Genomic DNA, 56,726 nt, shown 5'->3' with positions numbered 1-56,726 from the left:
GCCGGGAGGCTTGAGACCAGTGGGATCCGTGCTCGTGGTCGGCGCGTTTCCGACGTAGGCGTGCAGGTTGATGCCACCGTCGAACCCGCTCGGGTCCTCGCTGACGAAGCGCTGCAACACAGGGCTGTAGTAGCGAGCACGGTAGTAGAACAAGCCGGTGCCATCGTCCTCACGACCGGTGAACCGGAGCGTGTTGCCGCCATCGCTGCCACCGACGTACGTACGGCCGAACGGTTCGTACGTGTACGCCGCACCCGCTCCCGAGGGGTCGACCAGGCCCACGGTGCTCCCGATCGCGTCGGTGAGGAACCTGCGGCTGCCCGCAGCGGTGTCGCGAAGGTGGTGCCCGTCAAGCCCATCGCTGGTGATCGTCGCGACGGCCTGACCGTTCACCTTCTCCTGCACCGGGTTCACACCGTCGTTCAGGATGTCGGTGGTCACGCCGTTGACGGTGCGGCCGGCACGCCTGCCGTCGGCCAGGTAGCGGAACGACGCCGACTGCCCCGGTGCGGTGACCGATGCGAGCTGGCTGCGGGCGTTCCACTCGTAGGTGCGCACGCCGTCCGACTTCAGGTTGCCGTCGAGGTCGTACGTGATCGCCGCACCAGCGACCGACGAAAGCCGGTTCGCGCGGTCGTAGACGGCAGGACCGAACGGCTCGGGCAGCATGGCCCGCGACCACGATCCAGTTGTGCGAACAGGTTGCCTGGCGGCGTCGTACTCGTACCCGATCTCACCGATCGTCGTGGTCCCCGCCTTGTAGGTGATGGACTTGACGTTGCCGAGGTCGTCGTAGGTGCTGGTCTGCCCAACCCCGGTTCCCAGAGCGCCGACCCGCTCAGGCCTGCCGACCCGATCCCGGCTGATCACGCTCACCTGCGCGCCACCCTGCTGGATCTCCGCCAGCGCACCGATCGCGTCGTAACCGTGCTTGGTGGGTGTACGACCGGCGATCGTGGTCGTCCGTTCCCGTGCGGTGGTTCCGTACGCGTACGAAACCGTGCCCTGCGGCGTCACCTCCTGTTTGACGCGATTGCTGTCGTCGTAGTCGGTAGTCGTGTTCCCAGCGGTCGAATCCGCGGTGGACCGGATTCGGTCACCGGCGTCGTACCCGTAGGTCACCGTGCTCTCGGTGCCGTACTTGGTCTCGTAACGCCGGTTCAGAGCGTCGTACTTGTGCTCTGTGACCACACCACGCCGGTTGGTCATGCGTTCCAGGTTGCCGTTGAAGTCGTACTTGGCTTCAGCTGCCCACGCGACACCGAGCGGGTCGGTCACCGAGCGCAGCTTCTCCATCTGGCTGTAGTCGAAGACGGTGGTACCGCCCCTGGGATCGACGACCTTGGTCCGGTTTCCGTTGCCGTCGTACTCGAACGCGGTGGTACGGCCCAGCGGATCCACCACCGACCTGATCAGTCCAGCCGGGGTGAACGCGGTCTCGCTGGTGGCCCCCAAGGCGTTGGTCGTCAGAACCTTGCGGCCGATGGCATCGAACCCGATGGTGCTCGACTTGCCGAGGGGATCAGTGGTGCGCACCGCGTCCGAACCGAGGTAGTCGATCGTGCTGGACTTACCGGCGGGATCAGTCACCTTGATGACCTGGCCACGCACGTCGCTGTCGTACAGCGTCTTGCGGTTGGCCGCATCGGTGGCCGATTTGACAGCACCCCTGGCGTCCAGTTCGTACACCGTGTCCTTGGCGTACTCGTCGGTGTGCTTGGTGAGCTCGCCGTTCGGCCCCTTGTGCTCCCATTTCTCGGTCTTCGCGCCGGTGGTGCCGTCGAGGACGGTGATCTGGCTGATGAAGCCCTTGGCGTCGTAGACGTAAGAGGTCTTGCGCTTGAGCGCGTCGGTCGTCGACTTCACCCGCACGCCGTTGGCTTCGTACTCGGTGGTCGTCTCCTGGGCGAACGGAGTGCCGAACGCCTTGGTGTCGCTCACCACCTGTCCCTTGTCGTTGAACAGGAACCGGCGCACGGCGTCGCGCGGGTCGATCATCTTCGTCTCGGTGATCACACCGTTGACGTCGGTGTACTCGAACTTCGTGACGCCGCCGTCGGCCGCCGTCTGCGTCTTGACCCGGTCCTTGTCGTCGTACTCGTTGAGCAGGAACCGGGTGTTGCGCGGGTCGGTGATCGTCTTGAGCAGACCCTTGGCGTCCCAGGTGTACTTGGTGACGCCGCCTTCCGGGTTGGTCACCGATTCCAGGTGGCCGCTCGGGAGGTAGGTGTAGCCCACTCGCCTGCCGAGGTTGTCCTCGACGGACTTGACCTTGGCCGGGTTCGCGTCGTCGTAGCCGAAGCGCACCCAGCGGCCGCTGGACGACGTGACCTGCGTGACGGGGCCGTTCGCCCTGACCTTGCCGTCGACACCCGGTGGTGCGGGGGCTCGGGTGATGGTCGTGGCGTTGCCGAACTTGTCGCGGATCTCCTGCAGCGGCGCCTCTTCGCCGATGACGTAGATGGTGCCGTCGCGCAGTTTCACGTCCCAGCCGGCGTCGTTCCACACCGCGACCGAGCCGTCGAACTTCGTCGGCGTCGGGTCCGCGGCGAACACCGCGCCCGCGTAGTCCTGGCCAGGGGTCGTGCGGGTGTAGTGGATCTTGCTGCCGTCCGGTTGGACGAGGTCGAACTCCCTGAACGTCGGGAAGCCGTCGACCAGCGGTGCCCACGGGAAGACGCCGTAGTCGAAGCTGGTGCCGACGCCGAACGGGCGGACGAACACGTCACCCTGCTGGTAGCTGCGCTTGACCTCGATCGGCAGGACGTCGTCCACGACGAGGTCCGTCTGCTCGTCGATCAGCAGGCCGGTGGCCGGGTCCACCGGGTCGCCGACCCTGGTGCCGTTGGGCTTGGGCGAGCGGCCCGCCGGGTTGAGGCCCGGCACCACGGTCATCGCGCCGGTGAGGCGGTAGAACTTCACGTCCGCGTCCGGCACGATCTGCGTGCCGTCCTTGGAGACGGTGCCGTGGCCGTAGACGTGCCAGCCCTTGCCGTCCGGGTCGTAGTTCCAGAACTGCGTCCGGGTGCCCGGCGCCTCCTTGGTGTAGTTCGGGTAGATGATCGTCGCGCCCTGCGGGAACAAGTAGCCGCCACCCGGCTGCGCGGTGAAGTACACCGGCACCTTGCTCGGCGGCAGCGGGAACGGCGGGCGGTCGATCGGGATCGGGGTCAGCGACAGCTCGGTGGCCACGTTGCCGTCCGCGTCGCGGATGACCGTGCCCGCCGGGATGCGGACCTCGAGGCCCGGGATGGACTTCGTGGTCAGGACCGTCTCGCTGATCGTCGGGCTGGGCACGTGCACCACGGAGTTCTTGTCGATCTCCGGCAGGAACACGGTGTGCGGCAGCACGAGCACCTGGCCCTGCTTGACGTCCACGCCGATGTCGAAGGTGCCGAACGAACGGCCGGTGGTGCGGCCGTCCACCCGCAGCGACACATGGCCCTCTGGCAGACCGATCAGCGTGAACTTGCCGTCCGCGTCGGTGGTCGTCCTCTTGTCCCGTGCGCTCACCGTCACGCCGGCCAGCGGATGTCCGTCCGTGGACTGCACGGTGCCGACCACGCCGGTGAAACCGACCGCGAACTGCAGCGGGCGATCCCGTACCGGACGGGGGTCGTAGCGGGTGTTCCAGTCGGTGCCGCTGAGGTTCGCGGCGTCCGGCCGCCAGCCGCTGGACGAACTGCACGGCGTCGAGGTCGGCTTCTCCAGCTCCTCGTGCTTCGGTTGATCACCGCCCTGCGGCGCGGCTCCCACCGCGGCCGCGGGTGGGCGCTGATCCGCCTGCGGGCAGGTCGGTTCCTGCACCTGCGGTGGATCGATCTGCGTGACCGGGGCCGCGGTGGCCCGCTTGGTGATGGACACGTCGATCGAACCCACGACGCTGTTGGCCGGGTCGAACACGAGCGTGTACGTGCCGGTCGCCTTGAGCCTGGCGAAGAACTCGTAAGGCTCGGTGCTGACGAACCGCCTGGTCGTCTCGACCGTGCCGTTCGGCGCGTAGAGCGTGTAGTAGGTGCCGTTGTTGCCGATGTTGCGCTTGATGCTCAGCTTCGGCAGGTCGTTCAGCGTGCCGTCGAACGTCAGCCTGCCGTTCTGCGCGGGCCGGTTGAACGTGACGGTCTTGGCCGCTCCCCCGTACTCGATCTTGCCGCCGTCGGTCTCCGAGTTCAGCATGACCGTCAGCTGGCCACCGATGGGCTGGACGTCCTGGTCGACCGGTTCGATCTGCACCCGGTAGTCACCGGTGACCGGCAACTGGGTGAGGTCGAGGCCGAGCGACGTCTGGAACGCGCTGTTGCCGGAGGTGTCCAGGGTGGTGCCGTCCGGCTTGGTGACCCTCCACTTCAGGAACGGGATGCGCTCGGACGCCGTGCCGATGGTCAGCCGCTGCCCCTGCGTGCCCGCGATCTTGGCGATGATCTTCTGGCCGTGCACCGTGATGTTCACGTTCGACGGTGCCGCGTCCGGGACGAGCGTGCCGAGATCGGCGGGTTCGGACAGGTGGAACGTCAGGTCGCCGGTGACCGCGAAGCCGGGGTCGACGAAGATCCGGTACTTGCCGGTCTCCGGCAGCGCCGGGACGTCGAGCTTGCCATCGGTGACGGCGCCGACCGAAGTGGTGCCGTTGGGCCGGAACAGCCTGATGACGACCTCACCCGGCACGCTCTTGCGCACCACCATCGTCAGCGGCTTGTCCTTGACACCGTCGTAGTCGAGCCACATCTCGCGGCCCGGCCGGTCGACGGTGACCTTGGTGGAGGCGTTCACCGGCAGCTTGCCGCCCTCGGCGACGGTCGACAGCCACGCCTTGGCCGCGCCGACGGCCTCCCAGCCGCTGATGAACAGGTTGTGCGTGCCGGTCTTGCTGATCTTCAGGTTTCGCGTCTCGGCTGTGCCCTCGCGCAGCTCGACCTGCTTGCCGTCCGGTTCGGACATGATGCTGACCGGGTAGGCGGCACGGCCGTTCTCCCGGATGGTGTTGTCGGTGTGGCCGAGCACCAGCGGCTGGTTCGCGGTGCCCTGGAACTGCATCCGCACCGACTGGCCGGGCCGCAGCACCTGGTAGGACGTCGGGTTCCCGTTGACCGCCAGCGGTCCCGCGTCGATCACGCTGGACAGCCAGACCCGGCCGGAGCCGAGCTGGTTGGGGTCGAAGTTCGGGATCACCTTGTAGGTGCCGGTCTTCTTCGCCTGGAACACCATCGTCGGGATGTAGTCGCCGAGCCGGGCGCGCCAGGTGAGCCGGACGCCGTCGGGGTCGACGACGGAGACGTTGAAGTGGTTGCCCGGCTCGCTGATGTCGGTGAGCCCGAAGCTCATCCACTCACCCGCGGTCGCCGTGAACGGCATCTCCTTCACCGGCTGGCCCTGCCGGATGTCGAACGGCACACCGGACCCGTCGCGGGTCAGCTTGTCGCCGGTCAGATCCTTGGACAGGGTGACGCTGACCTTGCCCGCCGCAGCGTCGTCCGGCGCCACGACGATCGTGTAGGTGCCGTTGTGCTTGAACGCCGGCAGGTCCTGGTGCAGCTTGCTGCCTGCCCACAGGTCGAGCGGGTCGCCGAGCGCGCGGCGGGCGAAGTCGCCGCCGTGCGGCGTGAACATCCACATCGCCGAGCGCACCGGAATGGTGTTGTTCTCCAGCTTGAGGTTCTGCCGCTCACCGATCTTGCCGTCGACCAGCACCACGGCGGCCTTGCCCGCCGGGATGTCCAGGTTCACGGCCTGGCCGAGCTGCAGCCGGCCACCGTAGATCAGCTTGGAGGTCACGAAACCCCGTGGCGCGACCAGGAAGTCGGCCGCGCTCGTGACCTCGCCGCCGGGTGTGCGGACGGTGATCCGGCCGGAGGACGCGGCGTCGGGCACCTGCACGACCAGCTTGGTCGGCGACACCTCGCGCACGCGCGCCGTGGTCTGGTGGAACCGCACCACGTTGCGCGCGATGTCGGGGTCGAAGCCGCTACCGGTGATCGTCACGACGTCACCGGGATCGCCGCGATCCGTTGACACGGAAGCGATCGCGGGCGTGGTCACGCCCCGCGCCAGCTGGAAGGGCCGCGGGCTGACCGAGGTTTTGCCGTTGGCCGTGACGCGCACGACGCCTTCCTTGACACCCTGCGGCACGGTGACGGAGACGCGGTTGCCGGACGCGGCGGTCACCAGTGCGGCGACGCCGTCGAACGTCACCGTCGTGCCCTGCGCGGCGAAACCGATGCCGCTGATCTCGACCGTGCTACCCACCGGGCCGCGTGCGGGGACGATCGCGAACACTGTCGCGTCGCCCTGCACGAACCGTTCGGTGGCAAGGAGGTTGCCGCTGTCGTCGTACCGGTAGGCGGCCGCCTCACCGGAGTTGTTCGCGACACCGGCGAGCTGGCCCGCGGCGTCGTAGAAGAAGTCCCTCGGTCCGGCGGGCGCGCCCGCGACGAACTCGTGCCGGACGGGCGTGGACAACGCGCCGGTCGCGGTCACCTTGGACCACACGGTGAGCGTGCGCTTGCCGGAGCGGACCGGGGTGACGGAGAGCTGCGCCGCGTCGTTCGCGACCGGCTGCTCCTTCGGCGCCGCGTCGGTGTCGAGCTGGTGGACGATCACGTCCGCGACGGTGCTGCCCTGCGGGCGGACGGTGACCGTGCCGGCCTGGCCGATGCTGCCGTGCGGCTGACCGTCGGCTGGGAAGTCCGTGGACGTCACGACCGGTGCGTCCGGCGCGGGTACCGGCAGGCCGCCGACGGTGAAGGTGTGCGTGGCCGGAGCGGACGTCTGACCGTTGAGCGCCCACGCGGTGAGCGCGTGCGCACCGCTGGTCGACGGGGTGAGCTGGACCTGCGCCTCACCGGCGGCCGCGACCGTCGTGATCGGGCCGGTACCGAGCCGGTACCGGAAACCGTTGGCGGAGGGGCTCTTCAGAGTGAAGGTGCCGGCCTGGCCGGGCGCGCCGTGCGGCTGGCCGTCGGCGGGGTAGTCCGTGGAGACGATCTGCGGCGCGGCGGGAACCTGTGGTGCGGCGGCCGCGACCTTGAAGCGGTGCTGCGCGGCGGACGAGTCCTCGCCGTTCGCGCCGACCGCCTTCACGGTCAGGACGTGCTCGCCCGCGGTCGTCGGCGTGATCTTCGCCTGCGCCTTGCCCGAGCCAGCGACGTCGGTGACCGCGCCGCTGTCGAGCTGGTAGCGGAAGCCGGTGACCGGGTCAGTTCCGGTAGCGCGGAAGGTGAACGTGCCCTCCTTGCCCGCGGCGCCGTGCTCGACGCCGTCCGCCGGGTAGTCGGCCGAGGCGACCTGCGGCGTGCCGGCCGCGGCCGTGGTGAAGGTGACCGGAGCGGACTCGACCGACGGGTCGGCCCCGATGGCGACGACCTCGACGGTGGTCGCGGTGGACGGCACGAGGCTCAGCTTCGCCTTGCCGTCCAAGGCTTTCTGGAAGATCCAGTCGCCGTTCCACCGGTACTTGAACGCGGTGCCACGTTCGGCGGTGAAGACACCGTTGTCGTGCTTGACGATCGGCTCCGGGAGCGCGGCGACACGGGTGGCATGCGGCGCGAGCTCTGACTCGTTGCCAGCCGCGTCGACGGCCCTGACCTCGAGCACCTGGGTGCCCTCAGCCGGTGGTGCGACGCTGACCTCGACGGTTCCGCTGGGTGCGGGCACCCGCGTGAACTCGGTCGCGCCCTGCCAGCGGTGGCGGAACTCCACGGCGCCCGGCGCGGCGAAGACGACCTTGCCCGGCTGCTTCGGAGCGCCGTGCGTCTGCTCACCCGCCGGGTAGTCGGTGGACGTCACGACCGGTGCCGCGGTGGCGCCAGGGGTGAAGGTGGTGACGAGCGGCCGGTCGAACTCCTTCAGCGGGAGAAGGGACTCCCCCTGGGCCACAGCGGTCTTGACGGCGCTGGAGACGTCCTGGTCACCCAGCCGCGCCCGCTCGATCCGCGCACCGGCGAACACCGTGCCGTCGAAGCCCTGACCACCGCGCCGAACGACCTGCGTGAGCTCCCACTCGCCATCGGGCAACGTGAAGACCACGTCACCGTTCTCGATCTTCGTGGGCACCGGCCCCGCCTTCGTGGTGGCCTGCTCGGCCACGAACACGGTGCGCTGCTTGGCGTCCAGCGCGCGGATCACGCCGTCGCGTTCCTGCAGGGCGAGCCCGCGGGTGCCGACCGGCAGGCGCACCTGCTGCGCGCCCCGGCCAGTGATGACGATCCGGAACCCGTCCGCCAGCGCCTGGATCCGCGTGTCGGCGAAGACGGCGGTGTCACCCTCCACCTTCGGCGGTTCCTGCGGCGCGGGCCCCCATTCCAGTGACCTGTCGTCGTGCTCGATCGTGACCAGCGGTTCCTGCGGCCCACCGGCGATCCGCAGGCCGACCCCCGCCGCCTTCGGCGAGACCAGCGCCGGATCGAGCGAGGTGTCGACCGCCACCCAGCCGTCGTCGCGGCGCACCCGCTGCGGCGCGGCGTGCTGGGTGACGGTCATCGTTCCGTCGGGATTGGCCACGACGAGCCGGGTGGCGCTGGTCAGCAGCGCCACATCCACCGGCTCGCCACAGCTTCTCGCCGCCGCACGGGCCGCGGGCCCGTCCGGTCTGCTGTCCGGACATTCCTCCCGTGTCACCACGGCAATCGCCACGGCCAACGAGACCAGCAACGTCCCCACGACGGGGATCGCTATCGAGCGCCTAGCCTTCACGACTACCTCCAGCGCAGCAGGCAGACCTCCCCCAGAGGTCCAACCTCACCCAAGCGCCGGGGTCTCTCAGGCCACTCTCACCGCACTCTCATCTCAGGGCGCCGCGGTTTTCAGGCAGTCCAACACGGCCTGATCCGGTTCCTGGGCCGCGACCTTGCCGTCGATGAAGGCCTGCCGTTCCGGCGCGGGCCTGCCCATGTACCAGTCGGCGACGCACTCAACGGCCTGCGTAGGCGCGTCCTTGGTGCCGGCGTCCGCCCTGATCTTGGCGATGACGTCCTGCTTCGTCGGTCCGGACTCCGCGCAGGCACCGAGGCACAGCACGAGCAGGACCACTACCCCCAGTTTGCTCATGGCACCCGAGCATAGGAGCTGTGACAACCGGGTACAGGCCCACGTGATGGTCATGTTGCGTGCGCTGTACGAGACAACTCGACGCCAGCAGCGTGGTATGCCACCTTGGTGAGCTCGCTGCAGTCGAACCCGCCCTCGGCCTCGCCATCTCCACCCCGGAAAAGGCGCCCGTCAGGATTGGTGGTGGTGCCGAGGATGCGGACGTAGCGGGTGCCGACCTCCATCACGTAGAACACATACGCGTGTTTCAAGGTGGCGGCGCAGTCGGCGTGGAGAAGTCGCACGCCAGCATGCTCGCCGCTTGAGCACGCAGGAACCTCCGCCACGAGGTATCGGTACCCCGGATCGGCGACAGCGGTACCCGAAGACGCTTCAATCCGCGGCGGATAGTTGACGCAGCCGTGTGCCCGCTGTGAGTGTGCCCAGGTCCACCGGTTGCTCGCCGGACTCCGCGCTGACTTCCCCAAGAGACGCAACACGATCAGTATCCCCGCGATCGGTTTACCCGCACCCTCTGGCTCAGCGCTCCCACCTGCGCATTGCAGAGACTTGCAAGGAATCACACGGCCAGCCCTGCATAGTGGCACCACGGCCGCAATGGGGACTCACGGCGGCCTTCACCTCCACACAGCAGCGTGCAACCGCACCCGAAGAAGAGGCTGGGTACTCGTAGTGATCAAGCAGTCAACACGGCGTCGTGCGAAGACAGCAGCCGTCGTGGCCGCGGTGGCAGCCACGACCACCGCGCTCCTCGCTTCGGCCCCGGCAGCCACCGCGGCACCGTCCGTCCAGCTCACCGCCAACGGTCAGCTCTCGGCCAATTCGATTATTATCGAAAAACCCCAATACCATTACTACGCGCGTTCCGCCATGGTCGAGGGAACTCTGGACACGGACGAATGTGTGCGTGTGTACGCCGCCACGTACGCGGGCCCCACGCGCAGGCTCGATTACCGGAGCACGAGCCTGAAGTGCGACGTCAAAGTGCCGTTCAAGCTCGAACTCAAGGCGGACGTTCCTGGCGGAGCCGACCGGATCCTCCTCGAGGTGCGAGACAGCGCAGGGAACATCCGCTTCAGCACCTGGGACTACCGCTAAAAGACTCGCAAGGAATTAGCCGTATGTATCGCGGATGAGGCGCCATGCTTGCGTGATGAGTGCCGCTGAAGGTTTGCAGGCGTCGCTGGCGGCGAAGTTCAGGGCGATTCTGCCGCACCTGAACTGACGTCAGCGGCGCCTGCTGCTGGCGGCGCAAGCCGTATCGCTAGGGCACGGCGGGATCAAGCTCGTGGTCCGCGCCGCAGGCGTGCGGGGCAGCGACCGTGTCGCTCGGTGTCGCCGAGCCAAAGTCCTGCACGCCGCGCGGTACCACTCCCCCAAACCGTTCCACGGCCGGCGCATCATCGTGGTCGGCGCCGGCAACTCCGCCGCCCAGATCGCCACCGAACTCACCCACGTCACCCTCGCGACCCTCCACGGCCGACGTGACGACCGAGCGCGAGCAGCACGACGAGCGACAGCTGTCCGAAGTAGAACAGGTACGGACCGAAGTCGTAGAAGTAGAGCGAAATTCCCGGCGTGGTCCGGACTCCTCGGGTGATCGCCGCCATCTCCGCGTGGTCCTCGGCGAGGAACCCGGCGACCACGTCCACCGCGAACTGACCGGACAGCGCGACGGCCCCGGCGACGGCCACCACGGCGAAGATGCGGCCGCGCGGCCCGATCCGCCGCACCATGTCCTGGAAGATCCACGTGAAGAACCCGAGTACGGCGAGGAAAGCCAGGTGCCCGACCGTCCACGCCGGACCGGGGCCGCGTTCGCCGTCGAGGCTGACCGGCGACCCGAGCGGATCGCCGGTCAGCAGGATCTTCGGCATCCCCCTCAGGAGGGAGATGGCCTTCTCAGGCCGTTTCCAGGCGCACGCCCCACGTGTCGAGCACGACGCTGATCGGCGCGTAGACCATGTAGTTGTAGCAACGCGGGCTCACGTCGGGGTTGAGGCCGGTGCAGCCCACCACCGTCGAGCCCGCCAGGATCACGCCGCGGGCCTGCACACCGCCGGTCACGGTGGCGAACACGGGACCGCCGCTGTCACCACCGGCGATGTAGTGCGCGCTGCCCGAAGCCTTGGCCTCGATGTAGAAGTTGCCCTCGGTCCACGGCAGGCTCGTGGTGTCGTCGGTGATCGTGCCGCAGCGCTGCCCCGACGACGCACCGGACGCGCACACCGTCTGGCCGACGAAGTTGCGAGCCCAGCCCTTCACGGCCGCGGTCGTGTTGCTGCTGTAGCCGCCGGTGTAGACCCGCCCAGTCGTCGCCGGTGAGGACGACGGGTCGATCAGCTGGGAGTCGATGCTGGCGATACCGGCGACCGAGGCACCTCCCGGTGCGATGGTCTGGCCCGCGCCGTCGCGGACGGCGGCGTTGGCGCTCTCGTCGCAGTGGTGCGCGCTGAGCAGGCGACCTGCCGTGCCCACCAGCACGGAGAACGCCGTGGAGCAGGCCGAACCGTTCTGCACCGTGCGGATTCCGCCCTTCCACGGCGGGGCGTCGTTGACCCTGGACGCCTTCTCGTACGGGTCGCGGACCTCGAACGCCACTGGCGTCCTGGCAACCGTCTCCGCCACCCGGCTGTCGGTGGCCGACATCATGACACCGGGAACCCGAGCCCGGATGCCGGAACCGTCCGGGTTGACCGCCACCGACTGGAGGTCGACCTGGCGCGCGAACGCGCTCTTGACCAGGCGTTGGGCGGCCTCCATGCCCTCCACGCGGGAGTACCTGGCGCCCTCGACCAGCTGGACGGACACGCCCAGCGGCTTCGAGTCCGCGTAGGTGCGGACGTCCGCCGGTGCGGTGCCCTTCCAGTGGACGGTGACCGCACGGCGGTCCTCGTCGACCCTGATACCCGCTAACCCGGTCCTGGCACCGAGGTCGTCGAGACGGCCCGCCACCTCGGCGACGGCCTCGTTCGACGGCGGTTTCGGCGCGGCGTGCGCGGGCGCCACGATCCCGAGCACCACGGCAGCAGCCACGCCAACACGAATGAACGCATGCGAAATAGACACGTTTACGGTGTCCCCCTTTTAGGCGCCGCCCCCATGACAGCGCACAGCCGCATTGTGCACCGATCGAAACGCCTAGCACCAGAGGCAAAAGTTCAGTCCACTGTGGACTTTCCGACGCGGGGTAGGGTCCAGGTGGCCGCCCTGCGCCCGGTACAGCTCGGCGAACGCGTCCAACGGCATCGTGAGATCACCGCCCTTGACGTCGAGGTCGAAGGCCAGCCGGTACCAGGCCGCGCGACCAATGTGCAGAGCTGGTTGAGGCGAGGTTCCGGCAACGCGCGCGCCGCGTCGACGACCGTGCTGACGTCGCCGCGCACCGTGCGCGCCGTGTCGAGCCGCAACCGTCACCGTCGCGCTCGTACCCTGCACAGCGTGACCGCGACTGGGTTCCGCCCACTCCCGCGAAGCCGCCGACGTCGGCGTTGACGCGGTTCGGGTTCACCGGTGTCAACTGCGGCGGACACGGGTCGGACGCCACGCCCGGTTCCTGCGCCGGCCGCGCTCCCCGTCGATCGAACGGGTCGCCGTGTACGACCCGGCGAGCAGGCTTAGTGGCGCGGCGACCCGCCCTCGCCCCAGCGACACAGCTCGTTGCGCGACAGCCGTGAGAGCGCGACCAACAAGATCGCGATCCGCTCGAGAAACGACGGCCGCCGATCCGGACGGGCGACGGATTTCCGGTGCAGTCAGGTCGATCATGTCCAGTTCACGGACGCCGATCCCCTTTTGCGGCAAGGGATCGAGCGACGACCAGCCAGGCGCGGACCTGGTAGTGATCCAGTCCCGCCCGGGGTGGTGAGCAGACCGGTACCGGCTGGCGGTGGGGTTTGCCGCTGGGTGTTCCCGCGGGCGAGCCCGCTGGTCACCGAGGGCCGTCGGGATGCAACCGGTCGGCCGGACGGGCGTCATGTAAGTAGTGCCGACCAACTGGACGGCCCGCAGCAGCGCCGCAGAGGAGTCCCGGTCATGCTCGTAGCACGCGTATCCGCGGTCATCGCGCTCGCGGCCGTCGTGGGCCACAGCGCCCTCCCCGGCAGCCTTCCCGCTGCGGCAACGGACCGTCCGACCGCCATGGTGGACGCGTCACACCAGCACCGGGAGTGGGCGCCATACGGTGCGCCCACGGCGGCACCCGATGGGACCGGCGAGGTCAGCATCCCTGTGTATTTCACGTTCGTCACCAACGGAGCCCGCGGCCGATACCCCGAATCCCAGGCACAGCGGCTGGTGGACTACGCGAACGCGGCATTCGCCGGTAAGACGAACCCCAATTCCGCGCGCACGCCGTTCCGCTTCCTCCTCAAGGGCATCCGCTACGTCGAGCACGCCGGTTGGTATGAGACCGACGAGGCGAAGTGGGAGGCCGGCGACTTCATGCGGACGCTGCGCGTCGGCGACGCCGGCACTCTGAACGTAGTCGGCCCGGAGCCCGGGCCGCACGCGGGCACGAGCACCGGCACTCTACCGGAGTACTACCAGGCGGACCCTCAGCGCGACCTGGTCATCATGGACCACAACAGTCTCAGCGCCGACCTGTCCGTCCCCGGCCCAGCCCTCGACGACTACGCGAATGTGTTCGTCCACGAGATTGGTCACTGGTTGGGCCTTCACCACACCTTCGAGGGCGGCTGTGCCGGCGAGCAGGACGACCACGTGAGTGATACCCCCCGACACCTCGAACACTGGGAATGGCCCCTGAACGAGTCGGACACCTGTCCCGAGCAGCCCGGCAAGGATCCCATCCACAACTTCATGGCCTACGGGACCGTTGGCCCGCGGGAGTTCACCCCCGGCCAAGCCGAGCGCATGCGCCAACAGTGGGCGACGTATCGGGCAGCCCCAGCGACGAAGCCTTGAGGTCGTCCGGCTGGACTTGGCGGTTGGCTGCCCCACTCGGGCGCGTATTGGGCAGACATGGCGGGACCTGGCAGCGGCGGGCCTGACGCCACAGCGACATCGACCACCGCAGCGAACATGATCCGCTACAAGACAAGCAAGTACCTACGCGGTCTTCCCTTCGACGCGACCAGAGGCATCATGCTCACGCCGGTCTTGAAGCCGGACAAACCCAGTGCCAGCAACGGAAACGCCAGAATCGCCGGCCCGACCACGCCGCCGCCCGTGGAAGTCCGCGCCTCCAGCCACCGGTCGAGCACCACCGGCTCGGCGGGGCTGGGGTGGGCGTGGCGGCTGGTGCCCGGCTTCGGTGGTGCGGTGCGGCACGGTCGTGGCTGGCCTGCTCGACGGGCAGAAGCTCGCCGTGACGGCCTACCGGTCGGTTGTCCGACGCGCTGAGAAGACCTCGCGCCAGTGCTCGGCGGACTTGATCAGGTCCTGGCCGACGTGTTCGAGGAACTGCCCCATGTCGTGGAGGCGGGCACCGGCCGGCGTGGTGGCGCCGAGAGTGTCCCCGCCGCGGCGGGCGGCGTCGGCGAGCACGGCGTTGGCCTTCGCGCTTGCCAGCATGGCCCGGAACCAGACGTCGTCGTCGATGAGGTACTGCTCGCGGCGTCCTTTGTGGTCGCGCCGGACGAGTTCCTGGTCTTCGAGGTAGCGGATTGCCAGGGAGACCGATGCAGGGCTGACCTGCAGCCGCTGCACCAGTTCGGCGGCGGTGGCGCTGCCGGTGTCGGCCGCGTACAGGCAACCGAGCACTTTGGACGCCATGCGGGGCAGTCCCGTCTGGATCATCAGGGACGTGAACTGCTCCTCGAAGTCGCGCACCGCCACAGGATCACGCCCGTACGCATCGGGCACGGGTGGCGCGGGCCTGACCGCCGGCTGGCGTCTGCGGGCGCGCTGCTCCGTGGCCCGCTGGGCGCGGTCCGGCCGGTAGCCGTGCGGGCCGCCGTTGCGGATCACTTCCCTGGTGATCGTCGACGTCGGCCTCCGCAGGCGCTTGGCGATGTCGGAGTAGGCAAGTCCCTCGGCCAGCCCTGTCGCGATCTGGCGGCGGTCCTCGTGGTCGAGCCTGCCTCCCGGCATCAGCTTCCCCTCACTCCGGTCGTCAAGTTCGAACAGTGTGCATTCACCAGCAGCTCATTGCAACACGATCAACCTCCGGTTTGCGTTCAGCTGCACGCTCATTGCAAAACTCGCGAGCCACTTACCTGCTGTTATCCCAATCGTGCGACTGATCATGATTGACGATCCATTGAACGCAAATTAGCGTTCAACATGTCTTGAAGATCAGCAGATGGGGGTGGGACGGATGCTCACGAAACTTGATCACGCCGTGGCGCAGCAGGTGCTGAACGACGCGGTCGCAGACGGTGGCGTTCCTGGAATCGTCGCCGAGGTCCGCGACGGCGATCGCCGGTGGTTCGGTGCCGCCGGGGTCGCCGACGTCGCGAGCGGGCGCGAACGCCTGCCAGAGGACCGGTTCCGGGTCGGGAGCATCACCAAGGCGTTCACCGCCACCATGGTGCTGAAGCTCGTGGCCGAGCACCGCCTGCGCCTGGACGACACCGTGGAGCACTGGTTGCCCGGTCTGGTGCGCGGCAACGGAAACGACGGCGGCAAGATCACCATCAGGCACCTGCTCAACCAGACCAGCGGGCTCGTCAGCCCCGACTTCGACGACGAGGAACGGCTGGGCCAGCTCGTCGGGCGCCCCTATCTCGAGCACCGCTTCGACCGGTGGCGTCCAGAGCAGCTGATCCAGATCGCGTTGCGGCACCAGCCGCACTTCGAGCCCGGCGTGGCCTTCCGCTACTCCAACGCTAACTACCTGCTCGCCGGACTGATCATCGAGCGGGTCACGGGCAGCACCTACGCCGCCGAGCTCGACCGGCTGATCCTCGGCCCGCTCCAGCTCGCCGGGACCTATCTGCCAGACGAGACCACGATCCGCGGCCCACACGCGCGGATGTACTCGCGGTTGTTCCTGCCCGACGCCGACGCCGAGGTGCACGACGTCACCGAGGTGGACCCTTCCTGGGCCTGGGCGGCCGGCGGCATCGTCTCCACCACCGGCGACCTCGCAACCTTCTTCGCAGCCCTGTTGGGAGGCCGCCTGCTGCTGCCCGAGCTGCAGCGCGAGATGTGGTCCACCGTCCCCACCGAGGGCGCGGGATGGATCCCCAACACGCGCTACGGCATGGGGGTCTGGGAACAGGACCTACCGTCCGGCTCGACGGTCCGGGGTGGCGGCGGTGCCATGAACGGCTCCTGGACCTACGCGATGGGCACCAGCGACGGCGAACACCTCGTTGTCAGCAACATGAACGGAGACTGGAACAACCCGGTCGGTACCTTCGTCGCTCTGCTCCAGACCGAGCTGGGCTAGCCGCCCAAGTTCAGCGGTCCAGAAGACATCTGGTCCGAACAACCACCAGGCGGATGAACAAGTGCCGGAACTCGTTGCGGGTCAACGGGATCATCTCCGCCGGCACCGGGCTGGCACGCTCAGCAGCGATCGTGACGACCACGAACAGGTGCGCCACCAACACCAACGTGGCCCAGCGGTACCACGACGTCAAGGTATCCGATCTAGGGTGGGCGGATGAAGGTTCTGTCCATCCAGTCGGTCGTCGCCCACGGCCACGTCGGCAACTCAGCCGCCGTGTTCCCGTTGCAGCGTCTCGGGGTCGAAGTCGTCCCGATCCCCACGGTGAACTTCTCCAACCACACCGGGTACGGCGCGTGGCGCGGTCCGCTCCTGCCGCCGTCGGACGTGGCCGAGATCCTGCTCGGGGTGGAGGAACGCGGGGTGTTCCCGCAGGTCGATGCCGTGTTGTCCGGCTACCAGGGCGGCACGGGCATCGCCGATGTGATCATCGACGCGGTGCGCAGGGTGAAGGCCGCGAACCCGGCGGCGCTCTACGCGTGCGACCCGGTGATGGGCAACGCCAAGTCCGGGTGCTTCGTCGCGCCCGAGATCCCCGTGTTGCTGCGCGACAGGGTCGTGCCGGTGGCCGACATCATCACCCCGAATCAGTTCGAGCTGGGCTTCCTCACCGGCACCGAGCCGGCGACCGTCGAGGAGACGCTGGCGTCGGCCGACCTCGCCCGCGCGATGGGCCCGTCGACCGTGCTGGTGACGAGCGTCGAGCGGCCCGACCGGGAGGAGGGCACGATCGAGATGCTCGTCGTGGACACCGCCGGGTCGTGGCTCGTGAGCACCCCGCACCTGCCGTTCAAGGCGAACGGGTCCGGCGACGTCACGGCCGCACTGTTCACCGCCCACTACGTGCAGACGAAGGACGCTGCACTGGCGCTGGAGCGCACCGCGTCGAGCGTCTTCGACCTGATCGACCTGACCTACCGCTCCGGTGAGCGCGAGCTGCGGCTGGTGCAGGCCCAGGAGTTCTACGCGACGCCGCGGATGCAGTTCAAGGCCGAGCAGGTGCGGTGAGCCCGCGTCGCGCGATCGCCGCGTAGGACGACCCGCGACCGTCTAATCGCCACCCCGCGCAGGTCGGTGCCGAGTCACGAGACCGACAGCGTCGAGTGGGGGCCGGACTTCGATCAGGCGTAGAGGCCGCCGCAGCAGGACGCGATGGCCGACATCTACCAACGTTCCGCCCATCTGCGGCGAACTCCTACGCCCTCCGGCGATCGCTGTCTACCAGCAGTTCGCTGACGCCAACGGGGAGGAAGCCCGCCAGGTCCTCTCCCACGTCAACGGCATGTACGAAAAGGACTGCATCTACGAGGATTGCGACGAGCAGATCGCCGGCCCGAGCGCCAACGTTGGCTGGTGGCTTCCTGACGCCCTTGCGCACGGGGCCATCCCCGCGGGCAACCCTCAGAAGGAGATCCGGCACTGGGGCTGGGAACCGCCACCGCTACTTGCGGGAGCAGTTCGCGGCTATTTTGCAGGCCAGCTGACCCGACTGTCGACAACGCCGCCGCCCCGCGAATCTCCGTGAGGCGGCGGCCTTTCGAATTTCGTCAGATCGTGAAGAACCCAGTGGTCCACTGGTCTTCGTCCAGCGTGTACTCGTCGATGTAGAAGCACTCCGGCTCGTCGCGGAACCCTTCGAGCTCCCTGGCGCGTTCGATCCTCGCCAACGCGTTCTCCCGTGAGGAGTAGACGCCGAGCACTTTCACATCATGCGGTCAGTTCGCCTGTCCCAGCGCGAACTCCCGGAATCCGCTCAACGCGTCGTCGAGCGACCGCAGATCGCAGGACGACTCGTACCGCTGGCCGTCCGATGATGCCCAGATCCACCGCCCCTCACCCGGTTCCGCCTTCGACCGGTCGAGGGTGCGTCCTTCGAGATCGGTGTCCCCCAGGTCGACCACGACGTGCCAGCCGGGATTGTCCAGCGTCGTGATCTTCACGCCGAACTCGTGCTCCCAGTCGCCGTTGCACTGCTCGGCATACCACCGCTGGAAGAACTGGAGCGGGCTCTCAGCAACCGGCATTCGGATCGTCCCATGCATCCGGCTCACGCGCGGTTCCGTCCGGCAGATTCAAGTGCAGAGTGTCGACCACCGTGCCGTCGGGGTTCCTGTGCGACGGGGCCTTGGGTATCCATGCGGTGGCTGACCATGTCGACGAGTCGCTTGGCGCCCTTGCCGACGATCGTCGCCGTAACCTCCCGTGCCTGCGTCTGCCGCACTCGGGATCGGTCGCGGTGACCTGGTCGCCGAGCCGCCCGCGCTCTGTGTGGCCGACGGTGGTTGTAGTGAGCCACATAGCGGTTCAGCACTGCCTTCAGGTGATGCTCGTTGATGATGAGCAGCCAATCTGTGAGCTCTCGCCTGACGGTGCCGACGAACCGTTCGGCGTAGCAGCTGGCCCGTGGACGTCGCGGCGGGATCTTCACAGCGTCGATGCCGGCGTCAGCAAGAACGGAATCGAACGACGCCGCGAACCTGCCCTGTCACCAACCAGGAATCGAACATCGTTCGCCCAATCGTCGAGCCTCATAAGGAGGCCTGCCTGAACTAGCGCGACCCCCGAACCGGCCGGAAGCCATCCGTACTCCCGCACCTCGCGGCGCACCTCGTGGCTGTTCATACTGGATGCTTCGGGCTGGCTCATCGAGGCTGGTGGATCACATGCGGATTCCGGGGCGTCGCCCGCGGCGAGGCGCGGCAGTGGCAGCTGCGAAGGATTCCGCCGCCGCGCGTCTGATTGCGCTGCGGTCGCTGCTGGAGGTGGCAACCTGTGCGGTCGCACTCCAGCCCACCGCCGAGCAGGTCATCGACGCCTGCGCGCAGCCTGGCGACGTCCCAGCGCAAGTGGCCCGCCAGGGCGGCCGGGTCGCGTCCCAATACTGCCGGCTGCACGGGTGGGCTCTGGACCTCATCGGCGACGCCGACCGCGCGTCGCTGGAGTTCCGGGTGGCTGAGCTGCTCCACTACCACGCCGAGATGATCGACACGTGCCTCAAGCTCGCCTTTCCGAAGTTCCGGAGCCCCAGGCTCGAACAGCGGCGGCTGGCGTTGCACGGACTCGGCGAGCCGGCACGCACCCTGCGCGACGCACGGGCAGCGCTTGCTCTGTGGATCTCCGACCTCGAATCGACCGACGGCGTCGTGCCGCCACCCTGAACCGCCACCCGCACGTCCCGGCGGCGGTCGGCAGCTGCGGTGGCGGCTGGGTGGGTCGTTCGGCTGCCTCCAGCGCCGCTGTCTGTGGGGTGCCAAAACGCGGCGGTCCCGGTCGACACAGTGACGGCTCTCGGCCGCGACCTGATGACCGCCGTCAGCGAACTCGTCGCCGATCTCGATCTCGACACCGCGGCCTTCTCGGCACGTACTGTGCCGGTCGAGCTGATCGACCTCGGCCCCGCGCACAGCGCGGGCGACACCGCGGTGTGGCTGCCCGGCGACGAGACCCTGATCACCGGCGACCTGCTCTGCCCCGGCACCCACCCCGCGCAGTGGTCGGGCTCCACCGCCCGCTGGCACGCGGTGTGCGCGGAGCTCGCGTCGATGCGGCCCGCCGCCGTGGTGCCCGGCCGCGGCCCGGTGACCACGGTCGCCGGGATCATCGACTTCCGCGACTACTTGGAGCACCTGCTGGTCGAGACCCGCCGCCGCTTCGACCGGGGTCTGCCGGTGGAGGAGACTGCGGTGGACCTGCCGCTGCGGCGCTGGGCGGACTGGGCGTGCCCGGAGAACCTGGCCATCACGGTCGCCCACCTCTACCACGAGTTCGGCGGCGACCCGACCCCGCGCCCGGCGGCGCTCACCCTGGCCGCCGAGGTCGCCGAGGGCCTGCGCCGCGCCCCGCGACTGCGCCCGTACGCCCCCGCCGACCGCGACCCGGTCACCGACGAGCGGCTGTCGCTCACCGAGGGGGCGAGCGCCATCTGGGACGAGCACCGCGCGCAGACCCCGAACATCCTGTTGACCCTGGTGCGCCACCCGCACCTCTACGAGCAGACCGTGCCTATCGCCCGCGGCGTGGTGACCGGGGTGCTGACCGAGCGCGATCGGGAGATCGTCATCCTGCGCGGCGCGTGGAACTGCGTCGCGCCCTACCAGTGGAACCACCACCTGCCCATCGCCGCCGCCGCAGGCCTGTCCGCCGCCGAGATCGACGCACTGTCACATCCGGTCGGCGCGGACACGTGGTCGCCACGCGAGCAAGCGCTGATCACCGCGCTGGACGAGTTGCACGAGCGGTGCACCATCACCGATGACACCTGGCGGGACCTGGCCGCACACTATTCGCCGGTGGAGCTGATCGAGCTGGTCACCCTGTGCGGGGAGTACCGCAAGATCTCGTTCCAGGTGAACGCGTGGGGCGTGCCGCTCGAGCCGTGGGCCGGCCCGTTCCGGCTGCCCAGCGGGTGGCCCGACCACCGGTCCCGGCGAAGCAGGTAGCGTCCCGGCGCGGTGTCGGTGGTGGTGACCTGGGCGCTGTGCTTGGCGTTCAACAAGACGGGCGCCATCAGGCGCGAAGCGGCTCGGCGTCGAGAAGGACGAAGAGAATCGTGCAGGGCTTGTCGGAGCGGTTGTCCCAGGCGTGCCTGGTGCCTCGCTGGACCAGCACGTCGCCGGCACGCATGAGGGTCTCGCCGTTGTCGAAGACGCTGTAGACCTCGCCGTCGATGACGTAGGCGTAGTCGAGCGATTCGGTGCGATGGACGTACGCGGCCGCGCCCGAACCGCGCGGCGGGAACTCGACCACGCGCAGCACGCTGCCCCGGGCCGGGGGCGCCAGCGGCACCCCCGGCCCGATCGGATCGGCGTAGGGAACCTCGTTGGCGGGACGTCCCTCGTGCAGCCAGAGGTTGGTCACGGTGGCATGAGGGGTGATCTCGACGTGCGGACATTCGCGGTCTTCGGCGACGACGGAACGTCCGTCGCCGTCGTGGCCACTGACGATTCTGCGGAACGCCCGCATCATCGGACCTCCGTCCCTTTCCGTTGCCACCGAATGTGACTTGCGAGCAGTTCGCCGCCGATCTTCATCGGCGGAGTGTCGAGTTTCAGCGTGTCCCCGCCCTCGAAGACGCACGTTCTCCTGAGATCGGTACCGACGAAGTTCGGGAAGGTCGCGATCTGCACGTGATGGACGACCGTCGCGGTCGACTCGTTAACCGCGTAGGTACCGGCGTACGAGATGATCGAGCGGTACGCTTCGGCCCGTTCCTCTTGTGTGCCACCGTCGAGCGACCCGTCGTCGAAGAACGCCCGCTCGACGAGCATGAGGTTGGCGCTCATCGTGCCCTCTTCGGTGTAGATGAGCAGCCCGGTGCAGTGCTCGACCGGGCCCAGGGGTGGGTCGATCGTTTCCCCGCCGCGGAAGACCTTCCAATCGATCATCTGCCAGCTGCCGACGAGCCGTTCGCGGAACGAGGTCGTCACCGGTGATCCCCTCACATCGGCGGCGCGAGGAACAGGCCGCGGTCGACGTCGTTGTGGGAGCGCGCGGCGATGAACTCGTCCATCTCGTTCGCGGTGCCCCACTGGTCGGCGTTGGCGGGATCGGTCAGGTCGTAGATGTGCGGGTGCCAGAGGTCCTCGTCGATCACCTCGAGCTCGGTCGTGTACTCGATGGTGTTCCCGGCGTGGTCGAGGAAGTAGCTGAACGAGTTGTCCCCGGCACGGTGCCGTCCCGGCCCCCAGAGGCGCTCGAAGCCGAGGCGGTGCATGCGGCCGGTGCCACGCATGAACTCGTCGACGCCGCGCATCTCGAAAGAAGCGTGGTGGAAGGCGGCGTGCGGACCACGGACGAAGCCGAAGCTGTGGTGGTAGTTGTTGCACCGCAGGAACCACATGATCTCGCGGGGTCCGATCCGCATCGTGTCGGACAGCCGGAACCCGAGGTTGTCGATGTACCAGCGGACGGTCACTTCCGGGGTGGGCGTGTTCATCAGCACGTGCGAAAGCCGTACCGGCACGGACTCGCGCTCCTCGATCTTGCGGTGCGCCCGGACCGCGACGTCCGCGGAGACCTCGACGACTCGCCCCTCGTTGTCGAAGAACCGGACGCCGTAGCCGCCGCCCGGCGTGTCCAGCACGCGGGGTTCGTGGACGAGGGTCACCCCTCGATCGATCAGCCGGTCGGTCAGGGTGTCCACGTCTGCGGGGCCGGCGGAGCCGAACGCGATGAGGTCCGTGCGCTTCTGCTCGTCCTTGCGCAGCCGGACCACGTACAGCTCCGGTGAGCCCTCGGCGGCGAGGAAGGAGACCCCCGAGTCGTTCGCGGTCTCCGTGAGCCCCCACGTCTCCTTGTAGAACGTGCGCTGTTCGGCGAAGTTCGGCATCGCGATGTCGACGTGCCGCAGGTGGGTGATCAGGCCGGTGGCGGACATGTCAGTTCCCTTCGGTTGCTGCGTGGCCGAGCCGGTCGGTCAGCCAATCGGCGACGGTGGGCAGGACGGGGCCGGATCCCATGTGTCCGCCGGGAAAGAGCCGTGCGCTCTTCGGGTCACCGTGCTCGAGAGCGAGGTGGATGTCGGCGGAGGCGTTCTGCTGATCGTCCTTTCCGTTGACCAGCAGCAGCGGGCACGACTTCTGGTCCAGAATTCCCTGGTCCAGCAAGGAGAGTTCGGGGCAGCGCGCGACGTAGTCGGCGAAGGTGGTGCCACCGAAGAGGCGCGCACGGGCGGGCATGAGATCCATCAGGTAGGACGAGGCGTTGCGGGACTTCTCCTGCCATTCGGGCTGGAACGTCAGGTGCACCCCGCCGCCCCAGTTGACCGCGGCAGCGAGATGTTCGCGGTGCGTGTGCGCCAGCTTCATCGCCCAGTAACCGCCGAAGGACAGCCCGAGAACGGCGACCCGATCCGCGTCGAGGTCGTTCCTGCCCCGCAGCCAGTCGAACACGGGATCCCACTGGCGTTCCGCGTCCGTACCGGCCTGCACCGGAGACTGCCCGACCCCCGGCATGTCGATGTGCACCGTGGTGAAACCACGTTCGCGCAGCAGCCGGCCGCGGGCGTAGCTCTCCTCCTTCCACACGTCGATTCCGCCCCACATCAGCACAACCGGTGACTTGGTCGCGCCGGAGCCGGATGGCCGGGCCACCAGGAACGAGACGGAGTCGCCTTCGCCCGCACGGCCGTCGAACGGGACGGTGACCTGCTCGACGGGCGTGTTCTCCAGCGCACAGACCTTGGCGAAGTAGGTCCGGGCCAGCTCGTAGGCGGCCAGCTTGGCGGGATGGGTGGGCGACGGGTATCGCCCGAGGAACGCGAACTGGTAGGCCTGCCACCAGTTCTCCAGCGCGGTGCCGCGATCGCCTTCGACCTCGGCCCGCTCGGCCGCCGCCGCGAACTCCGCCGCGCCGCCGAGCCAGTGCGCCGCCCAGCGGACCGGGTCGACGCCGGGCAGCGTCTCGATGTGGCGAGCAGCCGCGGCCTCGCCGATCGCGTTGAACGGGTTGCGCCGCTGCTCGAGATGCGAGCGCAACCACGACTTCGCCTCGGCCAGGGACGGGCCGGTTTCGTCGGACACCCGAACCTCCTGCTTCACGTCGGTCATACCGGGAGCGCCATCAGTTGGTGGCACGCCTCCATGAGCGGATACGAATGCTCATGTCGTTGCTGCTGCTCGAGTTCCGCGATCGCGACCGATGTGTTCACCAGGACCTCGCACCGTTCCCTGCGGCGGTCCACGAAAGCTTCGAGGGCCTTGCGGGTGTCGTGGCAGCGGTCCAACTCCTGCGCCAGGACCAGGCCGTCCTCGATGGCGAGTGCGGCCCCGCTGGCCATCTGCGGCGAGGGCGCGTGTGCGGCGTCGCCGATGATGACGCTGGTCCCGTCCGACCACGACGTGTCGACGAACACTGTCTGCAGGGGCCTTCGAACCACCGAATCGGACCGTTCGACCTCGGACCGGATCTCGGTGACACGGCCGTTGAACGGTGCCAGCAGCTCCCCCATCCGCCGGGCTAGGTCGGCATCCGGCAGCACGTCGTGCCGAGCCTGGTTCTCGGTGAGGAAGACGTAAGCCTGGTTGCGGGAGATCGGCACGACTCCCGTCTGGTGGCCGGCACCGGCGAAGGTGTGGATGCCGGTGGCCCAGCCGGGACGCGGCACGAGGGCGCGCCAGACCATCTGGCCGTGATAGCGGATCTCGGCGGGCGGGCCGATGAGGTCACGAACGACGGAACGGATGCCATCGGCCCCCACGAGCAGGTCGACGGTGCGCACCGTTCCGTCGGTCAGCTCGGCCCGTGTCTCACCGTCCCCCTGGTCCACACGGGAAACGCTGAGTCCATAGTGGATCCGAGCACCGAGCCGCAGTGCCTCGGTACGCAGGATTCGGTGCAGTTCCGGGCGCGCGATTCCCGCCATCGCCGGGGAATCGTGGCCGATCAGGTGCGGGAGCTCCATCGAGCTCACCACCCCGTTCGCGTCGGCGTTGGTGATCACACTCATGCCGTACCCGGCAGCAAGGCACTGTTCGGCCAGCCCGAGGCCGTCGAGCGCACGAAGCGAGGGGCCGGTCAGGCTCAGCCCCCATCCGGCGGTGGCGCCCTCCGCGCCCGCTTCGACGACCTCGACCTGCCATCCCCGTCGAGCCAAGGCGCTCGCTGTCGTCAATCCCGCGATGCCGGCACCGACGATCAACGCTGAACGCGCGCCGTCACTGTGGTCCATGAGCCCTCCCTGGCCGCTGTAGTCGGCAAAGTTAGGCCGGCGGTCCTGGGTGCCCAGTCCGGTTCCGGACGCCGCTGTCCAGTTCCGGCAACGCTTCCAGATCTGGACAGCGCCCTCTCGAACCGGACAACGACCTCGCGGTTCCAGACCTAGCTTGGTCGGCACTGTGACCGGAGTCCGAACCAGGAGGACGACACGTGCGCATCGGCAACCTTGCAGGACGGCTCACCCTGTTCACCGCGACCGACCCGGTCCGCGCGGTCGACGTCGAGAAGGCCTCGGCCGGCCGGTTCGGCTCGGACCCGCAGGCGGTGTTCGCGGTGTGGGAGGAGTTCCTCGGCTGGGCCCGTGCCGCCGACCTGTCCGGCGCGACCGGCTTCGACCGAGCCGACCTCGGCGCACCGACTCCCGCCCCCGGCCAGGTCTTCGCCATCGGGCTCAACTACGCCGACCACGTCGAAGAGTCCGGAATGGACGGCCCGGAGGAATTCCCGTTGGTGTTCACCAAGTTCCGCTCGGCCCTGTCCGGCCCGGTGACCACGGTGGTGCTGCCAGAGGGCGGGCAAACCGACTGGGAGGTCGAGTTGGTCGTGGTGATCGGCCGGGACGCGCGAGCCGTCACCGCCGGCAGCGCGTGGAGCCACGTCGCCGGGCTGACCATCGGCCAGGACATCAGCGAGCGGATCGGTCAGCTCGCCGGCCCCAGTCCGCAGTACAGCCTCGGCAAGTCACATCCGGGCTTCGCGCCGCTCGGGCCGTGGCTCGTCACCGTCGACGAGTTCGACGACCCGGACGATCTCGCGCTCGGCTGCGAGATCAACGGCGAGCCCGTGCAACGCGGCCGGACCCGGCACCTGCTGCACGGGATCCCCGCGCTGATCGAGGGACTGTCCAAAGTCACCCCGCTGCGCGCAGGCGACATCGTGTTCACCGGCACGCCGTCCGGGGTCGGGCTTGCGCGCAAGCCGCAGCGTTTCCTGCGCGATGGCGACGTTCTCACCAGTCACGTCGAGGGAATCGGCGAGCTGCGCCAGACCTTCACCGCCGGCTGAGCCCAAGAGGAGCACCATGGCACTGCACAGACTGGCGCGCGTGGTCATCGGCGTCCCGGACGTCGCCGCGACCGGCGCCTACTACCGCGACTTCGGCCTGGACCAGCTGTCCGATGATCCCCGCGGCCAGCGGTTCGGCACCCAGGACGGTGGCGAGCAACTCGGCATCGTCGCGAGCGCACGGCGCAGGCTCGTCGAACTCACCGTCGGCGCCGACGACGCGGACGACCTCGGCCGGGTCGCGGCCGCCCTGACCCGGCTCGGCGTCCCGATCGAGGACGGCCAGCCTGGGTCGATCGCGGCGGTCGAACCCGTCACCGGGCTGCGCGCCGTCGTCCGCGTCGAGCCGCGCCGCGTCCAGCGCGAGGTCGCGGCGACCCCGTACAACGGGCCCGGCCGAATCGACCGCACCGGACGGGCGCCGGGCGTCGAGCGCACCGCGGCGGTGCGTCCCCGCAAGCTCGGGCACGTCGTCGTGGGCAGCACCGATCCCGACGCGACCGAGCGGTTCTTCCGCGACGGGCTGGGCTTCCGGCTCTCCGACCGGATCGCCGGGCAGGGAGCCTTCCTGCGCTGTTCCACCGACCACCACAACGTCCTGGTGCTGCGCGCTCCGACGACGTTCCTGCACCACACCTCGTGGCAGGTCGACGACATCGACGAGGTCGGCAGGGGCGCCACGGCGATGCTGAAAGGCCATCCCGAAAGGCACGTCTGGGGCCTCGGCAGGCACCACGCCGGGTCGAACTTCTTCTGGTACCTCAAAGATCCCGCAGGCAACTTCAGCGAGTACTACTCCGACATGGACTGCATCGTCGACGACCAGCTCTGGACGCCGGAGGCCCTCGAGGGCGCCAAGGGCCTGTTCAGCTGGGGGCCGCCGCCTCCCCCGTCGTTCCTGCGGCCGGAGGACCTCGCCGAGCTGATGACCGGCGCGCACGCGCCCGGCTGACCTTTCGCCCGATCCCCCGCTGGAGGTAACGATGCCCGCGACCACCGTTCCGACCGGACAGCCGGACGACGACGTCCTCTACGACGTCGTGCTGATCGGGTACGGCCCGGTCGGCCAGACCCTGGCGGCCCTGCTCGGGCAGGCAGGCCACCGGGTCGCGGTGTTCGAGCGCTGGCCCCACCTGTACGGCCGGGCGCGCGCCGGGCACGTCGATCACGAGATCATGCGGATCTTCCAGTCCCTCGGCATCGCCGGGCGGATCGAGCAGGACATGTTCCGCGCCACCAAGTACGTGTTCCGCAACGCGGGCGGCGAGACCCTGCTGACCTTCGACTGGGACGTCGACGGCATCTCCGGCTGGCCCTCGGACTACATCATGTACCAGCCGTCGATCGAGGACGCGCTCGACGCGGCGGTGCGGGCCCTGCCGACCGTCTCGGTGCACCAGGGCTGGGAGGCCACCGCGGTCGCCCAGCGCGAGGACCACGTCGCAGTCACCCTCCGCCAGAGCGAGAACACCTGGACCGTGCGCTGCCGGTACCTGGTGGGCGCCGACGGCGCGAACAGCTTCGTCCGCACACAACTCGGCACCACCCAGACGGACTTCGGGTTCCGGGAGACCTGGTTCGTCTGCGACCTGGAGCCGAAGGTCCCGCTGGACCTCGGATTCGACAACGGGCAGGTGTGCGACCCGGCCAGGCCGCACTGCCTGTTCCAGCTCGGCACCCGGCACCGCCGGTTCGAGTTCGCACTGCTGCCCGGCGAGGATCCAGAGCGGTTCGCCGACCCGCTGGCAGCCTGGGAACTGCTCGCGCCGTACGGCGTCACACCGGACAAGGCCGACCTGGTCCGGCACGCGGTCTACACCTTCCAGGCCAAGCTCGCCGGCCGGTGGCGCCGCGACCGGATCCTGCTGGCCGGCGACGCCGCGCACGTCATGCCGCCGTTCATGGGGCAGGGGATGTGTTCGGGCGTCCGCGACGCCAAGGCCCTGGCCTGGCGGCTCGATCTGGTGCTGCGCGACCGCGCCGCCGACGCCCTGCTCGACAGCTACCAGGTCGAGCGGGCGCCGCACGTCGCGACGCTGATCCAGATGTCCGTCGAGGCGGGCCGGGTGTCCTGCACCTTCGATCCGGAGATCGCCGCGGCCAGGGACGAGGCCTTCCGACGCGGCCAGGTCCCGCCCCCGCCGCCCTTCCCGCACCTGCTCGGCGGGCTGCTCGACACCGAGGCCGGCGGCAGGGCGGCCGAGGTCGTGGGCAGGCTCGCCCCGCAGGGCCGGGTGCGGACCGGCGGCCTGACCGGGCGGTTCGACGACCTGGTCGGCCACGGGTGGACCCTGTTGCTCGCTCCCGGCACGGGCTGCGAACTCACCGAGGGCCAGGCCGACGTGCTCGACCGGCTCGACGCCCAGGTCGTCGCCATCGGCGAGGATCCCGCCGACGTTGATGGCTACTACGCCGGCTACTTCGCCAGGACCGGCCTCTCGATGATCCTCTACCGGCCGGACTTCTACGTCTTCGGCGCCGCCGAGGACAGCGCCGCCGTTGGCCGGGTCGTCGACGCACTCGGGCGGGCGATCGGTGGGCCGGCTCGGATCGCGGCCGCATCGTGAACGAGACCCCGGGCTGGAAAGCCGCTGCTGAGGCTCACAAGCGGGCGATGCCGGTACAACGTCTCGTCGGCAACGGCATGAACTTCGCCGACGTCAGCGACCTCTACCGATCCGTCGACAGCGGACGGCCCTGGGACGAGGCCGCGGAAGAACTGGGCGAGCAGAACCTCGCCCGCGCGGCCGCCGCTCTCGCTGTGGGCCACACCACGACCGCACGTGACTGGTACCTGTTGGCCTCTGCCTGCTTCCGGGTCGGACAGGTCCCGCTCACCGACACCGAGCCTCGCAAACGGGAGCTCTACCGCAAGCTGATCGCCGCCTTCGGCGCCGCGGGCGCACTGACCCAGCCGGTCACCGAACACCTCGACATCGACACCCCGGCCGGGATTGTGTCGGGCTGGCTGCTGCGCCCCGCCGCGGTCCAGCACCCGCCCACGGTGGTGATCGTCGGCGGGTTCGACGGATGGAGGGAGGAGTACCACGTCGGTGCCACGTATCTGCTCGACCGCGGCATCGCCGTGTTCCTCGCCGATGGTCCCGGCCAAGGAGAAAGCAGGCTGTTCCACGGCAGCCGGATGACCCCGGACGTGGACCAGGCGTTCGTGACCGTCGCGGACACCCTGCTCGCGGACGACCGGCTCGGCGACCGCGTCGGGATCTGGGGGAACAGCATGGGCGGGTTCCTCGCCGCGCTGGCCGCGAGCGCAGGCGAGGGGTTCGCGGCCTGCTGCGTCACCGGCGGCACCGTCCGTCCCGCCGAGATCCTGGACCGCTACCCGAGGTTCACCGCGAAGGTGCGGCCCCTGCTCGGGATCGACGACCCCGAGCAGGCGCGGGCGGCGATGGAGCGCTTCCGGCTCACCCCAGAGCGACTCGCCTGTCTGCGGGTCCCCTTGCTGGTCCTGCACGGCAGGCCCGACCAGGTGTTCCTGATCGAGAACGCCCGCGCGCTCTTCGACGCCGCGGGATCGCCCGACAAGCGCTGGGCCGAGTGGCCCGACGGTGACCACTGCGTCTACAACCATTCGCACGAGAAGCACGTGCTCGTCGCGGACTGGTTCGCTGACCGACTCGCTGCTCACCTCTTCGGTAGCCTGATCTCACCGCCTACCGAAGAGGTGAGCAGTGTCGTCGAGTCCCCTGCGTGATTTCGTCATCACGAAGTCCGGCAATCCGGTGAACCTGCTCCACTCGGCGGCCCGGCTCTTCGGCGGCGCGGTCACCACCAGTCCCCTCGGCCCCTTCGCGGGCGGCGAGCACGAGGTGCGCGGTGTCGCGGCGGCGGACTTCGCCGTCGGCTACTTCGCCTCCTCGATGGCGGTGCGGGTCGGCACCGCGGCCGGCAGGGACTCCTACTTCGTCAACCTGGGCCTCGCCGGTGAGATCGCCGCGAGCAGTGACGGCCGGCAAGCCGTCCTCAGCCGGACGAGGGCCGGGGTGTTCAACCCAGGCGATGCCCAGGAACTTCGCCCCAGTCGGCCGGGGACGAGATTCCTCGGCCTGCGGATCGACGCCGAACTCGTCCAGCGGGAGCTCGCGGCGCTCACCGGTGGCCCGACCGGTGCCGCCGTGCGTTTCGACCTTCCGCTCGACCTCTCCGAACCGCGCGGCAGGGCGGTCAAGCTGCTCATCGGATCACTGATCGAGCAACTCGACTCCGGCGATCCGCTGTTCCAGCGCGAGGAACTGCAACGGAGCCAGTTGCGCTGCATCGTGACCGCACTGCTGCTCGCCCAGCCGCACACCCACACCCCCGCGCTGCACGGCGGACCTGTGACGCCGCATCCGAAAGCGCTGCGTGCGGCGGTCGCGTTCGTCGAAACCCATCTGCCGGAACAGATCTCCCTCGGTCAGATCGCGGAGGCGGCCGGGTGCAGCGCACGGACGATCAGCAGCGCGTTCCGGGAGAAACTCGGGACCTCACCGATGGGATACGTCCGCGACCTCCGCCTGGACCGGATACGCCACGACCTGCTGTCGACCGACGACCAGATCGGCGAGATCGCCTATCGCTGGGGTATGACCCATCTCGGCCGATTCGCCGGCGAGTACCGCTCGCGGTTCGGCGAGCTTCCCTCGGCCACCGCCGCCCGCAGATAACCCGAGCGGTCCACGCCTATTGGCAGAAGTTCCGAGCACCAAAGCAATCAAGGGCAAGCGCAACGAGCTGCGATTGAAGGAAAATGTCAGCAATAGTTCGCGAGACCTTGAATCGGCTGGTCGTGACGAGTTAGTTCGGTTCCATGCCAGTGGAGTTCCGCGTACTCGGGGACGTCGAGGTGCACATCGACGGCCAGAGCGTCGATGTGGGGCACGCGCGGCAGCAGTGCGTGCTGGTGGCGCTGCTCCACGACATCGGGCAGCCGGTTCCGGTGGAAAGGATCCTGAGCCGGGTGTGGGGCGAGCACCTGCCGCATCGCGGGAAGAACGTGCTGTACGGCTACCTCTCCCGGCTGCGCCAGGCGCTCGCGGCAGCAGGGGACGTGACAGTTGCCAAGCAACGCGACGGGTACGTGCTCACGGCCGATCCCACCGCGGTTGACCTCCACTGCTTCCGGCGGCTGGTCGCCGAAGCGCGGACTGCGGACGACGATCAGGCGGCTCGGTTGCTCAACCGTGCGCTCGCGTTGTGGCGGGGCAAGCCGTTCGAAGGGCTGACCACGCCGTGGCTCGAGGAACTGCGCGCCACCCTCGAAGCCGAGCGGTTCGCCGCGGTGCTGGACCGCAACGAGGTGGCGATACGGCTCGGCAGACAGGACGACGTGCTGGGAGAGATGTTCCGCGAAGCCGCGGCACACCCTCTGGACGAACGGCTTGCCGGTCAGGTGATCCTGGCGCTGCACAAATCGGGTCGCCACGCTGACGCTGACCGGCATTACGCCGAGCTGAGCCGGAGGCTGGCCGATGAGCTCGGGGTCGATCCGAGCCCGGCAGTCCGCGAGCGGCACGAGCACTCGCCCGCCGCGCTGGCACGGCGGCCCGGCCGGCCGGTGCCACGGCAGCTTCTCGCGCACTCACCGTTCTTCGCCGGGCGTGAGGAAGAGCTGGAAATGCTCGACGACCTGCTTCGCCGGCACCGGCCACTCGTGGCGATCAGCGGCGCGGCCGGAGTGGGGAAGACGACGCTGGCCTTGCACTGGGCACACAGCGCGCAGGAGTCGTTTCCCGACGGTCAGCTCTACGTCAACCTGCGGGGGTTCGAGCACGCCGGGTCTGCCGTGTCGCCGGCGGAGGTGTTGCGGTCGCTCCTCACCACGCTGGGTGTGGCGCCCGATCGGGTTCCGTCCGACATCGACGCGATGGCAGCCGCATACCGCAGTCTCTTGAGTTCACGGCGATGCCTCGTGGTGCTGGACAATGCGCGGGACGTGCCGCAGATCCGCCCGTTGCTACCGGGCGCCGGCACCTCGACGGTGGTCGTGACGAGCCGCAACCACCTGATAGGTCTCGTCGCCGGGGAAGGCGCGCATCTGATCACCCTGCGCCAGATGGACCTCCGCGAGGCCCGCGCACTGCTCGAGCGTCATCTCGGCCGCGACCGGATGGAGGCGGAGACCCAGGCGGTCGACGAGCTCATCGCGGGTGCGGGATTCCTGCCCCTCGCGCTCGCGGTGCTCGCCGCCAGAGCCTCGCTGAACCCCACCTTTTCCCTCAGGGCGCTGGCAGGCGAGCTGGACAGCGAACAGTCGCGTTTGGACACTCTGGACGACGACGACCCGAAGACCAGCGTGAGGGCTGCGATCTCGTTGTCCTGTCAGCATCTCGGACCGACGGCGGCGCGGGTTTTCTGCCTGCTCGGCGTTCATCCGGGACCGGACGTCACCGCCGCGGCGACGGCGAGCCTGGCCGGGCTGTCCGGCAAGGAGGCACAAGACGCGCTGGACGAGCTGGCGCGCGTGCACTTGGCCGAGGAACACCAGCCGGGCCGGTTCGTTTTCCACGACCTGGTGCGGGCATACGCCGCGGAGCAGTTCCGGTTGGAGGCCCCGGTACCGGAGAGAAACGACGCCGTGCGCCGCCTCCTGGACCACTACCTGCACACGGCGTTCTCCGGGGCACTGCTGTTGCGTCCCGCGAGAGACCGCATCGACGTGGGCAACCCGGCGCCGGGAACGCGTCCTGAGTTGCTGAGCGACTACCAGGCCGCGTGGCGGTGGTTCGAAGACGAGATCGCGGTGTTGCGGCAACTCCTCCCACTTGCCGCCACGGAAGGCTTCGACCAACACGTGTGGCAACTCGCTTGGACAACCGCAGACTTCCTGGACCGCCAGGGCAGGTGGCACGACTGGATCGAGATCGGCACGTCCGCGCTCGCAGCCAGCGCCAGACTGGCCGACCCGCGCGCGCTCGCGAGTGCGCATCGCGGGCTCGGCCAGGCGTTCATCATGATGCGTTCCTTCGCCAAGGCGAGGGCTCACCTCACGTCGGCACTGGACCTCGGTGGCACTCCCGTCGGCAAGGCGGGCATTCATCGCGACCTCGCGCTGATGGCCGACGCGCAAGGCAGCTACGCCGAGGCACTCGAGCACGGCCAACGCGCACTGGAGATCTATCGAGAGTGCGGTCACCTCGCAGGCGAGGCCGCCGCGCTGAACCAGGTCGGCTGGTACCTCTGCCAGCTGGGCAGTCACCACGGCGCGTTGACGATGTGCCAGGAGGCACTCGAACGGCATCACGGTGTCGGTGACTGGACGGGAGAAGCGGTCACCTGGGACAGCCTCGGCTTCATCCACCACAACATGGGCGCGAACGCTCGTGCCATCGAGTGCTACCAAAAGGCACTCGCGCTGTACCGGGAACTCGGAGACGTGTTCGAGAACGCCGCGACCCTCACCCGCCTTGCCGACGCACACCTCGCGGAAGGCGAAACATCCGCGGCGCGAGACGCGCTGCGGGGTGCGTCGGCCCTGCTCGACGACCTGAGTCATCCTGACGCCAGAGGCGTTCACGCGCGGCTCGCCGCCTTGGCCACGGGCGGCGAACTGTCCTCAATGGACCTGAGCGGAACCACACCGACCTACAGGGGTCTCGGTGCAGATGTCGAGGGTGAACGGTGAGCGCGTCCCCGGCGGCGTACTCCAAAGCAGGTCGACTCTCGGGCCAGCCTGCTTACACCAATCGTAACTTTCCGGAATCAGTTGACCACCGTTCGTAGGTGTTTCCGCAGTCTCGCGCGGCCCCATACTCGCGTTCGGCGCGGCGGCCACCGTCCCCTGTCCCGGCCGCCGGGTGCCCTGGAGGTATCGATGAAAGCACGGGTATGTCTTGTCGTGGCGGCGTTGGTCCTGTTCGGGACGAACGAGTCGGCTGCCGCGCAACCGGACACGGCACCGTACTACTGGCAGGTTCAGGGAGCTGACGAACGCACGCTCCAGGCGGCCGGATTCGACGTCGAGCACGGCGCCGGCGGCACCCTGCAGGTGGTCGGTGACCAGGGCGTGGCCGACAGGCTGCGCACACTTGGCTATCGGCCGCAGAAGTTCGACGCGGTCTACAAGCCCGTACCGGCTGGACCGGCAGCGACTGCCGGTGCCCTGAGTTTCTACGGCGGCTACCACACGGCGGCCGAGCACGACAAGCATCTGACCGACGTGGCAGCGGCGTTCCCCGCGCTGACTCAGGTGCACGACATCGGCGACAGCTGGCGGAAGACGCGCGGCCAAGGTGGTCACGACATCAAAGCCATCTGCATCACCAAGAAGCAGACCGGTGACTGCTCGTTGCAGCCGAACTCCGCCAAACCCAGGTTCGCCATGATGGCGCAGATCCACGCTCGGGAGCTGGCCACCGGCGAGCTGGCGTGGCGCTGGATCGACCACGTCACCAAGGGATACGGCACGGACGCGGAGGTAACGTCCATTCTGGACACGACCGAGCTGTGGGTGGTGCCCATCGCCAATCCTGATGGCGTGGACATCGTCGCGTCCGGTGGCAACTCGCCGTTGATGCAACGCAAGAACGCCAACAACACAGGCGCCTCGTGCTCCGCGCCGAGCGCAGGCGTGGACCTGAACCGCAACTCCACGTTCAAGTGGGGCGGCGCCGGCACCGGGCGATGCGGCGAGACCTACCAGGGAACGGCATCCGGTTCTGAGCCGGAGACGAAGGCGATCGAGACGTGGTTCAAGCAGTTGTTCCCAGACCAGCGTGGTCCTGGCGACACCGACCCGGCACCAGTGACGACCAAAGGCGTGATGATCACGGTGCACAGCTACGGTGACCTGATCATGCCTCCGTGGGGCTGGACCTGGAACCCGAACCCGAACGCACAGCAGCTGGCCGCGCTGGGACGAAAGATGGCGGCCTTCAACGGATACACGGTGGTGGCGGAGGGCGACACGACCGGCACGACCGATGATTTCACCTACGGGAACCTGGGCATCGCGAGCTACACGTTCGAGATCGGTTCCGGCAGCGGTAGGTGCGGCGGGTTCTTCCCGCAGTACTCCTGTGTGGACAGTCTGTTCTGGCCCAAGAACAAAGGCGCGTTCCTGACCGCGGCCAAGGCCGCCAAGGCTCCGTACGCGGGCTGAGCTCTCTAACGTCTGCGGGGACGGGCCGCACAGCGGCAACGTCCCCGCAGCAGCGTTCATGTCAGGGCGAGCAGCGTCCTCATCGTCATGGCGCTGATGACTTCCGGCATTTCGTGATCCGGACGGCGTCGGTTTCCGTCAGATGACAGACCACGTGGTCGCCCTTCTGCACCTCGGTCTCGAACTCCGCCCTGTCGACCACCGAACGGTGCCAGTTGTCCGAGCGCAGGTCGTCTGGCCGGCCGCTGCTCACGTTGATCTCGTACGTCGTTTCTCCGACATCGATGACGATGAACGTCGGGTCCGCCTCGATGCGGTGCGAGGCGCACGCGGTCAGGGCGAAGCAGGTGAGCAACAGTGTGGTGATCGTGCGCATTCGTCCCCCAAGTCGATCTCGCCTTGTCGGACGTGTCAGATGCGAGGGGGTTGCTCTGGCTGACCACCCAGCGCCGAAACGCCTGGTTCTCGACCGCATGGGGCGTGCGCCAGAGACGAGCTGGGGTTTCAGGCGCGAAGATCCAGCCGGCTGCCACAAAGTTGTGTCGGCGCAACACAAGCGTAGACAGCCTTCCCGTCGTGGCCTGGCAACCCGGCCGCTTCGGCCCTGTTGCGACGTTGGCGAGAGACCACCTGCGCCCTGCCGTACACCGTCACCGAGCATCCCGTCTGCGCACCATCGACACAGTCATCGGCCTGGAACGCGACGAACTCGAATCCGTGCGGCAGCAACTTGGTCGCGGTGCTCTGGTCAAGACTGATCATGATCACTTTGTTGCGCACGACGAACCGCACGGGCTGAGCCACTGGCAAACCAGCTGAGGTGTACAACAGTCGCCCCAGGCTGACGCGGTCCAGCAAGTCCCAACACTCACTGTTGGTGAGCTCGCGTACAGGCATCACCACGTGTCACGCTTCCGCTGGTCTGATTTCATCACGATGTTCCTGCTCTGCAGAGTGAGGACATCGAGCGCTGCTCAAGATCCACGACCTCAGTGAACCGTCGCTGTCGGTCGAGCACTATCCGCCTGACGACTCGTCGTTATCCGGTTCTACGGCTGCAGTCACGCTCGAACAGAGCACCACGGGCTGATGGTCGACCGGCCTCTCATCCGTACGCGATCAGAGCGGCTTACCCAGGCTGCGGACCTGAGGTGTCACTTCTGGAGCTTCTCCCGGCGCTCCTGCTGGCGGTAACCGTAGGCGGCGTTGCGCACCGCTTCGTCACTCTCCAGCCGCGCGCCCAGCGCACCGGCCACGGTCGCGACCGACGCGGCGAGCCACGCCAGGCCGAGGTAGTCGCCGACGCCCAGCGGATGGCCGATCTCCTGTGCCATGACGGACGGCTCGAGCACGAGCAAGGCCGCCGCGAGCACCACCACGAACAACACCAAGTACAACGTTGAGATCCCCAATGCCAGCGTGAGCACGGTGGTGAGGTTGTACAGCCGCGCCCGTTCCTTCCCGACCACGTCGGACGGACGTTCCCACAGCTTGTGGGTGACGATCAGCCACACCACCATCGCCGTGATCGACAGCAGCATCGCCGCCGCCAGCCTGGCAATGCTCGCGTGGGCGCCGAGCGTCCACATGGTCGCGCTGGTCAGCGTGTACGCGCCCGTGCCGAACGCGGCGACGAGCACGCTGGACAGCCCCATCGCGAGCCTCCACGGCCGGTTCGCCCTGACCATGCCCGCGACCAGCCGCAGCCGGCCGCGCAGCCCTGGGGCCACGAACCGCACGCCGATGTCGTCGGTGGGTGAGTCCACCCGCCGGGCGAGCCCCCTCAACGACACCTCGCGGTCCCTGAGCTGACCGACGACGGCGGTGACCACGTCCCCGGTCTTCCGGTGCAGGCCCCAGCTGCCGAGTGCCGGCAGGGATGCCACGGCCAGCCCGTCCACGGCGCTCGCGTCGGCCACCACCGGGTCTGTGCCCGCCCTGCGCGGCAGGTCCGTCAGGCACACCCACAGATCGCAGCGCTCCTCCACGACCTGATCACGGACGGCCTCGACCACGTGCCGCACGGTGCCGTGCTCGTCGGCGGCGAATTGGTCGCACACGGACACCACTCGCCACTCCACATCACCGTCCACGTCGCGGCGCAGCCGCCGTGGCAGGTCTTCGGCGAGGTCCTCCACGATGTCGGTGGCCAGCCCTGGATCGGCGAGCAGACCGAGCACAACGGTCTCCTGCATGCGTTGTCGAGTACCCCGCGGGCTCTCGGATAATCAGGGCTGCTGGCGGTAGGGGTTGTCGACGAGCACGCCGGTCATCCAGATCTGCGGATGGGCCTTCACCATCGGGACGATCACGTCGCCGTCGAACACGTCCAGGTCGTAGAAGCACAGTGCGTACACCGGGCGCCTGTTCACCCACAGTCCGGCGTTCACCTCGTGCTGGAAGAGCGCGTCGAGCTGCTCTTGGCGTCGTAGCGAACTCCTCACCCAGCCCATGTCGCCCGCGACCCGGCAGGTCGTCCCCGCCCTTTCCGACCAGTCGTCCAGGTCGGCCAGGATGGCGTCGCTGTCCAGCGTGCCGCCGCGCTGAGGTCGTTCCTCCGGCAGGTGCACCTGGAGCCGCGAGCCCAGATCTCCCAGGCTCCGTTCGACATCGCCTTCCTCCTCGGCGACGGCGAAGTACTGGCACGCGTCGCCGCGGCGAAGTCCGTCCGACAGGAACGGGATCAACAGGTCGTCCCGTTCGGCGCGACCGCGGTGGAACACGCACAGATGTGAGTGCAGCTCGATCTCCACGCCATCGAACGCAGCACTCATGGGCGGCCCTCCAGCGGTTGCCCTTGGAGCACCTGCCACGCGCGCGTGGCGACGTGGAGGTTCAGCCGAACGTCCACGTCGCCCAGGTCGAACCCGGTGATCTCCCTCATCCTGCCCAGCCGATAGCGCAGCGTGCTGCGATGGATGAGCAGCTCGCTCGCCGTCCGGTCGTAGTTGCCGCCGCACTCCAGGAAATGGGAGAGCGTGCGGACCATGTCCGCGTCCCGCGTGTTGTCGTAGTCGATCAGGTCGCCCAGCCACTCCCCCACGAACGACGTGACGTCGGCGCGATTTTTGCCCGTGTCGAGGATCCGGTAGAGGCCGAGCTGGTCGAACGACGCCACACCGCGGGGAGTGCGCGACGTCTGCCGGATGCGCAGCGTGCGAACCGCCTCGTTGAACGAACGCGGCAGCTCGTCCGGCGCGGAGCAGCATCCACCGATGGCGACCACGCCCGTGTCGGTGCCCAGATCGTGCGCCACTGAGCGGTACAGCGCCTCGCCGTCCGGACGGCCGCGCACGAGCACGACCACGACGCCGGAACGCCGTGAGCACAACGCCTTCCACTCCAGCTCGACAGTCGCGCGGGACAGTGCGTGTGACAGCGCGTCACCAGCTTGGCCGCCGCCCCATTGCGCCACCACGACGTGGTGCGGTCCGCGCAGGTCATGGCCCAGCGCGTCAGCGCGGGCGTACGCGCTGTCGTTGTCGGTGCCCGCCACCAGGTCGTCCACCAGCTCGCGGTGCAGCCGCAGCTCGACCTCCGCGAGGCTGCGCTGGTGGGCCAGCTCCAGCGCGAGCACGGTCGTGCCGTATTGCAGCGTGAAGATCTCGTGGTCCCGCGCGGTCTTCGCCGGATCGATCAAGGCGACCACGCCCAGCACCTCGTGATGCGGCTTGACCAGCGATATCAGCCGGTCCTGCGATCGCAGCGGATACGTCAGGCGGGCGGCGCGGCGCAGCAGGTCCTCCCTGCGCCGTGCGGGCAGCTTCGGATAGGGGTGCGGACGGCCCGGCCCTGCCCAGGCGCGCAGGTTGCCGAACTGGTCCTCGATGGCGACGGGCAGCGCGGTGAGTTCATTGAGCGCGTGTGCGATTCCCTGTTCACCAGCGCCGCTGGCGCTCACACCGGTCAGCACCTCCTGCACGCGTTGTTGGTGCCGCAGCTCGTTCACCGTCGTGGTCAGCCGCGCGTTCACCTCGGACCGTTCGTCGTTGGACCGGCGCAGCCGGTCGGCGTACGCATCCTCCTTGCGGTGCAGGGTCGCGTTCGCCAGCGCGGCGCTGGTCTGCTGGCCGAGCACCTTGAGCAGGAACATCTCGTCGACCGTCGGTTCCGACTCCGCCACCACGACCAGGCAGCCGGCCAGACCGCTCGCCCCTCTCAGCGGGAACGCCCAGCGCCACGTGCCGTCGGGAAGCACCACGCCGGAACCACGATCGTCGAGCTCGGGCACGAGCGGATCGAGTTCTGGGTCAGCAGGGTGGCCCGCGGGTTGCCGCACGAGGCTGCCGGCGGTCATGAGATAGGTCGCCGCGACCGTGCACGGCCCCAATGACGGCACCGAAGTCGCCGCGAGGGCGAGGATCCTCTCAGGGTCCCTGCCGCTGAACATCTTCAGCGACAACACGAAGAGGCCGTAGAGAGTGGACAGTTGGCCGCGAGCCCAACTGTCCACGTCTCCGGCTCCGACAGCCATGCCTTCCCCCGCGCAGTCGCTGGGTGGTCGATGGTCTGCCAAGCAGCCTAGTGCCGTTCTCCTCGTGCTGCCGGGTCCAGTCCGGAGGGCGAGATTCGTACTCGCAGGACGACGCGCAACCCGCGTGTCTTCGCAACGGTGGATTCGATGCACGTCCCCGGAACACAAGATCCAGAAGGGGAAGAGCCCAGATGACACTGATGCGATTCGACCCGTTCCGCGAACTCGACCGGCTCTCCGAGCAGACAGTCCGCACGCCACGCGCGCTGCCGATGGAGGCGTTCCGCCGCGGTGACCGGTGCATCGTCGCACTCGATCTGCCGGGCGTGGACAGCAAGGACGTCGACGTGACCGTGGAACGCAACGTGGTCATGGTCAAGACCGTGCGACACCCGCTGCGGCTCGAGAACGACGAGGTGCTGATCGACGAACGGCCGCACGGAGAGTTCAGCCGTCAGTTCTTCCTCGGCGACATGCTCGCCGCCGGTGACCTGACCGCCGAGTTCGACCGCGGCGTGCTCGTGCTGACCATTCCGATCGCCGAGTCGAGCAAGCCTCGCAAGATCGAGGTTGCCGAGCAGACGACCGTCAACGCCTGAGGGGTAGCCATGACCACTCATCACGCGGGTGCAGATACACACGCTGACACCAGCGGTCACATCGCTCAGAGCGCGTCGCAGCGGCGCACGATCGCGTCCTTCACCAACTACCGCGACGCCGAACGCGCTGTCGACCACCTCGCGGACAACAAGTTCCCGGTCGGCCGGACCGCGATCATCGGCGTCGACGTCCGCATGGTCGAGCAGGTCGTCGGCCGGATGAACTGGGGCCGCGCACTGCTGAACGGTGCCACCGCCGGCGCCGTTCCCGGTCTGCTGTTCGGCTGGATCTTCGGACTGTTCGACCTCATCAACCCGCTCGTCGCCGCGTTCACACTCGCCTTGTACGGCCTGGTGTTCGGCGCGCTCATCGGCGCTGTGATGGGCGCGGTCTTCTACGCGCTGCAGCACGGCAGGCGCGACTTCAGCTCCGTGACCATGATGGTCCCGAGCCGGTACGACCTCGTCGTGGACGAGGAGGTCGCGGGCGAGGCACAGCGCCTGCTCGCCGGCATGACCCCCACGGGGGGTGCGTCGTAATGGCCACGGCAGTGGGGATCGACCTGGGTACGACGAACTCCGCGATCGCGGTCGTGGAGGGCGGCCAGCCCACGGTGATCGCGAGCGCCGAGGGGTCCAGGACCACCCCGTCCGTCGTCGCGTTCACCGAGAGCGGCGAACGGCTGGTGGGCCAGCTGGCGAAGCGCCAGGCCGTGCTGAACCCCCAAGGCACGATCTACTCGGCCAAGCGCTTCATCGGCCGCCGCTTCGAGGAGGTCGACGAGGAGGCGAAGACGGTCACGTTCGACGTCGTCCAAGGACCGAACGACTCAGTGCGATTCGAGGTGCGCGACAAGCTTTACGCGCCGGAAGAGATCAGCGCACAGGTGCTGCGCAAGCTGGTCGACGACGCGAGCAACTACCTCGGTGAGAAGGTGCGCGAGGCGGTGATCACCGTACCCGCGTACTTCAACGACTCGCAGCGCCAGGCGACCAAGGACGCCGGCAAGATCGCGGGTCTCGATGTCCTGCGGATCGTCAACGAGCCGACGGCGGCCGCACTGGCGTACGGGTTGGACCGGAAGGGCCACGAGACGGTCCTCGTGTTCGACCTGGGCGGCGGCACGTTCGACGTGTCCCTGCTGGACGTCGGCGACGGGGTGGTCGAGGTGCGCTCCACCTCCGGTGACACCCACCTCGGCGGCGACGACTTCGACCGCAGGCTCGTCGACCACCTGGCGGACAAGTTCAAGAGCGACACGGGAATCGAGCTGCGCAACGACGCTCAGGCGCTGCAGCGGCTGTACGAGGCGGCGGAGAAGGCCAAGGTCGAGCTCAGTTCGGTCGCCCAGACCCAGGTGAGCCTGCCGTTCGTCACCGCCGACTCCGGCGGTCCCAAGCACCTGACCGAGACCGTGACGCGGTCGACGTTCGAGCAGATCACGGCCGATCTGGTGGAACGCTGCCTCGGCCCGGTCGAGCGGGCCATGGCCGACGGCAAGGTGTCCGCGAACGACATCGACGAGGTCATCCTCGTCGGCGGTTCGACCAGGATCCCGGCCGTGCAGAAGCTCGTCCGCCGGCTGACCGGTGGCAAGGACCCGAACATGAGCGTCAACCCGGACGAGGTCGTGGCACTCGGTGCCGCTGTCCAGGCCGGTGTGCTCAAGGGCGAGGTCAAGGACGTGCTGCTGCTCGACGTGACCCCGCTGTCGTTGGGCGTGGAGACCCGCGGCGGCGTGATGACCAGGATCATCGAGCGGAACACGACGATCCCGGCCCGTCGCTCCGAGGTGTTCTCCACCGCCGAGGACAACCAGCCGGCGGTGGACGTCGTGGTGCTGCAGGGCGAACGCGAACGCGCGGCCGACAACCGGGTGCTGGGCCGGTTCCAGCTGACCGGGATCAGGCCGGCGCCGCGCGGTGAACCGCAGGTGGAGGTCATCTTCGACATCGACGCCAACGGCATCCTCAACGTGACCGCCCGTGACAAGGACACGGGCGCGGAACAGGGCATCACCATCAGCGAGAGCTCGAACCTGGACACGTCCGAGATCGAGCGGATGGTGACCGACGCCGAGGCGAACCGGGCGGAGGACCAGCGGCTGCGCGAGGCCGTGGACGCCCGCAACACCCTCGACTCGATCGCCTACCAGGTCGAGAGGACGCTGTCCGACCTCGGCGACAACGCACCGGTGCACGAGAAGGCCCGCGCCGAGATGCTGGTCTCCGAGACGCGCGAGGCGTTGCAGAACGAGGCGCCGATGGAGCGGGTGCGGGAGCTGACCGACGAGCTGACCCAGGTGCTGAACGGCCTGATGGCGGCGCGGTCGTCCGCGCCACCGCCGTCTTCTGACAGGGGCTCGGCCAATGCCTCGGACGACGACGTCATCGACGCCGACTTCGATCGGGTCTGATCAGGATGACCACCCAGGGGAACGCCGCGAACTCCGCGGCCGATACCGGGGCCGATGCCGCTCCTGATCAGGCGCCGGCCCCGGACCTCGCCGAGCTGGAAGACCGCTGGCTGCGCGCCATGGCGGAGCTGGACAACGTGCGCAAGCGCCACAGCCGGGAGCTCGACCGCGAGCGCGCCGCCGAACGCGCGCGGGTAGCCGCGGCTTGGCTGCCGGTGCTCGACAACCTGGAACTCGCGCTCGGGCACGCATCGGACGACGCGTTCGCCCAAGGAGTGCGGGCGATTCTCGACCAGGCCGTCGAGGTGCTCGCCCGGCTCGGCTACCCCCGCCAGGACGCCACCGGCGTCCCCTTCGACCCTGCCGTGCACGAGGTCGTGACGGTGCTGGACGACCCGGACGCACCGCCGAACACGGTCGTGCGTGTGCTGCGGCCTGGCTACGGCGATCTGCGTCCCGCCGCCGTCGCGGTGTCGCGCCGGCGGGAGTGAGCCGAGATGGCCAGGGACTTCTACGAAGCACTCGGTGTGCCGAGTGGAGCGAGCGCTGAGGAGATCCAGCGGGCGTATCACAAGCTCGCGCGCCAACTCCACCCGGACGTCAACCGCGACCCCGGCGCGGAGGACCGGTTCAAGGAGGTCAGCGAGGCCTACGCGGTCCTCTCGGATCCGGCGCAACGCAAGCGGTACGACCAGTTCGGCGAGGATTTCCGCCGCGTTCCGGAGGACTACGGGGAACGCGCGCCTCGGGGACGCACGGTGTACACGAGCGGGCCGGGCCACGGCGGATTCGAGGACTTCGACTTCGAGGACCTGTTCGGCGGCGTCTTCCGCCGCGGTGGCCGCGGTGGTCCGATTCCGGGCGCCGACCAGGAGGCCGAGCTGACGCTGTCGGTCGAGGACGCCTTCCAGGGTGGCCAGCGGAGGCTGACCATCGGCGACCGCGAGCTGAACGTGACGATCCCACCTGGCGTGGTGGACGGCCAGCGCATCCGGCTGTCCGGCCAGGGCGGGCACGGGTCCGGTGGCGGCGCGGCAGGGGATCTTTTCCTGGTGGTCCGGATCGCGCCGCACCGCCGGTACCGGCTGGAAGGCCGCGACGTCGTCGTGGACCTGCCGGTCGCGCCGTGGGAGGCGGCGCTCGGCGCCACCGTGCCGATCATGACGCCGGGCGGCGAGGCGAAGGTCCGCGTGGTCGCCGGCTCGTCGAGCGGGCGGCGGCTGCGGTTGCGCGGTGAGGGCATGCCGAACCCGCGCGGCAAACCCGGCGACCTCTACGCGGTCGTGAAGATCATGGTGCCGAAGTCGCTCGGCAAGCGGGAACGGGAGCTGTTCGAGGAACTGTCCGCGGTCTCCGACTTCGATGCGAGGGGCTCGTGATGTACGTCCTGACGAAACCGGCCAGGCTCAGCGTCGACCGCGTGTCCGTCCACACCGGACTCCATCCGGACCTGGTGCGCCGGTTCGCCGCGCTCGGGCTGATCGAGTGCGCGGTGGACGACGGCGGACGGCTGTGGTTCCCGCCGGGCACCGTGGCCCGCATCGCGCGGATCCAGCGACTGCGCGGCGGGCTCTCGCTCAACTACAACGCGGTCGGGCTCGTGCTGGACCTGCTCGACCGGATCCGAGTCCTGGAAGCACAAGTGCACAGGAGTGAACCATCGTGGAGGTGAACCGGCTATGGACGTGAACCGGCTGACGCAGAAGTCGCAGGAGGCCCTGCAGTCCGCTCAGGAGGTCGCCCAGCGGCTCGGGCACACCGAGACCGACGGCGAACACCTCCTGCTGGCTCTGGTCGAGCAGCCCGACGGCCTGGTGCCGCGCCTGCTCGCTCAGGCGGACGTGAACGTGCAGGCGCTGAACGAAGACGTGCGCACCGCACTCTCCCGCCGCCCCAAGGTGACCGGACCAGGTGTCCAACCCGGACAGATCAACGTCACCCGCAGGCTGCTGGGCCTGCTCGATGCCGCTGAACGGGAAGCCAAGCGGCTCAAGGACGAGTACGTCAGCGTCGAGCACCTCCTGCTCGCGCTGGCGGAGGAGGGCAACAGCACCAAGGCCGGCCAGGTCCTGGCGCGGCACGGCATCACGCGAGAGGAGTTCCTGGAGAGTCTGACCAGGATCCGCGGCAACCAGCGCGTGCGGAGTGCCACGCCGGAGGGAACCTACGAGGCCCTGGAGAAGTACGGCCGCGACCTCGTGAACGACGCCAGGACCGGCGACCTCGACCCGGTGATCGGCCGGGACGCGGAGATCCGCCGGGTGATCCAGATCCTCTCCCGCAAGACGAAGAACAACCCGGTGCTGATCGGTGAGCCCGGCGTCGGCAAGACCGCGATCGTCGAGGGGCTCGCGCAGCGCATCGTGCGCGGCGACGTGCCGGAAGGCCTCAGGGACAAGACGGTCTTCTCACTCGACATGGGCTCCCTGGTGGCAGGCGCCAAGTACCGCGGCGAGTTCGAGGAGCGGCTCAAGGCCGTGCTCGCCGAGGTGAAGGCCGCCGAGGGCCGGATCCTGCTGTTCGTGGACGAGCTGCACACCGTCGTGGGCGCGGGCGCCGCCGAGGGATCGATGGACGCCGGCAACATGCTCAAACCCATGCTCGCGCGCGGTGAGCTGCACATGATCGGTGCCACCACACTCGACGAGTACCGCAAGCACATCGAGTCCGACGCCGCACTGGAGCGACGGTTCCAGACCGTGGTCGTGGCCGAGCCGTCACCGGAGGACGCGATCTCGATCCTGCGCGGGCTGCGGGAACGCCTCGAGGTCTACCACGGCGTCAAGATCCAGGACGCCGCACTGGTGTCCGCCGTCGTGCTGTCCCGGCGCTACATCACCGACCGGTTCCTGCCGGACAAGGCGATCGACCTGGTGGACGAGGCGTGCGCGCGGCTGCGCACCGAGATCGACTCGATGCCCGCCGAACTGGACGAGACGTCGCGGCGGGTGACCCGGCTGGAGATCGAGGAGGCCGCACTGGCCAAGGAAACCGATCAGGCCAGCGAACAACGACTGGCCACACTGCGCAAGGAACTCGCTGACCTCCGCGCCGAGCTGGACGCGATGACCGCGCAGTGGGAGGCCGAGCGACAGGCGATCCGGCGCGTGCAGGATCTGCGCGGCGAGCTGGAACGCGTGCGCCGGGAAGCCGAAGAGGCGGAACGTGCCTATGACCTCAACCGGGCCGCGGAACTGCGCTACGGCAAGCTCGCCGAGCTGGGAGGCCAGCTCGCGTCGGAGGAGGAACGCCTTGCCGGCAAACAGGGTGAGCACCGGCTGCTCAAGGAAGTGGTGACCGAGGACGAGATCGCCGAGATCGTCGCGGCGTGGACCGGCATCCCGGTGTCGAGGCTCAGGGAGGGCGAACGCGAGAAGTTGCTGAAGCTGGACCAGATCCTGCACGAGCGGGTGATCGGCCAGGACGAGGCGGTGCGGCTGGTCGCCGACGCGATCATCCGTGCGCGAGCCGGTGTGAAGGACCCGCGCAAGCCGATCGGGTCGTTCATCTTCCTGGGTCCCACCGGGGTCGGCAAGACCGAGCTGGCGAAGACGCTGGCGGCGGCGCTGTTCGACAGCGAGGACAACATGGTGCGCCTCGACATGAGCGAGTACCAGGAGAAGCACACGGTCTCGCGGCTCGTCGGCGCGCCTCCCGGCTACGTCGGGTACGACGAGGGCGGCCAGCTGACGGAAGCGGTGCGGCGCAAGCCCTACTCCGTCGTGCTGCTGGACGAGATGGAGAAGGCGCACCCGGACGTGTTCAACACGTTCCTGCAGGTGCTCGACGACGGCCGGATCACCGACGCGCAGGGACGCACGGTCGACTTCCGCAACACCGTGATCATCATGACGTCCAACATCGGCTCTGAGTACCTGCTGGACGGCGTCACCCCCGACGGAGAGGTCAAACCGGACGCGCGCGGGGCCGTGCTGGCCTCACTGCGCGACCACTTCCGGCCCGAGTTCCTCAACCGCGTCGACGACATCGTGCTGTTCACGCCACTGCGGCTGGAGCAGATCGAACGCATCGTGGACCTGCAGTTCGCCGAGCTCCGCACCCGGCTCGCCGAACACCGGATCGACATCGAGCTCACTCCCCCGGCCTGCGAGTTCATCGCCAAGCGCGGCTTCGACCCCGTCTACGGTGCGCGGCCGCTACGCCGTTACATCGCGCACGAGGTCGAGACGCGCGTGGCGCGGGCGCTGATAGCGGGTGACGTGCCGGAGGACACGACGATCCGCGTGGACGTGGCGGACGGCGAGCTGTCCGTCGTCACGTCCGGGGAGAGCAGGGCCGCCGCATGAGAACGACGAACATCAAGTGCCCGAACTGCGCCAGGACCAACCGCATACCCGTGGCCGCACAAGGCAAGCCGAAGTGCGGCAACTGCGGCCGGCCGCTGCCGTGGATCGTCGACGCGCTCGACGACGATTTCGCCGAGGTGGCCGAGCAGGCGGATGTTCCCGTGCTGGTGGACATGTGGGCGACGTGGTGCGGACCGTGCAGGATGGTCAGCCCGGTGCTGGACCAGCTCGCCCACGAGCGGGCGGGCGACATCAAGCTCGTGCGGGTGGACGTGGACCGCGCATCCCGTCTGTCACAACGGTTCGACGTGCGTTCGATACCCACGCTGATGATCCTTCGCGGCGGCGAGGTGATCGCGCGGCAACCCGGCGCGGTGCCCGCACCCCAGCTGCGCGCCTGGCTGGACGGGGCTCTCGTTCCGGAGGTCAGGACATGATCAGCCGATCCCTGCTGCGACAGACGTGATGCGGGAGGACTGATGACCACGGCCGTGGATGAGCACCTCGCACTGATACGCGAAGTCGTGCCGCAGACCCCGCAGGGCTGTCGTGAGTGCCTCATCGCGGGCAGCCCTTGGGTCCATTTGCGACTGTGCCTCACCTGTGGGCACGTCGGCTGCTGCGACTCCTCGCCGATGAAGCACGCGCGCAGGCATGCGATCGGCATCGGCCATCCGATCGTGCGTTCCTTTGAACCCGGCGAGAACTGGCGGTGGTGTTATGTCCACCAGGCTTACGTCTGACCAGCTTTCATCAGGGCCACAGGAAACGCCGGACGAGCACGGTGCGTTCCCCCGCCTCGACAGCGATCAGATCGACCAGGTCGCGCAGTACGGCACACGGCGTCCGACACGACAGGCAGAGGTGCTGTACGCCGAAGGCGACCGCAGCCACGACTTCTTCGTGATCGTCAGCGGCGTCGTGCACGCGCTGGAGCACGGCGAGGTCGTGCGGGTACACGGGCCTGGCCGGTTCCTCGGCGAACTCGGTCTGCTGGAAGGGCAACCGTCGTTCGTGACGACCGTCGTCGCACAGCCGGGCGAGGTCGTCCAGCTGACCGCGGGCCGGCTGAGCGAACTGGTGCGCAACGACCCCGTGCTGGGCGACCTGGTCCTGCGCGCGTACCTGATGCGCCGGGCGGTGCTGATCGGCAGGGGCAGTGGACTGCAGGTCGTCGGCTCGTGCTTCTCACCGGACACCAAACGGCTGCTGGAGTTCACCGCGCGCAACCGGATCCCGCACCGGCTGGTCGACACCGACAAGGACACCGACGCCGAGGAACTGCTGCGCCGGTTCGGCGTCACCATCGACGAGAGCCCCGTGGTGGTGGTGCCCGGCGGTGAGACGCTGCGCAACCCGAGCAACCGGAAACTGGCTCAGGTACTGGGTCTGCACGCCTCGTCTCCCCCGAGCGACATGACCGACCTGCTCGTGGTCGGCGCGGGCCCCGGCGGCCTCGCGGCCGTGGTGTACGGCGCGGCGGACGGACTCGGCGTGGTGGCCGTCGACTCGATCGCTGCCGGCGGCCAGGCCGGCACGACGTCGCGGATCGAGAACTACCTGGGTTTCCCGGCCGGCATCTCCGGCCCGGAGCTGGCCGAACGCGCGGTGCTGCAGGCGGAGAAGTTCGGCGTGCCGGTGAACGTGTCGGTGGAGGCTGTCACGTTCTCCCCTCGCGACGGGCACTACGTGGTGGGGTTCGACGACTCGTCACAGGTCCGGGCGCGAACGCTGGTGATCGCGACAGGCGCGCGCTACCGCAGGCTCGACCTGCCCCGGCTCGCCGATTTCGAGGCGACCAGCGTGCACTACGCCGCCACGATCCACGAGGCCCGTGCATGCCAGGCGAATCCGGTCGCGATCGTGGGCGGGGGCAACTCGGGAGGCCAGGCGGCCGTGTTCCTCGCCGACCGGGTACCCAGCGTCCACCTGGTGGTGCGCGACGCCGACCTGAACAGGAACATGTCCCGCTACCTGGTCGACCGCGTGATGCGCCATCCGCGGATCGAGGTCCTGCTGCACCACGAGGTCGTGGAGCTGCTGGGCGACAACAAGATCGAGGGCGTGGTCGTCGAGGACAACGAGACCCGCCACCGGCGCACGCTGCCATTGCGGGCGTTGTTCGTGTTCATCGGCGCGATCCCGTGCACGGCCTGGCTCTCCTCGCTGATCGCACTCGACGAGGACGGCTTCGTCCGGACCGGCGAGCACGTCACGACCGACGACTCCTGGTGGCACAAGGGAAGAAGGCCGTTCCCACTGGAGACGAACCGGCCGGGTGTGTTCGCGATCGGCGACGTGCGCAGCGGTTCGATCAAACGGGTCGGCTCCGCGGTCGGCGAGGGCGCGATGGTGGTCCGGCTCGTCCACGAACACCTCTCGTTCGGAGCGACGACATGACGTGGCGGCGAATGTTCCTGGCCGGCCTGGTGCTGTGGCTGCTCACCGTGGGAGTCACCTACCTGACCGGCAACCCGATCCTGCTCCCCACGCTGGTGCTGCTGGGCAGCTTCCTCGTGCCGGTGACGTTCGTGACGTGGGCGTTCGCGCGCCGGGACTCCGGTGAGATCACCGCGGAGCTGGTGTTCCGCACGTTCGTGGTCGGTGGTGTGCTCGGAGTGCTGGGCGCCTCCGTGTTGGAGGCCTACCTGCTGAACCCGTCGGCGTGGATGTACGTCGGTGTGGGCCTGATCGAGGAAGCCGTGAAACTCGGCGCGCTGGCGCTGCTGACCAGGCATCTCGCGGTGAAGTCCGTGCGGGACGGGATGATCCTCGGCGCGTCGGTCGGATTCGGCTTCTCCGCCTTCGAGTCCGCCGGGTACGCGCTCACGTCGTTGTTCACCGCCTCCGGGCTGTCCCTGTCGAACCTGGTGACGACCGAGCTGCTGCGCGGCCTGCTGGCACCGGTCGGGCACGGCCTGTGGACCGCGATACTCGGCGGCACGCTCTTCGCGTGGAGCACCAGGCACCATTTCGCGCTGACCTGGCGGCTGCTGTTCGCCTTCCTCGGGGTGTCCCTCCTGCACGCTCTGTGGGACTCGATGTCGATGATCGCGGTCCTCGTGACCTTGGCGCTGACGGGCGAGCCGTGGCAGTACGAGGTCCTGCTGCGCGGCGCCGTTCCCGAGCCGACGCCGAGCCAGGTCACCGCCTACACGGTGGCCACCTGGCTGGGCCTGGCGCTGATCTCCGCCGTCGGCTTGCTGTGGCTGTGGTCGTTGGTCCGCCGATCGCGCCGCGAGACACGCACGCCGTCGCGCGTCTACCGCGTACGAACAGGCCCGCTCGCGGGCTCGATCTGAACGGTGAGACGGTCCGCGAGGAACCTGCCGTCCGCTTTGGGCATGCTGTGAGTCGTGGAAAGACTGCTCAACCATCCGGTGACCCGTGCGACCCGGATCGACGAAGCGGAGGACTCGGTCACCCGACTGTTCCTGCCGCACCAGATCGCGCCCACAGGCCGCGAAACACCGCTCGACATGCGGCTGAACGCGGTCCGGCTCGGCTCGCTCACGGCCGCCTACCTCGCGTACGGGCAGGAGGTCGACATGCGCACGACCGACGCGGTCGCCTACCACTTCGACATGCCGGTGGAGGGACACGCGCGGTCGTCGTTCGGGCGCAGGTCGGTGGACGCCGGTGCCGCCGAGACGGTCGCATACGCGCCAGGTCAGCCCGCGTCGATCAAATGGAGCGCCGACTGCGCGCAGCTGTGCCTCATGGTGGAGCGGGTGGCACTGGAACAACGGCTCTCGGCCATGCTCGGGCACCAAGTGAGCCGGATCGAGTTCTCGACGGCACCGCAGCCGGGCGTGCTGGACGTGCTCGCCCCGTTCCTGCGGGAGTTCGAGGGGCCGGAGTTGCTGCGCCGCCACCCTCTCGCGGCCCGCACGCTGGAGCAACTCGTGCTGGACGGCCTGCTGCTCACCCTGCGGCACGATCACCACCAGGACCTGGTGACATCGCGCAGCATCCCGCGGGGGCCGGTGCGCCAGGCCGTGGAGCTGCTGGAGGAACGGCCACATGAGCCGTGGACCACCACCTCCCTGGCGGCGGAGGTCGCGGTGTCGGCGCGCGCACTGCAAGCCGGGTTCCAGGTGCACACCGGAGCATCGCCGACGAAGTACCTGCGCGACGTGAGACTGGGCCGGGTGCACAGCGACCTCACAGCGGCGGCGCCGGGCTTGACCGTCACCGACGCCGCCGCGTCCTGGGGATTCGTCCACCTGGGACGGTTCGCGGGCGCGTATCGCCAGCGGTTCGGGGAGACACCGTCCGAGACACTCAGAAGAAGCCGCAAACACCGGTGAACCCCAGCAGGGCGCTGCTCCCGGTGACGAACACATCGACGTCGCGGGCGGCCGCGAGCCGGGTGACCCGCACGATGGCGGCGACCCCGGGTGCGTCGATCTCGGGCACTTCGCGCAGATCCATCACCATCAACACCAGATGCCGGTCCAACCCGGCCAGCACACCCTCCTCGAATCGCCGGGCCGAGCGCTCGTCGAGCACGCCACGGACCTCGGCGATCACCACGCCGGGTCCGCCCTCGCACAACTCAAGATCCACATGTCCAGTGAAGTGCCTCTGCCTGCCTGGCACTATCCGCCTGGCGACTCGTCGTCATCCGTTTCGGAGGTTCCCCGACGTGCGAATGGTGGTGCCGGTGGGCCATCACACGGGTGAAGGCCGGGTGGAAGGTTCAGAGCACCCTGTTCGGGCTCGCGGCAGGCCTCATCGCGGTGCAGTCCCGAGCCTGGCTGACCCTCCACAGCAGAGTTCCCTTGCAGTTCAACCGTTTCCTCGCCGACGCCCACCGGCTCGCGAAACGCCCGTGTCAGCACGGGTGTGTCGCCGACCAGAACCGAACGAGTGAACAGGAGCGGGCATGACCGACGACGTGGCCGGCCAAGTGATCAAGGCTGAGCAGGACCGGATCCAATGTCTCCTCGACGTGGATCGCGACACCTACGACCGCTTGCACGCCGCGGAGTACCGGTTGTGCAACCCGACCGGCACCGTGTGGACGAAGGCCGAATACCTGGATCTCCTCACCACCGGGCGGGTCGCCTACCGGGAACTGGGGCTGACCGGCGACGTGGACGCGATCGTCGGCACCGACGTCGTCGTCCTCCGCTACCGGTGCGTCATCGAACTCACCGTCGACGGCGCGGACATCCCGCGGCACGAGGCCTGGCACACCGACGTCTACACCAATGCCAGCGGCACGTGGCGTTGTGTCTGGTCACAAGCCACCGGCATCTTGGATCTTCCGTTGGCCGCACCCTGACCCAGCACGCGGAAGGCGCGGACCCGCCGGACCGAGTGCTGGGCGGTTGTTCACGACCTGTCGTTCAAAGGCGCCGGACCGAACGCGAACAAACGATCTCCGTTAGACCTCTGACCAGATCGCCGATCCGCCGGCGATCGCGACTGGGGAAGAGGACAGCTGTGAATTTCTTCAAGAAGTCGCTCGTGGCCACGGCTGCGGCAGCGATGTGTCTGACAGGTGCTTCGGTGGCCTCCGCGGCGCCCGCCGGCGACTGGCCGTGGCCCGCCAGCGCCGAGGCACCGTGCCGGCATGCGGCACCGCCGGTCGACAACGGCGGCGCCCTGATCATTCTGTGGGTGTGTGACGGCGGCTGGCACGGGCAGATCACCAACGGACAGGCGGGCGACACGGTCTGGGTCGAAAGCGCGGCGGGCACCGAGTACGGGCACCGCGTGATTCCACAGGGCGCCAACCAGATCGACTCGGCCGAGGTCGGTCAGTGGGGCGGCCCGTGGCGAGCCTGCGGTCGCCACGGGGGTAGTACGCGCTGTACCGGCCGGGCCTGATCTGTGAATTGCCCCACGGGTTCAGTTGAATCCGTGGGGTACTCAATTTTGGTCAACTGTCCAAGTCGCTGCCATACTGAGTGGGACGCACATCCCACTCTCGAAGGAGCACTGGACCGGATGTCCCGCATGGCAGCGAAGGATCGACGGGAAGAGTTGGTCGCCGCTGCGCTGCGGGTCATGGTTCGCGAGGGGGTCGCCAAGACGACGACGCGCGCGGTCGTCAGCGAGGCGAACATGACGCTGGGCACCTTCCACTACTGCTTCGACTCGCGCGAGGAACTGCTTCAGGAAGTCATCACCCGGATCACGGACCGCACTGTCACCGAAGCGCGGAAGGTGTTCGAGGGGAACGGCGACCTCAGCACCCGCATCTTCAAGAGCCTGAGCGCGTTCTGGGAGGGCGTGGAGCTCAGCCCTGGAGACCACCAGGTGGGCTACGAGCTCACCCACTACGCGTTGCGGCAGGCCGGGTTCGAGGAGCTCGCCCGCCGCCAGTACCAGCACTACCTGGAAGTCCACCAGGAGCTGCTCGTGGACGCCGCCGAGAACGCCGGAATCCAGTGGGCCGTGCCGGTTCCGGTGCTGGCCGGCTATCTCAACGCGGTGCTGGACGGTGTCACGCTGCGCTGGCTGGTCGACCGCGACGGCGAGCAGAGTCGCGCGGTTCTCCGGCTGACCGGCGAGCACCTCACGTCACTCGCCCAGCACCCGGCGTAGGTACGGGTTGGCGAAGCGCCGATCCGGGTCCAGGCGGTCGCGCAGCGCGGTGAACTCGCCGAACCGCGGGTAGACGCCGGCGAGGTAGCCGGCATCGCGGCTGTGGAGTTTGCCCCAGTGCGGGCGGCCGTCGTACGCGGTGAAGATGCGCTCTGCGGCCGTGAAGTACTCCGAGTGGGGTGTGCCGCGATACGCGTGGACGGCCACGTAGGCGGTGTCGCGGCCTGACGCGGCGGAGAGCGTGATGTCGTCCGCGGGGGCGGTTCGGACTTCCACGGGGAAGTTGATGCGCAGATCAGAGCGGTCGATCATCGCCTTGAGCTCGTGCAGGACATCGCGCACCACCGCACGCGGGACCGCGTACTCCATCTCGACGAACCGGACCCGGCGCGGACTGGTGAAGACCCGGTAGGGGATGTCCGTGTAGGTCCGCGTGGTGAGGCCCCTGCCGACCATCCGCGCGATCGTCGGAACGGCCGCCGGAACAGCCCTGCCCGCGGAGCTGAGTGCCTGAAAGACGCCGTTGGCGAGGAACTCGTCCTCGACCCATCCCCTGAGCCTGCCCAGCGGGGCACGCGGGCCGGCGGTCCGGTTGTTGCGCTTGGTGCTGCAGTTGTCGGTGTGCGGGAACCAGTAGAACTCGAAGTGGTCGTTCTCCGCGTGGAGGTCGTCGTGGGCCGCGGTGACCTCGTCGAACGTCATCGGCTCCTCGCGCGCGGTGAGCAGGAAGAGCGGTTCTACGGCGAAGGTGATGGCGCTGACCACCCCGAGCGCGCCGAGCCCGATGCGTGCCGCGGCGAACACCTCCGGGTTGTCGTGCGCGGAACACGTGAGCAGCGAGCCGTCCGCCGTCACCAGTTCCAGGCCGCGGATCTGAGCTGCGAGCGCGGCCGAGTCACGACCAGTGCCGTGGGTGCCCGTGCTGGTCGCCCCGGAGACGGTCTGCTCCATGATGTCGCCCATGTTCGTGAGCGACAGGCCTTCCCCTGCCAGCGCCACGTTCAGCGCGCGAAGCCCGGTACCCGCCTCGACGGTGACGGTGCCCGCTTCGCGGTCGAGTGCGCGCACGCCAGTCAGCCGGTCGGGCCGGATCAGCACGCCGTCGGTGGCGGCCACCGGGGTGAAGGAGTGGCCGCTGCCGACCGCTTTGACCGTCAGGCCGTCCTCGGCTGCCTGACGCACCACGGCCCGAAGCTCCTCGACCGAGGCGGGGGCGACGTCCCTGGCCGGACGCGCGGTGACGTTGCCCGCCCAGTTGTGCCAATCGCGGGTGGTTGCCATGACATTCCCTATCTGACGGAACGGATGCGGTAGACGAGCAGCGCTCCGACGGCGGCGGTCGCACCGACGAGGGTGAAGAGAACGGGATAGCCGTGTCCCTCGTCGATGAAGAGGCTGGCGATCAGCGGAGCCAGTGCCGGTGGGACGACCGCGCCGATGTTCATGATGCCGAGGTCCTGGGCACGGCTCGCGGCATCGGGCAGGACCTGGGTGATCAACGCTTGGTCGACGGCCATGTAGGCGCCGAAACCGCCGCCCATCAACGCGGAGGCGATCACGGTCGTCGGCAGGGTGGGCGACGCCGCCAGGAGGAAACCGGCGGAGGCCTGGAGCAACGCGGCCAGTGCGACGAAGATCCGGCGCCGGCCCAGCCGGTCGGACAGGACTCCGGCGACGGCGGTGGCGAGAAGCCCTGCGAGGAGATACGCGACGGTGCACAGCAGCAGGACGTCGGCCGGGTCGGGCACCTGCAGGCTGTCGGTGAGGTAGTAGAGCGTGTAGCAGGTGCCCAGCGAGTTCGCCACGTTGACCAGCAGCCGCCCGCCGAACGCCCAGACGAACTCGCGATTGCGGAGCGAGCGGCCCATCGAGGTGACCATCCTCCCGATGCTCAGCGGCGCCTCGGTGCCGGGGACGTCACGGCTGGCCGCCAGGTGGGGCACCGTGCACACGATCAGCAGGGCCGCGATGAGGGTGAAGCCCGACGTGGTGGACAGGCCGAAGACCGCGACGACGGCGATGCCGACGACCACGCCGAGAGCCTGGGGACCGTAGATGGCGCTGGAGATCATGCCGCGCTGATGCTCGGGGACGCGGTCGGCGATCACGGCGGTGAGTCCGGCGGTGGCCGCGCTGAGCCCGAGCATGCTCAGCGCCCAGGCGACGTTCACCCCTGCCACGGTCGTCTGCAGGCCGGTGGCGATCAGTCCGGCGGCGAACGCCACGGCGCCCGCGGCGAGCCAGAGTCTTCGCCTGCCGAACCGGCTGCGGGAACGGTCGCACAGGGTGCCGAACAGGGGCAGGGCGACCAGTGCGACCACCCCCGAGACGGCGTTGACGAGCGCGAAGTCGGACACCTTCGAGTCCGGGGCGATCGCCTCCAGCTGTTGCGGGATCAGCAGTTGGAGGGGAACGAGGCTCGCCATCCAGAAGCCGAACCAGGCCAGGGCGTACAGGGTGGTCCAGCGCCGCGAGACGGGGACTGACAGGAGGGCAGCGGGCTGAGGATGCATCGGGCCTCCGGGAGAGGAGTGGACGAGCTCAGAGGAATGCGCGGCCTTCGCCCCGGTACGTCGGGACCTCGTCGACGATGTCGTTGCCCGACACCAGATGCAGCGTGTTCACCCGCTCGCACAGTTCGCCGGCTTTGGCGTGCCGGAACCACACGTGGTCCGCGATCCGCAGCCCGTGCGCCGCCGTGCCGAGCACCGGTGTCTGCACCTCCCCCGCTCCTTCCGCGGGGCTCATCCGCAGGCCCGCGGGCCAGCTGAGCGTGGGCAGCCGGTCGTCACCCGGCGGACCCGATGCGATCCAGCCGCCCCCGAGCACGGTGGCGATCTTGGACGTCGGCCTGCGCACGACCGGCATGACGAAGTGGGCGGCGGGCCGGGGCCGGAAGTGGCGGTAGAAGTCGAAAAGTCCCGGCCCGTACAAGCCGGAGCCGGCGCCGATCTCGGTGATGACCTGCTCGGCCGACGTCTGCTCCACCGAACCGGTGCCGCCGCCGTTGACGAACTCCAGCGGCGCGATGGCCTGGATCGCGTCGACGGCCGCAGCACGACGGAAGGCCAGCTCACTCGCGGACAGGCGCT

Annotated in this window: 52 protein-coding genes and 1 pseudogene (2 of these 53 only partly in view); 29 read left to right on the top strand and 24 right to left on the bottom strand. The window is 68.7% G+C overall.

The features are described from left to right. The 3 genes from ACIA8G_RS05950 to ACIA8G_RS05940 form a co-directional block, all read right to left on the bottom strand. Positions 1-8,688, bottom strand: the 5' portion of a protein-coding gene (locus ACIA8G_RS05950) for an RHS repeat-associated core domain-containing protein (protein ID WP_396417124.1). 333 nt of this gene lie to the left of the window's left edge; 8,688 of the gene's 9,021 nt are visible here — the first part of the coding sequence; it begins with the start codon at positions 8,686-8,688; its stop codon lies beyond the left edge, outside the window. A gap of 93 nt (positions 8,689-8,781) precedes the next feature. Continuing rightward, positions 8,782-9,042, bottom strand: coding sequence for a hypothetical protein (locus ACIA8G_RS05945; protein WP_396417123.1), 261 nt, complete (start codon positions 9,040-9,042; stop codon positions 8,782-8,784). Between the two features lie 50 nt (positions 9,043-9,092). Further along, complete coding sequence (locus ACIA8G_RS05940; protein ID WP_396417122.1) at positions 9,093-9,326, bottom strand: hypothetical protein; 234 nt, start codon at positions 9,324-9,326, stop codon at positions 9,093-9,095. Between the two features lie 388 nt (positions 9,327-9,714). On the opposite strand from ACIA8G_RS05940, the gene ACIA8G_RS05935 reads away from it, so the two are divergent. Then, a complete protein-coding gene (locus ACIA8G_RS05935) occupies positions 9,715-10,140 on the top strand; it encodes a hypothetical protein (RefSeq protein ID WP_396417121.1) in 426 nt (141 codons plus the stop codon). A gap of 253 nt (positions 10,141-10,393) precedes the next feature. Then, positions 10,394-10,447, top strand: a pseudogene (locus tag ACIA8G_RS05930) (hypothetical protein); the annotation flags it as partial. Between the two features lie 52 nt (positions 10,448-10,499). On the opposite strand, the gene ACIA8G_RS05925 reads toward ACIA8G_RS05930, so the two are convergent. Together ACIA8G_RS05925 and ACIA8G_RS05920 are read right to left on the bottom strand one after the other, a co-directional pair. Next, the gene (locus ACIA8G_RS05925) at positions 10,500-10,919 is read right to left on the bottom strand and encodes a hypothetical protein (protein WP_396417120.1); all 420 of its coding nucleotides are present in this window, start codon (positions 10,917-10,919) and stop codon (positions 10,500-10,502) included. Positions 10,920-10,944: 25 nt separating this feature from the next. Next, positions 10,945-12,078, bottom strand: a complete 1,134-nt coding sequence (locus tag ACIA8G_RS05920) for a hypothetical protein (protein ID WP_396417119.1) — start codon at positions 12,076-12,078, stop codon at positions 10,945-10,947. 999 nt (positions 12,079-13,077) lie between these two features. Here ACIA8G_RS05920 and ACIA8G_RS05915 point away from each other — a divergent pair. Continuing rightward, entirely contained in the window at positions 13,078-13,968 is an 891-nt protein-coding gene (locus ACIA8G_RS05915) for a M43 family zinc metalloprotease (RefSeq protein WP_396417118.1), read from the top strand. 411 nt (positions 13,969-14,379) lie between these two features. Here ACIA8G_RS05915 and ACIA8G_RS05910 read toward each other — a convergent pair whose 3' ends face one another. Continuing rightward, positions 14,380-15,096, bottom strand: a complete 717-nt coding sequence (locus ACIA8G_RS05910; protein WP_396417117.1) for a helix-turn-helix domain-containing protein — start codon at positions 15,094-15,096, stop codon at positions 14,380-14,382. A gap of 226 nt (positions 15,097-15,322) precedes the next feature. Between ACIA8G_RS05910 and ACIA8G_RS05905 the strand changes: the two genes are divergently transcribed. Next, the gene (locus ACIA8G_RS05905; protein WP_396417116.1) at positions 15,323-16,399 is read left to right on the top strand and encodes a serine hydrolase domain-containing protein; all 1,077 of its coding nucleotides are present in this window, start codon (positions 15,323-15,325) and stop codon (positions 16,397-16,399) included. Positions 16,400-16,409: 10 nt separating this feature from the next. On the opposite strand, the gene ACIA8G_RS05900 is transcribed toward ACIA8G_RS05905, so the two are convergent. Then, positions 16,410-16,592 carry a hypothetical protein gene (locus tag ACIA8G_RS05900; protein WP_396417115.1) on the bottom strand — a complete coding sequence of 61 codons (183 nt, stop codon included), beginning with the start codon at positions 16,590-16,592 and terminating at the stop codon, positions 16,410-16,412. 23 nt (positions 16,593-16,615) lie between these two features. Between ACIA8G_RS05900 and pdxY the strand changes: the two genes are divergently transcribed. Continuing rightward, positions 16,616-17,467 carry a pyridoxal kinase PdxY gene (pdxY, locus tag ACIA8G_RS05895; RefSeq protein ID WP_396417114.1) on the top strand — a complete coding sequence of 284 codons (852 nt, stop codon included), beginning with the start codon at positions 16,616-16,618 and terminating at the stop codon, positions 17,465-17,467. Between the two features lie 539 nt (positions 17,468-18,006). On the opposite strand, the gene ACIA8G_RS05890 is transcribed toward pdxY, so the two are convergent. Genes ACIA8G_RS05890 through ACIA8G_RS05880 form a run of 3 tightly spaced genes read right to left on the bottom strand, consistent with a single transcriptional unit; the run spans position 18,007 to position 18,887 of the window. Then, complete coding sequence (locus ACIA8G_RS05890) at positions 18,007-18,159, bottom strand: hypothetical protein (protein WP_396417113.1); 153 nt, start codon at positions 18,157-18,159, stop codon at positions 18,007-18,009. Between the two features lie 15 nt (positions 18,160-18,174). Continuing rightward, complete coding sequence (locus ACIA8G_RS05885) at positions 18,175-18,483, bottom strand: Imm53 family immunity protein (protein ID WP_396417112.1); 309 nt, start codon at positions 18,481-18,483, stop codon at positions 18,175-18,177. Positions 18,484-18,506: 23 nt separating this feature from the next. Further along, entirely contained in the window at positions 18,507-18,887 is a 381-nt protein-coding gene (locus ACIA8G_RS05880) for an integrase core domain-containing protein (RefSeq protein ID WP_396417111.1), read from the bottom strand. 274 nt (positions 18,888-19,161) lie between these two features. Between ACIA8G_RS05880 and ACIA8G_RS05875 the strand changes: the two genes are divergently transcribed. Both ACIA8G_RS05875 and ACIA8G_RS05870 read left to right on the top strand, forming a co-directional pair. Then, a complete protein-coding gene (locus tag ACIA8G_RS05875) occupies positions 19,162-19,617 on the top strand; it encodes a hypothetical protein (protein ID WP_396417110.1) in 456 nt (151 codons plus the stop codon). Positions 19,618-19,737: 120 nt separating this feature from the next. Further along, the gene (locus ACIA8G_RS05870; protein WP_396417109.1) at positions 19,738-20,898 is read left to right on the top strand and encodes a carboxymuconolactone decarboxylase family protein; all 1,161 of its coding nucleotides are present in this window, start codon (positions 19,738-19,740) and stop codon (positions 20,896-20,898) included. A gap of 67 nt (positions 20,899-20,965) precedes the next feature. On the opposite strand, the gene ACIA8G_RS05865 is transcribed toward ACIA8G_RS05870, so the two are convergent. From ACIA8G_RS05865 to ACIA8G_RS05845, 5 genes are read right to left on the bottom strand one after another with little or no spacing between them, the layout of a single operon-like run. After that, positions 20,966-21,424, bottom strand: a complete 459-nt coding sequence (locus tag ACIA8G_RS05865) for a cupin domain-containing protein (protein WP_396417108.1) — start codon at positions 21,422-21,424, stop codon at positions 20,966-20,968. Next, complete coding sequence (locus ACIA8G_RS05860) at positions 21,421-21,885, bottom strand: lipocalin-like domain-containing protein (protein ID WP_396417107.1); 465 nt, start codon at positions 21,883-21,885, stop codon at positions 21,421-21,423. The genes ACIA8G_RS05865 and ACIA8G_RS05860 overlap by 4 nt, the downstream gene beginning before the upstream one ends. Before the next feature lie 11 nt (positions 21,886-21,896). After that, positions 21,897-22,835, bottom strand: coding sequence for a VOC family protein (locus ACIA8G_RS05855; protein WP_396417106.1), 939 nt, complete (start codon positions 22,833-22,835; stop codon positions 21,897-21,899). A 1-nt stretch (position 22,836) separates the two neighbouring features. Next, the gene (locus ACIA8G_RS05850; protein WP_396417105.1) at positions 22,837-23,979 is read right to left on the bottom strand and encodes an alpha/beta hydrolase family protein; all 1,143 of its coding nucleotides are present in this window, start codon (positions 23,977-23,979) and stop codon (positions 22,837-22,839) included. 23 nt (positions 23,980-24,002) lie between these two features. Continuing rightward, positions 24,003-25,127, bottom strand: a complete 1,125-nt coding sequence (locus ACIA8G_RS05845) for an FAD-dependent oxidoreductase (RefSeq protein WP_396417104.1) — start codon at positions 25,125-25,127, stop codon at positions 24,003-24,005. A 197-nt stretch (positions 25,128-25,324) separates the two neighbouring features. Here ACIA8G_RS05845 and ACIA8G_RS05840 point away from each other — a divergent pair, with 197 nt between their 5' ends. The 7 genes from ACIA8G_RS05840 (at position 25,325) to ACIA8G_RS05810 (ending at position 35,279) form a co-directional block, all read left to right on the top strand. Further along, complete coding sequence (locus ACIA8G_RS05840) at positions 25,325-26,179, top strand: fumarylacetoacetate hydrolase family protein (RefSeq protein WP_396417103.1); 855 nt, start codon at positions 25,325-25,327, stop codon at positions 26,177-26,179. Positions 26,180-26,195: 16 nt separating this feature from the next. Beyond that, positions 26,196-27,131, top strand: coding sequence for a VOC family protein (locus ACIA8G_RS05835; protein WP_396417102.1), 936 nt, complete (start codon positions 26,196-26,198; stop codon positions 27,129-27,131). 31 nt (positions 27,132-27,162) lie between these two features. Then, positions 27,163-28,746: a bifunctional 3-(3-hydroxy-phenyl)propionate/3-hydroxycinnamic acid hydroxylase gene (locus ACIA8G_RS05830; RefSeq protein ID WP_396417101.1), complete on the top strand. Its 1,584-nt coding sequence runs from the start codon at positions 27,163-27,165 to the stop codon at positions 28,744-28,746. Further along, positions 28,743-29,894: an alpha/beta hydrolase family protein gene (locus ACIA8G_RS05825; RefSeq protein ID WP_396417100.1), complete on the top strand. Its 1,152-nt coding sequence runs from the start codon at positions 28,743-28,745 to the stop codon at positions 29,892-29,894. Before ACIA8G_RS05830 ends, ACIA8G_RS05825 begins: the two co-directional genes overlap by 4 nt. Continuing rightward, positions 29,872-30,846, top strand: coding sequence for an AraC family transcriptional regulator (locus tag ACIA8G_RS05820; protein ID WP_396417099.1), 975 nt, complete (start codon positions 29,872-29,874; stop codon positions 30,844-30,846). The genes ACIA8G_RS05825 and ACIA8G_RS05820 overlap by 23 nt, the downstream gene beginning before the upstream one ends. Positions 30,847-30,989: 143 nt before the next feature. Continuing rightward, complete coding sequence (locus tag ACIA8G_RS05815) at positions 30,990-33,803, top strand: BTAD domain-containing putative transcriptional regulator (RefSeq protein WP_396417098.1); 2,814 nt, start codon at positions 30,990-30,992, stop codon at positions 33,801-33,803. A 189-nt stretch (positions 33,804-33,992) separates the two neighbouring features. Next, positions 33,993-35,279 carry a M14 family metallopeptidase gene (locus ACIA8G_RS05810; RefSeq protein WP_396417097.1) on the top strand — a complete coding sequence of 429 codons (1,287 nt, stop codon included), beginning with the start codon at positions 33,993-33,995 and terminating at the stop codon, positions 35,277-35,279. Positions 35,280-35,364: 85 nt separating this feature from the next. Here the strand turns inward: ACIA8G_RS05810 and ACIA8G_RS05805 are convergent, their stop codons facing one another. From ACIA8G_RS05805 to ACIA8G_RS05785, 5 genes are all read right to left on the bottom strand, one after another. Next, on the bottom strand, positions 35,365-35,655 hold the full coding sequence (locus ACIA8G_RS05805) for a hypothetical protein (protein WP_396417096.1): 291 nt from the start codon (positions 35,653-35,655) through the stop codon (positions 35,365-35,367). A 128-nt stretch (positions 35,656-35,783) separates the two neighbouring features. Beyond that, entirely contained in the window at positions 35,784-36,176 is a 393-nt protein-coding gene (locus ACIA8G_RS05800) for a pyridoxamine 5'-phosphate oxidase family protein (RefSeq protein ID WP_396417322.1), read from the bottom strand. Between the two features lie 257 nt (positions 36,177-36,433). Next, positions 36,434-37,474, bottom strand: coding sequence for a hypothetical protein (locus ACIA8G_RS05795; RefSeq protein ID WP_396417095.1), 1,041 nt, complete (start codon positions 37,472-37,474; stop codon positions 36,434-36,436). Between the two features lie 33 nt (positions 37,475-37,507). Further along, positions 37,508-38,053, bottom strand: a complete 546-nt coding sequence (locus ACIA8G_RS05790) for an MEDS domain-containing protein (protein ID WP_396417094.1) — start codon at positions 38,051-38,053, stop codon at positions 37,508-37,510. After that, complete coding sequence (locus ACIA8G_RS05785) at positions 38,050-39,732, bottom strand: PucR family transcriptional regulator (RefSeq protein WP_396417093.1); 1,683 nt, start codon at positions 39,730-39,732, stop codon at positions 38,050-38,052. The genes ACIA8G_RS05790 and ACIA8G_RS05785 overlap by 4 nt, the downstream gene beginning before the upstream one ends. Before the next feature lie 212 nt (positions 39,733-39,944). Between ACIA8G_RS05785 and ACIA8G_RS05780 the strand changes: the two genes are divergently transcribed. From ACIA8G_RS05780 to ACIA8G_RS05725, 12 genes are read left to right on the top strand one after another with little or no spacing between them, the layout of a single operon-like run. After that, positions 39,945-40,352 carry an Hsp20/alpha crystallin family protein gene (locus ACIA8G_RS05780; protein ID WP_396417092.1) on the top strand — a complete coding sequence of 136 codons (408 nt, stop codon included), beginning with the start codon at positions 39,945-39,947 and terminating at the stop codon, positions 40,350-40,352. 9 nt (positions 40,353-40,361) lie between these two features. Beyond that, the gene (locus tag ACIA8G_RS05775; RefSeq protein WP_396417091.1) at positions 40,362-40,892 is read left to right on the top strand and encodes a general stress protein; all 531 of its coding nucleotides are present in this window, start codon (positions 40,362-40,364) and stop codon (positions 40,890-40,892) included. After that, complete coding sequence (dnaK, locus tag ACIA8G_RS05770) at positions 40,892-42,769, top strand: molecular chaperone DnaK (RefSeq protein WP_396417090.1); 1,878 nt, start codon at positions 40,892-40,894, stop codon at positions 42,767-42,769. The genes ACIA8G_RS05775 and dnaK overlap by 1 nt, the downstream gene beginning before the upstream one ends. Positions 42,770-42,774: 5 nt before the next feature. Further along, positions 42,775-43,260 (top strand): nucleotide exchange factor GrpE, encoded by a 486-nt coding sequence (locus ACIA8G_RS05765; protein ID WP_396417089.1) that lies wholly within the window; start codon positions 42,775-42,777, stop codon positions 43,258-43,260. 6 nt (positions 43,261-43,266) lie between these two features. Continuing rightward, complete coding sequence (locus ACIA8G_RS05760) at positions 43,267-44,148, top strand: DnaJ C-terminal domain-containing protein (RefSeq protein ID WP_396417088.1); 882 nt, start codon at positions 43,267-43,269, stop codon at positions 44,146-44,148. Next, positions 44,148-44,441 (top strand): chaperone modulator CbpM, encoded by a 294-nt coding sequence (locus ACIA8G_RS05755; protein WP_396417087.1) that lies wholly within the window; start codon positions 44,148-44,150, stop codon positions 44,439-44,441. The genes ACIA8G_RS05760 and ACIA8G_RS05755 overlap by 1 nt, the downstream gene beginning before the upstream one ends. 7 nt (positions 44,442-44,448) lie before the next feature. Continuing rightward, positions 44,449-47,076, top strand: coding sequence for an ATP-dependent chaperone ClpB (gene clpB / locus ACIA8G_RS05750; protein WP_396417086.1), 2,628 nt, complete (start codon positions 44,449-44,451; stop codon positions 47,074-47,076). Then, the gene (gene trxA / locus ACIA8G_RS05745; protein ID WP_396417085.1) at positions 47,073-47,513 is read left to right on the top strand and encodes a thioredoxin; all 441 of its coding nucleotides are present in this window, start codon (positions 47,073-47,075) and stop codon (positions 47,511-47,513) included. The genes clpB and trxA overlap by 4 nt, the downstream gene beginning before the upstream one ends. Before the next feature lie 42 nt (positions 47,514-47,555). Beyond that, the gene (locus tag ACIA8G_RS05740; protein WP_396417084.1) at positions 47,556-47,819 is read left to right on the top strand and encodes a UBP-type zinc finger domain-containing protein; all 264 of its coding nucleotides are present in this window, start codon (positions 47,556-47,558) and stop codon (positions 47,817-47,819) included. Beyond that, positions 47,797-49,476, top strand: a complete 1,680-nt coding sequence (locus ACIA8G_RS05735) for an FAD-dependent oxidoreductase (protein WP_396417083.1) — start codon at positions 47,797-47,799, stop codon at positions 49,474-49,476. Before ACIA8G_RS05740 ends, ACIA8G_RS05735 begins: the two co-directional genes overlap by 23 nt. Next, complete coding sequence (locus ACIA8G_RS05730) at positions 49,473-50,378, top strand: PrsW family intramembrane metalloprotease (RefSeq protein WP_396417082.1); 906 nt, start codon at positions 49,473-49,475, stop codon at positions 50,376-50,378. The genes ACIA8G_RS05735 and ACIA8G_RS05730 overlap by 4 nt, the downstream gene beginning before the upstream one ends. 54 nt (positions 50,379-50,432) lie before the next feature. Further along, entirely contained in the window at positions 50,433-51,386 is a 954-nt protein-coding gene (locus ACIA8G_RS05725) for an AraC family transcriptional regulator (protein ID WP_396417081.1), read from the top strand. On the opposite strand, the gene ACIA8G_RS05720 is transcribed toward ACIA8G_RS05725, so the two are convergent. Then, positions 51,361-51,612, bottom strand: a complete 252-nt coding sequence (locus tag ACIA8G_RS05720) for an STAS domain-containing protein (RefSeq protein ID WP_396417080.1) — start codon at positions 51,610-51,612, stop codon at positions 51,361-51,363. The two genes, ACIA8G_RS05725 and ACIA8G_RS05720, sit on opposite strands and share 26 nt — an antisense overlap. A 352-nt stretch (positions 51,613-51,964) precedes the next feature. On the opposite strand from ACIA8G_RS05720, the gene ACIA8G_RS05715 reads away from it, so the two are divergent. The 3 genes from ACIA8G_RS05715 to ACIA8G_RS05705 all read left to right on the top strand — a co-directional run bounded on the left by ACIA8G_RS05715 (position 51,965) and on the right by ACIA8G_RS05705 (position 53,634). Beyond that, positions 51,965-52,366, top strand: coding sequence for a nuclear transport factor 2 family protein (locus ACIA8G_RS05715; protein ID WP_396417079.1), 402 nt, complete (start codon positions 51,965-51,967; stop codon positions 52,364-52,366). Between the two features lie 161 nt (positions 52,367-52,527). Then, complete coding sequence (locus tag ACIA8G_RS05710; RefSeq protein WP_396417078.1) at positions 52,528-52,914, top strand: hypothetical protein; 387 nt, start codon at positions 52,528-52,530, stop codon at positions 52,912-52,914. A 120-nt stretch (positions 52,915-53,034) separates the two neighbouring features. After that, positions 53,035-53,634: a TetR/AcrR family transcriptional regulator gene (locus tag ACIA8G_RS05705; protein WP_396417077.1), complete on the top strand. Its 600-nt coding sequence runs from the start codon at positions 53,035-53,037 to the stop codon at positions 53,632-53,634. Here ACIA8G_RS05705 and ACIA8G_RS05700 read toward each other — a convergent pair. The 3 genes in view from ACIA8G_RS05700 to ACIA8G_RS05690 are tightly spaced (at most 28 nt apart) and all read right to left on the bottom strand, a layout consistent with a single transcriptional unit that may run on beyond the window. Continuing rightward, the gene (locus tag ACIA8G_RS05700) at positions 53,611-54,915 is read right to left on the bottom strand and encodes a D-arabinono-1,4-lactone oxidase (RefSeq protein ID WP_396417076.1); all 1,305 of its coding nucleotides are present in this window, start codon (positions 54,913-54,915) and stop codon (positions 53,611-53,613) included. The genes ACIA8G_RS05705 and ACIA8G_RS05700 overlap by 24 nt on opposite strands. Before the next feature lie 8 nt (positions 54,916-54,923). Next, entirely contained in the window at positions 54,924-56,147 is a 1,224-nt protein-coding gene (locus ACIA8G_RS05695; RefSeq protein WP_396417075.1) for an MFS transporter, read from the bottom strand. Positions 56,148-56,175: 28 nt separating this feature from the next. Next, positions 56,176-56,726 carry the final stretch of an amino acid deaminase/aldolase gene (locus tag ACIA8G_RS05690; RefSeq protein ID WP_396417321.1) on the bottom strand. The gene runs 628 nt beyond the window's last position, so the window shows 551 of its 1,179 coding nt (coding positions 629-1,179); its start codon lies beyond the right edge, outside the window; it ends in the stop codon at positions 56,176-56,178.

The organism is Lentzea sp. NPDC051213 (genome assembly GCF_044455585.1).
Classification (GTDB): Bacteria; Actinomycetota; Actinomycetes; order Mycobacteriales; family Pseudonocardiaceae; genus Lentzea.
The sequence above is the reverse complement of the archived record's forward strand: the minus strand, read 5'-3'. Positions and strand labels throughout refer to the sequence as shown.

Coding starts and splice junctions, on each gene's coding strand:
- ACIA8G_RS05945 (WP_396417123.1), bottom strand. CDS start 9,042: ATGAGCAAACTGGGGGTAGTGGTCCTGCTCGTGCTGTGCCTCGGTGCC.
- ACIA8G_RS05925 (WP_396417120.1), bottom strand. CDS start 10,919: ATGCCGAAGATCCTGCTGACCGGCGATCCGCTCGGGTCGCCGGTCAGC.
- ACIA8G_RS05915 (WP_396417118.1), top strand. CDS start 13,078: ATGCTCGTAGCACGCGTATCCGCGGTCATCGCGCTCGCGGCCGTCGTG.
- ACIA8G_RS05910 (WP_396417117.1), bottom strand. CDS start 15,096: ATGCCGGGAGGCAGGCTCGACCACGAGGACCGCCGCCAGATCGCGACA.
- ACIA8G_RS05905 (WP_396417116.1), top strand. CDS start 15,323: ATGCTCACGAAACTTGATCACGCCGTGGCGCAGCAGGTGCTGAACGAC.
- pdxY (WP_396417114.1), top strand. CDS start 16,616: ATGAAGGTTCTGTCCATCCAGTCGGTCGTCGCCCACGGCCACGTCGGC.
- ACIA8G_RS05885 (WP_396417112.1), bottom strand. CDS start 18,483: ATGCCGGTTGCTGAGAGCCCGCTCCAGTTCTTCCAGCGGTGGTATGCC.
- ACIA8G_RS05865 (WP_396417108.1), bottom strand. CDS start 21,424: ATGATGCGGGCGTTCCGCAGAATCGTCAGTGGCCACGACGGCGACGGA.
- ACIA8G_RS05855 (WP_396417106.1), bottom strand. CDS start 22,835: ATGTCCGCCACCGGCCTGATCACCCACCTGCGGCACGTCGACATCGCG.
- ACIA8G_RS05845 (WP_396417104.1), bottom strand. CDS start 25,127: ATGGACCACAGTGACGGCGCGCGTTCAGCGTTGATCGTCGGTGCCGGC.
- ACIA8G_RS05835 (WP_396417102.1), top strand. CDS start 26,196: ATGGCACTGCACAGACTGGCGCGCGTGGTCATCGGCGTCCCGGACGTC.
- ACIA8G_RS05830 (WP_396417101.1), top strand. CDS start 27,163: ATGCCCGCGACCACCGTTCCGACCGGACAGCCGGACGACGACGTCCTC.
- ACIA8G_RS05815 (WP_396417098.1), top strand. CDS start 30,990: ATGCCAGTGGAGTTCCGCGTACTCGGGGACGTCGAGGTGCACATCGAC.
- ACIA8G_RS05810 (WP_396417097.1), top strand. CDS start 33,993: ATGAAAGCACGGGTATGTCTTGTCGTGGCGGCGTTGGTCCTGTTCGGG.
- ACIA8G_RS05805 (WP_396417096.1), bottom strand. CDS start 35,655: ATGCGCACGATCACCACACTGTTGCTCACCTGCTTCGCCCTGACCGCG.
- ACIA8G_RS05800 (WP_396417322.1), bottom strand. CDS start 36,176: ATGCCTGTACGCGAGCTCACCAACAGTGAGTGTTGGGACTTGCTGGAC.
- ACIA8G_RS05795 (WP_396417095.1), bottom strand. CDS start 37,474: ATGCAGGAGACCGTTGTGCTCGGTCTGCTCGCCGATCCAGGGCTGGCC.
- ACIA8G_RS05790 (WP_396417094.1), bottom strand. CDS start 38,053: ATGAGTGCTGCGTTCGATGGCGTGGAGATCGAGCTGCACTCACATCTG.
- ACIA8G_RS05780 (WP_396417092.1), top strand. CDS start 39,945: ATGACACTGATGCGATTCGACCCGTTCCGCGAACTCGACCGGCTCTCC.
- ACIA8G_RS05775 (WP_396417091.1), top strand. CDS start 40,362: ATGACCACTCATCACGCGGGTGCAGATACACACGCTGACACCAGCGGT.
- dnaK (WP_396417090.1), top strand. CDS start 40,892: ATGGCCACGGCAGTGGGGATCGACCTGGGTACGACGAACTCCGCGATC.
- ACIA8G_RS05765 (WP_396417089.1), top strand. CDS start 42,775: ATGACCACCCAGGGGAACGCCGCGAACTCCGCGGCCGATACCGGGGCC.
- ACIA8G_RS05760 (WP_396417088.1), top strand. CDS start 43,267: ATGGCCAGGGACTTCTACGAAGCACTCGGTGTGCCGAGTGGAGCGAGC.
- ACIA8G_RS05755 (WP_396417087.1), top strand. CDS start 44,148: ATGTACGTCCTGACGAAACCGGCCAGGCTCAGCGTCGACCGCGTGTCC.
- clpB (WP_396417086.1), top strand. CDS start 44,449: ATGGACGTGAACCGGCTGACGCAGAAGTCGCAGGAGGCCCTGCAGTCC.
- trxA (WP_396417085.1), top strand. CDS start 47,073: ATGAGAACGACGAACATCAAGTGCCCGAACTGCGCCAGGACCAACCGC.
- ACIA8G_RS05740 (WP_396417084.1), top strand. CDS start 47,556: ATGACCACGGCCGTGGATGAGCACCTCGCACTGATACGCGAAGTCGTG.
- ACIA8G_RS05735 (WP_396417083.1), top strand. CDS start 47,797: ATGTCCACCAGGCTTACGTCTGACCAGCTTTCATCAGGGCCACAGGAA.
- ACIA8G_RS05730 (WP_396417082.1), top strand. CDS start 49,473: ATGACGTGGCGGCGAATGTTCCTGGCCGGCCTGGTGCTGTGGCTGCTC.
- ACIA8G_RS05715 (WP_396417079.1), top strand. CDS start 51,965: ATGACCGACGACGTGGCCGGCCAAGTGATCAAGGCTGAGCAGGACCGG.
- ACIA8G_RS05705 (WP_396417077.1), top strand. CDS start 53,035: ATGTCCCGCATGGCAGCGAAGGATCGACGGGAAGAGTTGGTCGCCGCT.
- ACIA8G_RS05700 (WP_396417076.1), bottom strand. CDS start 54,915: ATGGCAACCACCCGCGATTGGCACAACTGGGCGGGCAACGTCACCGCG.
- ACIA8G_RS05695 (WP_396417075.1), bottom strand. CDS start 56,147: ATGCATCCTCAGCCCGCTGCCCTCCTGTCAGTCCCCGTCTCGCGGCGC.